Annotated in this window: 56 protein-coding genes and 1 tRNA gene (1 of these 57 running past the window's edge); 22 read left to right on the top strand and 35 right to left on the bottom strand. The window is 47.7% G+C overall.

What is annotated here, in order from left to right; genetic code table 11:
- The 3 genes from hutH to hutC all read right to left on the bottom strand — a co-directional run.
- Positions 1-1,178, bottom strand: partial view of a histidine ammonia-lyase gene (gene hutH / locus M0413_RS14255; protein WP_055646902.1) — the 5' portion only. The gene continues 364 nt to the left of window position 1, outside the view; only the first 1,178 of its 1,542 coding nucleotides appear in the window; the start codon lies at positions 1,176-1,178; its stop codon lies off the left edge, out of view.
- A 49-nt stretch (positions 1,179-1,227) separates the two neighbouring features.
- Positions 1,228-2,898: a urocanate hydratase gene (gene hutU / locus M0413_RS14250; RefSeq protein WP_249554670.1), complete on the bottom strand. Its 1,671-nt coding sequence runs from the start codon at positions 2,896-2,898 to the stop codon at positions 1,228-1,230.
- Positions 2,899-3,022: 124 nt separating this feature from the next.
- On the bottom strand, positions 3,023-3,730 hold the full coding sequence (hutC, locus tag M0413_RS14245) for a histidine utilization transcriptional repressor HutC (protein WP_011715378.1): 708 nt from the start codon (positions 3,728-3,730) through the stop codon (positions 3,023-3,025).
- Between the two features lie 206 nt (positions 3,731-3,936).
- On the opposite strand from hutC, the gene hutI reads away from it, so the two are divergent.
- The 4 genes from hutI to M0413_RS14225 all read left to right on the top strand — a co-directional run bounded on the left by hutI (position 3,937) and on the right by M0413_RS14225 (position 8,186).
- Positions 3,937-5,163 carry an imidazolonepropionase gene (hutI, locus tag M0413_RS14240; protein ID WP_249554667.1) on the top strand — a complete coding sequence of 409 codons (1,227 nt, stop codon included), beginning with the start codon at positions 3,937-3,939 and terminating at the stop codon, positions 5,161-5,163.
- A 324-nt stretch (positions 5,164-5,487) separates the two neighbouring features.
- Entirely contained in the window at positions 5,488-6,708 is a 1,221-nt protein-coding gene (locus M0413_RS14235) for a NupC/NupG family nucleoside CNT transporter (protein WP_047540364.1), read from the top strand.
- Between the two features lie 14 nt (positions 6,709-6,722).
- Entirely contained in the window at positions 6,723-7,433 is a 711-nt protein-coding gene (gene deoD, locus M0413_RS14230; RefSeq protein WP_047536455.1) for a purine-nucleoside phosphorylase, read from the top strand.
- 156 nt (positions 7,434-7,589) lie between these two features.
- Complete coding sequence (locus tag M0413_RS14225) at positions 7,590-8,186, top strand: Crp/Fnr family transcriptional regulator (RefSeq protein WP_047536454.1); 597 nt, start codon at positions 7,590-7,592, stop codon at positions 8,184-8,186.
- A 120-nt stretch (positions 8,187-8,306) separates the two neighbouring features.
- Here the strand turns inward: M0413_RS14225 and M0413_RS14220 are convergent, their stop codons facing one another.
- Together M0413_RS14220 and M0413_RS14215 are read right to left on the bottom strand one after the other, a co-directional pair.
- A complete protein-coding gene (locus M0413_RS14220) occupies positions 8,307-8,597 on the bottom strand; it encodes a protein-tyrosine phosphatase family protein (protein WP_249554666.1) in 291 nt (96 codons plus the stop codon).
- Positions 8,573-8,896, bottom strand: coding sequence for a protein-tyrosine phosphatase family protein (locus tag M0413_RS14215; protein ID WP_249554664.1), 324 nt, complete (start codon positions 8,894-8,896; stop codon positions 8,573-8,575). Before M0413_RS14215 ends, M0413_RS14220 begins: the two co-directional genes overlap by 25 nt.
- 571 nt (positions 8,897-9,467) lie before the next feature.
- Between M0413_RS14215 and M0413_RS14210 the strand changes: the two genes are divergently transcribed.
- Positions 9,468-11,360, top strand: a complete 1,893-nt coding sequence (locus M0413_RS14210; protein WP_249554662.1) for a DUF885 domain-containing protein — start codon at positions 9,468-9,470, stop codon at positions 11,358-11,360.
- 90 nt (positions 11,361-11,450) lie between these two features.
- Here M0413_RS14210 and M0413_RS14205 read toward each other — a convergent pair whose 3' ends face one another.
- From M0413_RS14205 to M0413_RS14190, 4 genes are all read right to left on the bottom strand, one after another.
- Entirely contained in the window at positions 11,451-12,182 is a 732-nt protein-coding gene (locus M0413_RS14205) for a hypothetical protein (protein ID WP_249554661.1), read from the bottom strand.
- 127 nt (positions 12,183-12,309) lie between these two features.
- Entirely contained in the window at positions 12,310-12,519 is a 210-nt protein-coding gene (locus tag M0413_RS14200; protein ID WP_037416240.1) for a hypothetical protein, read from the bottom strand.
- Positions 12,520-12,545: 26 nt separating this feature from the next.
- A complete protein-coding gene (locus M0413_RS14195; protein WP_249554659.1) occupies positions 12,546-13,559 on the bottom strand; it encodes a DUF3137 domain-containing protein in 1,014 nt (337 codons plus the stop codon).
- 82 nt (positions 13,560-13,641) lie between these two features.
- The gene (locus M0413_RS14190) at positions 13,642-14,064 is read right to left on the bottom strand and encodes a hypothetical protein (protein ID WP_037416234.1); all 423 of its coding nucleotides are present in this window, start codon (positions 14,062-14,064) and stop codon (positions 13,642-13,644) included.
- A gap of 372 nt (positions 14,065-14,436) precedes the next feature.
- Between M0413_RS14190 and mtnC the strand changes: the two genes are divergently transcribed.
- Positions 14,437-15,117, top strand: a complete 681-nt coding sequence (gene mtnC, locus M0413_RS14185) for an acireductone synthase (RefSeq protein WP_037427953.1) — start codon at positions 14,437-14,439, stop codon at positions 15,115-15,117.
- 61 nt (positions 15,118-15,178) lie between these two features.
- Here mtnC and M0413_RS14180 read toward each other — a convergent pair whose 3' ends face one another.
- Positions 15,179-15,574 (bottom strand): GFA family protein, encoded by a 396-nt coding sequence (locus M0413_RS14180; RefSeq protein WP_037416229.1) that lies wholly within the window; start codon positions 15,572-15,574, stop codon positions 15,179-15,181.
- Positions 15,575-15,723: 149 nt separating this feature from the next.
- Between M0413_RS14180 and M0413_RS14175 the strand changes: the two genes are divergently transcribed.
- Together M0413_RS14175 and M0413_RS14170 are read left to right on the top strand one after the other, a co-directional pair.
- Entirely contained in the window at positions 15,724-16,152 is a 429-nt protein-coding gene (locus M0413_RS14175; RefSeq protein ID WP_055646933.1) for an acyl-CoA thioesterase, read from the top strand.
- A 59-nt stretch (positions 16,153-16,211) separates the two neighbouring features.
- A complete protein-coding gene (locus M0413_RS14170) occupies positions 16,212-16,475 on the top strand; it encodes a GNAT family N-acetyltransferase (RefSeq protein WP_249554658.1) in 264 nt (87 codons plus the stop codon).
- Positions 16,476-16,495: 20 nt separating this feature from the next.
- On the opposite strand, the gene M0413_RS14165 is transcribed toward M0413_RS14170, so the two are convergent.
- From M0413_RS14165 to M0413_RS14135, 7 genes are all read right to left on the bottom strand, one after another.
- Entirely contained in the window at positions 16,496-17,044 is a 549-nt protein-coding gene (locus tag M0413_RS14165) for an HPP family protein (RefSeq protein WP_037427960.1), read from the bottom strand.
- 118 nt (positions 17,045-17,162) lie between these two features.
- Positions 17,163-17,573, bottom strand: coding sequence for an acyl-CoA thioesterase (locus M0413_RS14160; RefSeq protein WP_218678094.1), 411 nt, complete (start codon positions 17,571-17,573; stop codon positions 17,163-17,165).
- A gap of 107 nt (positions 17,574-17,680) precedes the next feature.
- Positions 17,681-20,170: a toxin-antitoxin system YwqK family antitoxin gene (locus M0413_RS14155; RefSeq protein ID WP_249554657.1), complete on the bottom strand. Its 2,490-nt coding sequence runs from the start codon at positions 20,168-20,170 to the stop codon at positions 17,681-17,683.
- 140 nt (positions 20,171-20,310) lie between these two features.
- Positions 20,311-22,104, bottom strand: a complete 1,794-nt coding sequence (locus M0413_RS14150) for an AMP-dependent synthetase/ligase (protein ID WP_249554655.1) — start codon at positions 22,102-22,104, stop codon at positions 20,311-20,313.
- A 128-nt stretch (positions 22,105-22,232) separates the two neighbouring features.
- Positions 22,233-23,543, bottom strand: a complete 1,311-nt coding sequence (locus M0413_RS14145) for an ABC transporter permease (protein ID WP_249554653.1) — start codon at positions 23,541-23,543, stop codon at positions 22,233-22,235.
- Positions 23,540-24,403, bottom strand: a complete 864-nt coding sequence (locus tag M0413_RS14140; RefSeq protein WP_037416205.1) for an ABC transporter ATP-binding protein — start codon at positions 24,401-24,403, stop codon at positions 23,540-23,542. The genes M0413_RS14145 and M0413_RS14140 overlap by 4 nt, the downstream gene beginning before the upstream one ends.
- 40 nt (positions 24,404-24,443) lie before the next feature.
- Positions 24,444-24,815, bottom strand: a complete 372-nt coding sequence (locus M0413_RS14135) for a GntR family transcriptional regulator (RefSeq protein WP_037427968.1) — start codon at positions 24,813-24,815, stop codon at positions 24,444-24,446.
- A gap of 92 nt (positions 24,816-24,907) precedes the next feature.
- Between M0413_RS14135 and M0413_RS14130 the strand changes: the two genes are divergently transcribed.
- From M0413_RS14130 to M0413_RS14115, 4 genes are all read left to right on the top strand, one after another.
- Positions 24,908-26,515 carry an alpha/beta hydrolase gene (locus M0413_RS14130; RefSeq protein WP_249554651.1) on the top strand — a complete coding sequence of 536 codons (1,608 nt, stop codon included), beginning with the start codon at positions 24,908-24,910 and terminating at the stop codon, positions 26,513-26,515.
- Between the two features lie 3 nt (positions 26,516-26,518).
- Positions 26,519-27,253: an ABC transporter ATP-binding protein gene (locus tag M0413_RS14125; protein ID WP_037416198.1), complete on the top strand. Its 735-nt coding sequence runs from the start codon at positions 26,519-26,521 to the stop codon at positions 27,251-27,253.
- Positions 27,254-27,341: 88 nt separating this feature from the next.
- Positions 27,342-28,481, top strand: a complete 1,140-nt coding sequence (locus M0413_RS14120) for an ABC transporter permease (RefSeq protein ID WP_037427971.1) — start codon at positions 27,342-27,344, stop codon at positions 28,479-28,481.
- Between the two features lie 56 nt (positions 28,482-28,537).
- Positions 28,538-28,798, top strand: a complete 261-nt coding sequence (locus M0413_RS14115; RefSeq protein ID WP_037416192.1) for a phage-shock protein — start codon at positions 28,538-28,540, stop codon at positions 28,796-28,798.
- A 169-nt stretch (positions 28,799-28,967) separates the two neighbouring features.
- Here the strand turns inward: M0413_RS14115 and mog are convergent, their stop codons facing one another.
- The 4 genes from mog to M0413_RS14095 all read right to left on the bottom strand — a co-directional run bounded on the left by mog (position 28,968) and on the right by M0413_RS14095 (position 34,634).
- Positions 28,968-29,501, bottom strand: a complete 534-nt coding sequence (gene mog, locus M0413_RS14110) for a molybdopterin adenylyltransferase (RefSeq protein ID WP_037416491.1) — start codon at positions 29,499-29,501, stop codon at positions 28,968-28,970.
- Positions 29,502-29,707: 206 nt separating this feature from the next.
- Entirely contained in the window at positions 29,708-30,667 is a 960-nt protein-coding gene (locus M0413_RS14105) for a carbohydrate kinase family protein (RefSeq protein ID WP_249554649.1), read from the bottom strand.
- Between the two features lie 92 nt (positions 30,668-30,759).
- Positions 30,760-33,156 (bottom strand): TonB-dependent receptor domain-containing protein, encoded by a 2,397-nt coding sequence (locus M0413_RS14100; RefSeq protein WP_249554646.1) that lies wholly within the window; start codon positions 33,154-33,156, stop codon positions 30,760-30,762.
- Between the two features lie 257 nt (positions 33,157-33,413).
- Positions 33,414-34,634 carry an MFS transporter gene (locus M0413_RS14095; protein WP_249554644.1) on the bottom strand — a complete coding sequence of 407 codons (1,221 nt, stop codon included), beginning with the start codon at positions 34,632-34,634 and terminating at the stop codon, positions 33,414-33,416.
- Positions 34,635-34,891: 257 nt separating this feature from the next.
- Here M0413_RS14095 and gtfA point away from each other — a divergent pair, with 257 nt between their 5' ends.
- Entirely contained in the window at positions 34,892-36,376 is a 1,485-nt protein-coding gene (gene gtfA, locus M0413_RS14090) for a sucrose phosphorylase (RefSeq protein ID WP_249554643.1), read from the top strand.
- 60 nt (positions 36,377-36,436) lie between these two features.
- Here the strand turns inward: gtfA and M0413_RS14085 are convergent, their stop codons facing one another.
- The 4 genes from M0413_RS14085 to M0413_RS14070 all read right to left on the bottom strand — a co-directional run bounded on the left by M0413_RS14085 (position 36,437) and on the right by M0413_RS14070 (position 40,344).
- A complete protein-coding gene (locus tag M0413_RS14085) occupies positions 36,437-37,465 on the bottom strand; it encodes a LacI family DNA-binding transcriptional regulator (RefSeq protein WP_037416178.1) in 1,029 nt (342 codons plus the stop codon).
- Between the two features lie 88 nt (positions 37,466-37,553).
- A complete protein-coding gene (locus M0413_RS14080; RefSeq protein ID WP_249554642.1) occupies positions 37,554-39,002 on the bottom strand; it encodes an MFS transporter in 1,449 nt (482 codons plus the stop codon).
- A gap of 24 nt (positions 39,003-39,026) precedes the next feature.
- A complete protein-coding gene (locus M0413_RS14075; RefSeq protein ID WP_037427995.1) occupies positions 39,027-39,491 on the bottom strand; it encodes an NlpC/P60 family protein in 465 nt (154 codons plus the stop codon).
- 115 nt (positions 39,492-39,606) lie between these two features.
- Positions 39,607-40,344 (bottom strand): sulfite exporter TauE/SafE family protein, encoded by a 738-nt coding sequence (locus M0413_RS14070; RefSeq protein ID WP_037416172.1) that lies wholly within the window; start codon positions 40,342-40,344, stop codon positions 39,607-39,609.
- Positions 40,345-40,477: 133 nt separating this feature from the next.
- Here M0413_RS14070 and M0413_RS14065 point away from each other — a divergent pair, with 133 nt between their 5' ends.
- From M0413_RS14065 to M0413_RS14045, 5 genes are all read left to right on the top strand, one after another.
- Complete coding sequence (locus tag M0413_RS14065) at positions 40,478-41,404, top strand: pirin family protein (RefSeq protein WP_249554641.1); 927 nt, start codon at positions 40,478-40,480, stop codon at positions 41,402-41,404.
- Between the two features lie 226 nt (positions 41,405-41,630).
- Positions 41,631-42,677, top strand: coding sequence for a sensor histidine kinase (locus M0413_RS14060; RefSeq protein ID WP_249554640.1), 1,047 nt, complete (start codon positions 41,631-41,633; stop codon positions 42,675-42,677).
- Positions 42,678-43,367: a response regulator transcription factor gene (locus M0413_RS14055; RefSeq protein ID WP_249554639.1), complete on the top strand. Its 690-nt coding sequence runs from the start codon at positions 42,678-42,680 to the stop codon at positions 43,365-43,367.
- A gap of 44 nt (positions 43,368-43,411) precedes the next feature.
- Entirely contained in the window at positions 43,412-44,110 is a 699-nt protein-coding gene (locus M0413_RS14050) for a potassium channel family protein (RefSeq protein ID WP_249554638.1), read from the top strand.
- A gap of 1 nt (position 44,111) precedes the next feature.
- A complete protein-coding gene (locus M0413_RS14045) occupies positions 44,112-45,473 on the top strand; it encodes a TrkH family potassium uptake protein (RefSeq protein WP_249554636.1) in 1,362 nt (453 codons plus the stop codon).
- A 42-nt stretch (positions 45,474-45,515) separates the two neighbouring features.
- Here the strand turns inward: M0413_RS14045 and M0413_RS22950 are convergent, their stop codons facing one another.
- From M0413_RS22950 to M0413_RS14015, 7 genes are all read right to left on the bottom strand, one after another.
- A complete protein-coding gene (locus M0413_RS22950; protein ID WP_283771961.1) occupies positions 45,516-45,641 on the bottom strand; it encodes a hypothetical protein in 126 nt (41 codons plus the stop codon).
- 191 nt (positions 45,642-45,832) lie between these two features.
- Complete coding sequence (locus tag M0413_RS14040; RefSeq protein WP_249554634.1) at positions 45,833-46,486, bottom strand: AbiV family abortive infection protein; 654 nt, start codon at positions 46,484-46,486, stop codon at positions 45,833-45,835.
- Positions 46,487-47,500: 1,014 nt separating this feature from the next.
- The gene (locus M0413_RS14035; RefSeq protein WP_249554632.1) at positions 47,501-47,821 is read right to left on the bottom strand and encodes a hypothetical protein; all 321 of its coding nucleotides are present in this window, start codon (positions 47,819-47,821) and stop codon (positions 47,501-47,503) included.
- Between the two features lie 19 nt (positions 47,822-47,840).
- Positions 47,841-49,025, bottom strand: coding sequence for a BaiN/RdsA family NAD(P)/FAD-dependent oxidoreductase (locus M0413_RS14030; RefSeq protein ID WP_249554630.1), 1,185 nt, complete (start codon positions 49,023-49,025; stop codon positions 47,841-47,843).
- A 353-nt stretch (positions 49,026-49,378) separates the two neighbouring features.
- A complete protein-coding gene (gpsA, locus tag M0413_RS14025) occupies positions 49,379-50,395 on the bottom strand; it encodes an NAD(P)H-dependent glycerol-3-phosphate dehydrogenase (RefSeq protein WP_055646929.1) in 1,017 nt (338 codons plus the stop codon).
- Positions 50,396-50,399: 4 nt separating this feature from the next.
- Positions 50,400-50,885, bottom strand: a complete 486-nt coding sequence (secB, locus tag M0413_RS14020) for a protein-export chaperone SecB (protein WP_011620882.1) — start codon at positions 50,883-50,885, stop codon at positions 50,400-50,402.
- A gap of 256 nt (positions 50,886-51,141) precedes the next feature.
- On the bottom strand, positions 51,142-51,576 hold the full coding sequence (locus tag M0413_RS14015) for a rhodanese-like domain-containing protein (protein ID WP_037414466.1): 435 nt from the start codon (positions 51,574-51,576) through the stop codon (positions 51,142-51,144).
- Positions 51,577-51,841: 265 nt separating this feature from the next.
- Here M0413_RS14015 and gpmM point away from each other — a divergent pair, with 265 nt between their 5' ends.
- The 4 genes from gpmM to M0413_RS13995 are packed head-to-tail and all read left to right on the top strand — an operon-like array spanning position 51,842 to position 56,552.
- Positions 51,842-53,386, top strand: a complete 1,545-nt coding sequence (gene gpmM, locus M0413_RS14010; RefSeq protein ID WP_249554628.1) for a 2,3-bisphosphoglycerate-independent phosphoglycerate mutase — start codon at positions 51,842-51,844, stop codon at positions 53,384-53,386.
- Between the two features lie 10 nt (positions 53,387-53,396).
- The gene (locus M0413_RS14005) at positions 53,397-54,530 is read left to right on the top strand and encodes a murein hydrolase activator EnvC family protein (RefSeq protein WP_037414470.1); all 1,134 of its coding nucleotides are present in this window, start codon (positions 53,397-53,399) and stop codon (positions 54,528-54,530) included.
- A gap of 48 nt (positions 54,531-54,578) precedes the next feature.
- Positions 54,579-55,784, top strand: a complete 1,206-nt coding sequence (locus M0413_RS14000; protein ID WP_249554626.1) for a S41 family peptidase — start codon at positions 54,579-54,581, stop codon at positions 55,782-55,784.
- A gap of 12 nt (positions 55,785-55,796) precedes the next feature.
- On the top strand, positions 55,797-56,552 hold the full coding sequence (locus tag M0413_RS13995) for a divergent polysaccharide deacetylase family protein (RefSeq protein WP_188872379.1): 756 nt from the start codon (positions 55,797-55,799) through the stop codon (positions 56,550-56,552).
- On the opposite strand, the gene M0413_RS13990 is transcribed toward M0413_RS13995, so the two are convergent.
- The 3 genes from M0413_RS13990 to M0413_RS13980 form a co-directional block, all read right to left on the bottom strand.
- Positions 56,527-56,982, bottom strand: a complete 456-nt coding sequence (locus M0413_RS13990; RefSeq protein WP_037431159.1) for an Rrf2 family transcriptional regulator — start codon at positions 56,980-56,982, stop codon at positions 56,527-56,529. The genes M0413_RS13995 and M0413_RS13990 overlap by 26 nt on opposite strands.
- Positions 56,983-57,003: 21 nt before the next feature.
- Positions 57,004-57,258, bottom strand: coding sequence for a YkgJ family cysteine cluster protein (locus M0413_RS13985; RefSeq protein WP_011624688.1), 255 nt, complete (start codon positions 57,256-57,258; stop codon positions 57,004-57,006).
- Positions 57,259-57,564: 306 nt separating this feature from the next.
- Positions 57,565-57,641, bottom strand: a tRNA-Asp gene (locus tag M0413_RS13980).
- Positions 57,642-57,671 lie beyond the last annotated feature (30 nt).

Raw genomic sequence — 57,671 nt, 5'->3', positions numbered from 1 at the left:
GCCGCGGTTACTTGGGCGATCATAAAGCCCGAGTTCACCCCGCCGTTTTTAACCAGGAAAGGTGGCAGTTTAGACAGGCTAGAGTCGATAAGCAGCGCGATACGACGCTCTGCAATCGCGCCTAATTCGGCAATCGCAATCGCCAAATTATCGGCTGCCATAGCAACGGGCTCGGCGTGGAAGTTACCGCCAGAGATAATGTCGCCAGTATCTTGGAATACCAACGGGTTATCGGTCACGCCATTGGCCTCAGTGCCTAACACTTCCGCCGCTTGGCGAATTTGCGTTAAGCAAGCGCCTAGCACCTGTGGTTGGCAGCGCAGTGAGTAAGGATCTTGTACCTTTTCACAGTTTGCATGGCTTAAGCTGATTTCGGACTCTTCACCCAGCAGATGACGGAACACCATAGCTGAATCGATTTGACCTTTTTGACCACGGGCCGCATGGATACGTGGGTCAAACGGGCTGCGGCTCCCCATGGCCGCCTCAACGCTCATCGCGCCAATCACTGAGCTGGCAGCAAACAAGTCTTCAGCGTGGAACAAGCCTTCCAGCGCCAGCGCGGTAGAAGCCTGAGTACCGTTGAGCAGCGCTAAGCCTTCCTTCGCAGCTAAATCGATTGGCTTAAGGCCGGCGATTTCTAAGCCTTCGGCGGCCGAAATAATCTGCCCTTGGTAGCTCATCTCGCCTTCACCCAAGAGCGGCAGACACATATGGGCTAACGGCGCTAAGTCGCCAGAGGCACCCACAGAACCTTTTTCAGGCACGCAAGGATAAACCTCGGCATTCACTAAGCTGATAAGGAAGTTAATCACTTCTAAACGGATACCCGAGAAGCCACGGCTTAAGGAGTTGATCTTTAACACCATCATCAAGCGCACAGTGGCGTCCTGCATGTATTGGCCCGTGCCCGCTGCGTGGGATAACACGATAGAGCGTTGCAGTAATTGCAGATCTTCTGGGGCAATCTTAGTGTTGGCCAGCAGACCAAAACCCGTGTTGATGCCGTAAACGGTGCGACCTTCATCCAGCACCTTTTGCACGATTTGCGCGCTGGTGTTGATGTCGTTTATCGCCTCTGGCGCCAGTTCGAGAGTCAGTTTATGGCGGCTGATTTCACGCAGTTGCGCCAGACTTAAACTGCCGGGCGTTAATACTAAATGATTGACTGATTTCATTTTTACATCCGTATTCTTGTCGTTGTTTTTCACGGTTTGTGTTGAATAGTTAGTCTTTAAGCATGGGCAGATCTAAGCCCTGCTCCTTGGCGCAGTTTTTGGCGATCTCATAACCCGCATCCGCATGGCGCATCACGCCTGTCGCTGGGTCGTTCCACAGCACACGGCCAACACGTTTAGCGGCGGCCTCAGTACCGTCACACACGATCACCACACCCGAGTGTTGGCTAAAGCCCATGCCCACACCACCGCCGTGGTGCAGCGACACCCAAGTCGCACCGCTGGCAGTGTTTAGCAGAGCGTTTAGCAATGGCCAGTCAGATACTGCATCTGAACCGTCCAGCATAGATTCGGTTTCACGGTTAGGACTGGCGACTGAACCTGAGTCTAAGTGGTCACGACCAATGACGATCGGCGCCGTCAGCTCGCCGTTTTTCACCATCTCGTTAAAGGCTTGGGCTAAACGCGCACGGTCTTTTAAGCCCACCCAGCAGATACGCGCAGGTAGACCTTGGAAGGCAATACGCTCGCGCGCCATATCTAACCAGTTGTGCAGATGTGGATTGTCGGGGATCAGCTCCTTCACTTTGGCGTCGGTCTTGTAGATATCCTCAGGATCGCCAGATAACGCAACCCAACGGAACGGGCCAATACCTTCACAGAACAGTAGGCGAATATAAGCAGGCACAAAACCTGGAAAATCGAACGCGTTTTTAACGCCGGTTTCGAAGGCCATTTGGCGAATGTTGTTACCATAGTCTAAGGTCGCTGCGCCTGCCGCTTGCAGATCCAGCATGGCTTGCACCTGCACCGCCATCGAGGCTTTAGCCGCTTTAACGACGGCAGCCTCATCGGTTTTACGCATGTCGGCCGCTTGCGCCATGGTCCAGCCCTGTGGCAAATAGCCGTTCAGCGGATCGTGGGCAGAGGTTTGGTCGGTGACAACATCAGGAGTAATACCACGCTTCACTAATTCGGCAAATACATCGGCGGCGTTAGCTAACAGGCCGACGGAAACGGGTTTGCCCGAGGCATTGGCATCGTTGATCATAGACAAGGCTTCGTCTAATGAAGTGGCCTTTTTATCCACATAACGGGTACGCAGACGAAAATCGATACGGGTTTCATCCACTTCACAGGCAAGCACAGAGAAGCCAGCCATAGTACCCGCCAGCGTTTGCGCGCCACCCATACCACCTAAACCACCGGTGAGGATCCACTTACCGGCAGCAACGCCGCCAAAGTGTTGTTTTGCGACCGACACAAAAGTTTCGTAGGTACCTTGGACAATCCCCTGAGTCCCGATATAAATCCACGAACCCGCGGTCATCTGGCCATACATGGCTAGACCTTGTTTATCTAACTCGTTGAAGTGTTCCCAGTTCGCCCAATGTGGCACAAGGTTTGAGTTCGCAATCAGCACGCGCGGAGCATCGGCGTGGGTGCGGAATACACCTACGGGTTTGCCCGATTGCACCAATAAGGTTTCATCATCTTCGAGACGTTGTAGCACTTCGATAATCTTGTCGTAGCAGTCCCAGTCGCGGGCCGCGCGGCCGATACCGCCATAAACCACTAAATCCTCAGGGCGCTCGGCCACATCGGGATGTAAGTTGTTCATTAACATGCGCATTGGCGCTTCGGTTAACCAGCTTTTACAGCTTAATTGGCTACCATGGGGCGCAATAATACGGCGGCTTGGGTCGTGTCGCTTGTCCATTGAGATGTCCTCTTTCAACCTGTTGAACTCACTCGCCATTCGGCTAAGTGCTATTGTTTTTATTGTGTTTTTGTCGCTAAACATCGGATGAATGCCATAAGCCTTCACCTCTTCTTGCGTGACGTTATTTATTGAATGTCAGGTGTCCGCCGAGCTTAAAGCGGCTACCCGGGTGTACTAATTTGGCAAAACTCACCACCCCTTGGCGTGACCAAGTGCGGCGTGAAATCTGTAAACAGGGTTCGGTCGCCGGAATAGCTAACCTCTGCTGCAACTCGCTACTAGCAATAATGGCTTCGATGGTGTGGTGCGCCTCGGTCAGCGGCGCCACCTGTGACAGGTATTCATGGGGAGTTTGCTCGCTAAAATCCTGCTCTAAGTAATCAGGGGCAAAGGCGGGATTCACATAACGCTCCTCGACTTGCAGCGGCACGCCCTGCTCGCAATGCACTAACACCGAATGAAACACCGGACTCCCGAGCTCCAGCGCCAATGCGATGGCGATAGGCGCGGTGGCATTCACTTGTCTAAGCGCTAATTGCTGCACACTGTAACCATGACCACGGTCTTTGATTTCGTCAGCAATGTTGCGGATCGCCAACATGGAGGATTGCGACTTTCGCCCGGCCACAAAGGTGCCAAGTCCCTGTGAACGCTCAAGCACGCCGTTGTCTGTCAGCTCAGTCAAGGCGCGACGCGCCGTCATACGGCTACAGACAAACAGTTCGGCCAGCTGATTTTCCGAGGGCACGCGGGCATTTTCTTCCCACTCACCAGACTCGATACAGCCAATGATATATTGCTTAATTTCTGCAAACTTAGGCGTAGCCAAAACACTTCCTCGGTATAAAAATCTAGAATCTAGAATCTAGAATCTAGGTGCTAGATGCTAGATGCTAGATGCGGGCACACTTTCAAACGTTCAAAATTGCGGCTACAATCCTAGCTTGTATATACAAGTAAATACAAGCTAGCTCACATAACTTTCGATAATAAAGAGTTTGCAGGGCCCAAAAGCCAACGCAGCGAGGGATAACAATGTCTTGGGATCAGGTTTGGATAGACGTTAACGTAGCAACAATGGACCCTTCCATATCAGCACCTTACGGCGCAATTACCAATGCGGCTATCGCAGTAAAAGACGGTAAAATTGCCTGGTTAGGCCCACGCAGCGAGCTGCCTGCCTTCGATGTGTTGTCCATTCCTGTTTACAGGGGTAAGGGCGGTTGGATCACTCCAGGGCTGATTGATGCCCACACCCACCTAGTATTTGCTGGTAATCGTGCCAACGAATTCGAGCTACGCCTAAAGGGCGCTACCTACGAGGAAATCGCCCGTGCTGGCGGCGGAATTATTTCTACGGTTAACGCCAGCCGTGAGGCCGACGAAGCCGAGCTATTTGACCTCGGTCGCCAGCGTTTAAATGCCTTGGCAAAGGAAGGCGTTACTACGGTTGAGATTAAATCTGGCTATGGTCTAGATACCGAAACTGAACTCAAAATCCTGCGCGTGGCCCGCGAACTCGGCCAACATCACCATGTGGATGTCAAAACCACCTTCCTCGGTGCCCATGCGGTGCCACCCGAGTTTAAAGACAATAGCGACGGCTATGTCGACTTAATAATCAATAAGATGCTGCCTGCGGTGATTGCCGAAAACCTCGCCGATGCGGTGGATGTATTCTGTGAAAACATCGCCTTTAACCTAGAGCAAACCGAGCGCGTACTGAGCGCCGCCAAGGCGGCTGGCCTGCAAGTTAAACTGCATGCCGAGCAATTATCCAATATGGGCGGCTCTGCATTAGCCGCACGTTTAGGGGCTAAGTCGGTTGATCATATTGAATATTTAGATGAGGCCGGCGTTAAAGCCCTAAGTGAAAGTGGCACCTGCGCCGTGCTGTTACCGGGCGCATTTTACTTTTTGCGGGAAACCCAAAAACCGCCTATCGATTTACTGCGCCAATACGGCGTACCTATGGTGCTCGCCAGCGACTTTAATCCCGGCTCATCGCCCATCTGCTCGACCCTGCTGATGCTGAACATGGGTTGTACCCTATTCCGCCTAACCCCAGAGGAGGCGCTTGCAGGTTTAACATTGAATGCCGCCAAGGCACTAGGGATTGAAGAGAGTGTCGGCAGCTTAGTGGTTGGTAAACAGGCGGATTTCTGTCTGTGGGATATCGCCACCCCTGCACAGTTGGCCTACAGCTACGGCGTTAATCCCTGCAAAGATGTAGTAAAAAACGGTAAGCTAATCCATCAATAATTTCAAAGCTTTGGTCTATTTAACTGCACTCACTCAGTTAAATAGACCTTCTGACAATAGTGACAAGATCTCCTGCACTAGATACATCGCCTAAATACCTAAATTCCAACAGCATAATCTTGATTTAGATGCATTAGGTTAGACCGCCAACACATATCATCTAACACATTGAAATAAAATAAAAATTAAACATTTCATGTGATTTTCTGCAAATAACCACATTTTTATCCTCAAATAGGAAAAATGTCCGTTTTTTTAACGAAAAAATCTTGAATGATTCATCTCTATAAAATGATCTATTACCAGATGATGATGGATGAACCTATGTCAACAATCATGAGTTGTATCGGTATTGCTGTTCTAGTCTTTATTGGGTATCTATTCTCCGAAAATAAACGCCAAATAAAATTTAAAACCATTGCAGGAGCATTAACACTTCAAATTTTACTCGGTGCATTTGTTATGTTTGTACCAGCAGGAGTCACCATCATTGAAGCCATGAGCAGTGGCGTCAACAGTGTAATTGCCTTTTCAAATTCTGGTTTAACCTTTGTTTTTGGCGATCTAGCTAACTATAAATTAGGCTTTGTTTTCGTTATCAACGTACTTTGCGTAGTGATATTTATCTCTGCCTTAATCTCAGTACTCTACTACCTAAAAGTCATGCAATTTATCATTAATATTATTGGTGGCGGACTCTCTAAGATATTAGGTACCAGTAAAGCTGAATCTCTTTCTGCCACAGCAAATATTTTTGTCGGACCAATTGAAGCCCCATCGATGGTTCGACCCTTAGTCAAAAACATGACTCGCTCAGAGTTATTTGCTGTTATGACAGGTGGATTAGCCAGTGTCGCGGGTGGCACTATGGTGGGATATATCAACCTAGGCATTGATCCTAAATATATTCTTACAGCTTGTTTTATGACCGCACCAGCAGGTCTATTATTTGCAAAGCTACTCTGCCCACAAACTGAACAAAATATAGTTAATAATGACAATAAAATCGAAGATGCTGATCAGCCCAAAGGATTATTAGCAGCCATTACTGATGGCTCTTTAATGGGCATGAACCAAGTTATTACTGTAACGGCATTATTAGTATCATTTGTAGCCATTATTGCATTATTAAATGGCATCATTGGTAGTATCGGTAATTTATTTAGTATCGATAAGCTTACATTAGAAATGATTATTGGCTATTTGCTATCTCCATTAGCATTCCTCATGGGAGTCCCTTGGTCTGAAGCAATACCTGCAGCTTCAATTATTGGCCAAAAAATTGCCATTAATGAATTTGTTGCTTATATCAGTTTCTTAGAAGTATCTAATACTCTTTCAGATAAAACACAGGCCATTGTTGTCTTTAGCCTATGTGGATTTGCCAATATTGGCTCACTTGCTATGGTCGTTGGTGGTATCGCTGCCATGTGCCCAGATAAACGAGAACTTATCACTCAAATTGGCCCAAGAGTACTTTTAGCCGCAATCTTGGCCAATTTAATGTCAGGTACTATTGCAGGCGCCTTAGTGTCATTAATGTAATTTAGAGGTGAAACATGTCGACTCCACATATCAATGCGAATCCTGGTGACTTTGCAAAAACAATTATTATGTCTGGTGACCCACTCAGAGCAAAACTTATTGCAGAAACTTATTTAGAGGATGTAAAGGAAGTCACTAATGTCCGTGGAATATTAGGTTTTACTGGAAAATATAAATCTAAAGATATTTCAATTATGGGTCATGGCATGGGTGCACCTTCAGCCTCGATTTATTTTCATGAACTGATGACAACCTACGGTGTTAAAAACTTTATTCGAGTAGGTAGTTGTGGAGCTATATCGGATAATATTCAGCTGAAAGATTTAATTGTTGCCATGGGAGCCTCTACAGACTCCAAAATAAATCGTATTCGCTTTTTAGACCACGATCTGGCAGCCATCGCAAACTTTGACCTGTTACAGGCGTGTGTTGAAGTGTTAAAAACGACAACTGTTAACTATAAGGTAGGCAACGTATTTTCATCTGATCTATTTTATCGACCAAATGAAAATGACTATACCCTGATGGCAAAATACGGCGTACTAGGTGTAGAAATGGAAGTAAACGCTCTTTATGCGCTTGCTGCAGAGCATCAATGCCGCGCACTCGCTCTTTGTACCGTTACAGACCATATTACCCAGCATGAACATTTAACGGCTGACGAACGCAGAACCGATCTCCATGAAATGGTCAAAGTCGCATTAGAAACGGCCATTAAAATTTAATCTATTTAATATGGTTAAAGCGTATTGAATAAATCTTAACTTAATGCGTTTTAACCACTTTCACCAAATTCATACTCCAGGGTAGTGATTGCTATTCAATACTGCGATAGTATACTTGTATACAAATAACATGTTTTGAATATGTAACAAATACTTATGGATGATATCGCTACTATTGTTAAAGCTATTGGTATTGCAGAGATTAAATACCATAAGAACTCCTACTTGCTAAGACAATCTAAGCATGTTTCTGAACTCATATTCTGTGAAAATGCCAACCTAACCGTTTCTTATATAAACTCGAGTGGTAATGAATTCATTCTTAAAGTTGAAGATAATTACTGCGGATTTCTAGGTGAAATGGAGTTTTTCCAAGAAAACAACAGTGCTTTATTTAGCATAAAAGCAAATAAATCCGGCGTAATGTATCGAATATCTAAAGCTAATTTTATAAAAATTGTAGAAAAAGATTCAAATATGTTCATGTATATTACGTCATTAATTACAAAAAGATATAATCGAAATATGCACGAACTTATCAGCAATCTGACACAATCAACAAAAGTGAGTATTATCAACCAAATATTAGAAGCTAAAAATTTAGCAAGCGAAGAACAATTTAAGCTTTCATCAACTCTTGGCGCAAAACGACTCGGAATAACGACACGCTCATACCGTAGAATAATTAACGAACTCATCCAAGAAGGGAAAATCGTAAAATTAAAGCCATTTTATAAAATAATTAACTTGTAGCGATTACTTTTACTCTACAAAAACGTATATTGTTAAAAAACAATGCCTTTAAACACTTGGTATATAAGTGGTAATAATGGCGATTTAACGCAAAATACCATCCGCGCATCAAGCGTATAACTAAGCAATCGCGCGGGCGGATTCATACTCACGTGAAACATTAGAAACCGTATTTTGACTTACATCCACTAACAATGCCTGCCATTTAGGATAGTTTAATAACTCTCCATTCCATGGCGCCATAGTCTTTTCTATTTCTGGTTTTTGGCCTTGCTTTAACTGATACAAATAGGCAAACGCTGAGGCACGATAATTAGCAAGGCAATGAACTAACACATTTTTCCCCTTATGCTGATCCATTACTGTAAAGAAGGCTTCAACATCTTCTACTTTAGGGTTTTGCCAATCCACGGGAATATACACATAGTCCATTCCGGCTGAGTCACGAGTTTTCTTTCATCTGGATGGGCATCTTTGCTATTGTCCGGCATAAGGTTGATCACTACATCCACACCCGCCTGTTTTAGCTGCGCAAACTGTTGCTCACTCGGCAAGCCTGAACTTAATAACTGTGGCGCTTGCTGCTGTAATGCCCTCACATCTTTAATATTTTCAACCGATTTAAATTCAGCCGTGATATTAGTGGCATTCGCCAGTGGAGACCCTAAAAGCAGTGCAAAAACAAGGCTCGAAAGTGCGGTTTTTCTCATCAACAACTCCTTAGTCAATATAAACATCAACGACTTACTTAATCCTCTGATAATCCCTTATCCGCTAAGTTCAGTAAAATCACTCTGGATGTAAAAACCTTTGAGCAAGCGCTCATTTTTAATATTACCTAGGACAACTTTTCCCAGATACAACGCAAAGACAGCAATTAATCGCTCAATCACAAAAATTAACCACTGAATGGCAGCAATCTCAGCGAGATATGCCCTAATGGTATTGCCTATCAGCCCCAGAGGCCATGATGAATAATGCTTTCTCAGTTAGACATGAATTAGGTGCTTTGCTGTTTTATGTGGATGGGAATCCACTTGAACGCCACCTATTTGAGAATGGCTGCGCATTATAAAGTTCGATAAGGATTTCCTTGTCCCCCACTTCCCTTTTCACTCCAGATTATCAATAAAACTAGTAACAAAATTTATGCAGTTTGAGTGCAATAAACTGTTAGGATAACCGTTCAAATTTGAGCTTGATCACACTAATCACGGTTTAACGCTTGCGGCACAAGTCCAACAACGGATTTGCCCACAATGTTTTTGTATGAGTAACCTGATGAAAAGAATAGTAAATGCTTTAATTCTGGCCATGTTAGCAACGGGTTGTAGCGATCCAAACCCAACACAGACCAATCAAACTACTGAGCAGGCCAAGGCCGAAAAGGCCGTCCAAGTATTGAGCCTTAAGCAGCAACTTGCGCCAATCACCCAACGTTATTTTGCCCTTAGACCCGAAATCGCCACCTATTATGGCGTGGCCGAGGATGAGGCGAACAAGGATGTACTCTCTAAGCTGACCGATTACAGCCCGTCGGGGGAAAATCATCGCCGTAAAGCGCTTAAGGCCATATTAACCGAACTCAATGCTATCGATGCCAGTAAGCTTAGCGCCTCTGAACAAGTGAGTTTAGGCTCGATAAAATCTGAAATCGCCGGCGCCCTGTTGCCTGCCGAAACCGTGGCCTATGGCACTATGCTCGGTGAATACGGCGTTTGGTTTTTACCTTATGTCGTCAACCACTTATCTGGATTGCATGTTGAATTTCCGGGGTATATGGAAGATAAGTTTGCGGTCACCACCCCAGAGCAAGCTAAGGCTTATCTCAACCGCTTAAGCATGTATCCTGCCGCCATGGGTACTGTTATCGATAAGCTGGATCAAGATGTACAAATGGGGGTAATCCCACCCGATTTTATTATCGATAAGACCATCGCAGGATTACAGCAACAGTTAGTCCACCATGCCAACAAGCATCCCTTGGTCAGCAGTTTTAAAGCCAAATTAACCGCCGCCCAAGTACCAGAAAGTGAGGCGTTGGTGAACTCTGCCGCCGAACTGGTGGAGACTAAATATTACCCTGCGACGCGCCAGTTGATTTCAGCACTACAAGCTGTGCGTCTCAAGGCCACCCATGTGGCTGGACTTGGACACCAGCCTCAGGGCGCGAAACTCTATAAGGCGATGATTAAACACCTCGCCAATTCAGATAAGACCCCAGATGAGATCCACCAACTGGGATTAGATGAAGTCGCCCGCATTACCGCCGAGATGGATGTGTTACTCAAACAAGTGGGTTACCGCAAAGGCACAGTTGGCGAGCGCATGCAGCGATTGCTCAAGGATCCTAAATATATCTACCCCAACACTGCCGAGGGCAAACAACAATTAATGACGGACATTCACGGCTATCTGGCGAAAGTGAATGCCAAATTACCGCTGTGGTTTGGGCTGTTACCGAATCAAGATGTTGCGATTGAAGCCGTGCCCGATAGTCGTGCCGCCGCAACCAGCGGTGCATTTTACGATGCGCCATCACAGGATGGTTCGCGTAAGGGTACTTTTTGGATAAGCCTGTACGATATGGCAGCGCTGCCCTCCTATTCGCTACAAACCTTAACCTATCACGAGACCAATCCCGGCCATCATCTACAGACCCTTATCGGTCTGTCGGATACCTTGCCGCTGCTGAGTACTATTTTTTACTCCAATGCCGCAGGTGAAGGTTGGGCGCTCTATGCCGAGCGGTTAGCCGCCGAGATGGGCATGTATCAGGATAATCCGATTAACGATCTTGGCCGCTTGCAGTCCGAGTTACACCGCGCGGTGCGCTTAGTGGTCGACACAGGTATGCATGCCAAGGGATGGAGTCGTGAGCAAGCCATTGATTATGCAGTGGCGACTGAGGGAATACACCGCTCAGAGGCCACGTCCGAAATCGAGCGCTATGTGGTTTGGCCGGGACAAGCCTTAGGTTACAAGTTGGGCGAGCTGAAAATTATCGAACTGCGAACTAAGGCCAAACAAGCCTTGGGCAATAAGATGGATATCAAAGTCTTCCACGACAAACTGCTCGAAAATGGCGCCTTGCCCTTAGATTTATTAGAGCAAAAGATGGATCAGTGGCTCGAGTCTGCTAAGACGGCCAATGCTACCGAGACCAAGGTTTAACTCGGGTAAAACCGCTCACATCATCTCAAATCGGGGCAGCTTAGGCGGCCCCTGTTCTTTTTACGGCTCCCTATGCTTTTACGTTTCAGGTTAATCCGCAAAACGACGCTGATACTTGCCACTTAAATAGCGGATGACTACAAAACCCACAACACCTGGCAGTGTCCACGACAACAGACGCAAATTACCATGGTCGATAAACAAACGGCTGCCACCAAAGGCGAAAAAGGCGGTGTAGCAGGCGATACCCGAGCCAATCATCGCGCCTAAATGCTCTATCCACCATTCTAATTTGGTCAACGTTGCCTTAAAGCTATAGCGCAGGAATCCCGCCCCAACCGTAGTGCCTAACAGGCCGAAAATCACCGCGAGGATCAGCTTTTCTTGGTATCCCCATAGCGCCATCACAGGGCCAAGTAACGTTAAGCTCAGCATTAACGACAAATGCAGCGGCGATGTTAATTGCTGACGCTGCGCCTTATAACGCAGAACCAACACGCCATGCCTAACGGTTACGAGAGTTAACAAGCTGATATAGATAAGAAATATCCAAGCATTTTTACGTTCCGCTATCTGCGCTGCTAAAGCATCGGCGTTGGCCGCAGGCTGTTTAATCACCGAGAGCGGATCAATGAGGCCCGTCGCTGCCATCGCCACGCCCGTCGCCGCCACTGTGTACATGGCATAGACATAATAACGGCCAAAACGACTGTGATTCGCGCTGCCCTTTTTCAGCATGGCAGGCATCCAAAATAACACTAATGCCAGTGCGCCGGCGGTAATATGCACAAATTGCGACAGGGTGAAAATCGTGTTCATCATCTTGCTCCATCAAAGTTTGAAGCTTGATATTAACGAGCGTGGGAGTCACCCATAAGTGCCAAAAGTCATGTTTTATGGGACTGCAATATTGCCTAGCATGACATCCTATAACAGGTATTTGACTCTTTTATGGATTTTGATTAATCCGAAGCTTTGTTTTAATGACCAGAAATAACGTCGGGATCTGTAATACTACAAATGCACCCGCTAAGCCTTTTACTGAAAAAGTAGCTGACCCCGATAAAATAAGTACCGCTGATAAAACAAGCCAAATCATAAAGAAAAATGAACCATAGCCAATCAGCGATTTAAACACTATTTGATTATCTGGCGACATACATTCCTCTAAATTTACGAGCCTGACTATAGCCCGGTATGCTTATCAAGTTTTAAAGTATCGATGATCGAGAAGGTATAGCCTAACTCGGTGAACATCCGCTCGATATTGAGCTTAAAATCGATGGGGCGATCTAAATCGAGTTGATTGATAAAGAAATGGTGTTTGGTCGGGATCTTTATCAGTAATTGTTTTTGATAGAAACAGGCTTCAACTTCGGCATTTAATTCGCGACCTAAGGCCAAGAGATTTTCCATCATCAAGGGATTGAGTAAGTAGCGCGCCTCGACTTGGTCGCTGCTATACACCTCAAAACAACGCTCGAAACGTACATCCTCAAGCTTGACCCTCGACAGCTTTGTCTTAAACCCCTCAATTCGATTTTTTAAACTGCCCTTATCCGTGACTAACAAGGTAGTGCCGTTGAATCGCTTAGGAATATTACACACCAGTAGCACACCATTGAAGATGGTCTCTCGCTCAACCGAGCCATTATTGTTCGACTTAGTGTTGTAAGCATCGACCTCGTAAAACTGGAACGGTACCTTGTTATAGGTTCCCTTAAGGCAATTTTGCGCATACTGCTTATCGGTTTTAGGCAGCAGCCCCAACTCCAAAAAGGTTGAGAAATCCACCTTAGGCTCCCTCGTTAGCGCAAAGTCATCGCCAAAATACTTAAGGCTAATGGGATAGAGTTTTTCAAAGGCAGCATTATAGAGTTCATCGCTTTCCTTGCCCGAGGCAATGGCCACTAGGGCTATCACGGGAATGGGCAGGAACGCGCCAATCATCAAAGGCACAAAATAATTCATAGGCACCAGCATAAACTGCACCCCGAGCAGCCCAGCAAATGCCCCTAAAATCACCGTGATGCAGATGTAGTAGATTGGGGTGGTGAACTTGGCATTTTCACGCCGCCTTTGGTTTACACCTTCACGTTTTGCTTCAAACGGTGCACATTTAGGGGCGATTTTTTGTTTGTAATACTTCAGAAAGGGAATGCGGTGCTCTTCGGGAATATCAAATTCAATCGAACTCATTGGCTCCTACTCTTTACGACTCAAATCCATTTAGGCCAATGATTTTACGGATTTTATTCCTGCAAGGCCAGTTTATGACCGATTAAGCCTGAGCAAGCCTGCGGCCACGGCGTTGCAGTAAGCCAAAAATAATCAGCACACCAAAGGCGGCGCTAAAGAGAGTTAAAGCTCTAGCTACACCGTAAAAATCCGTGAGATTAAAGGAAACCCCATCCGCCCACAGCACCAATAAACCCAGTGGCATTTGCATCGCCACCGCAGTGTACCAATCGAATGGTAATCGAGGGAAAAGCCGCTGATAGCTAAATAGCATCAGCCCAGAGAGCAGCAATAATAAGCCCGCATCATGGGCAGCTAACCCCAGATAAACCGGACTAGTGGGGCTAAGATTATCGACGCTCCCGAGCAAGGCATGCATATAGCCAGCACTGGCAACCAGTGCAAAACTCGTAAAGCTCAATACCGCCAACAGAATACCTAAGCCTAATGCGGGTAAATATTTCATAAACAGCCTCATCATTGCTACGCGCTCAATCCAATCTTTAAATCGTAAAGGCGCACAAATTCAGTCGAAAGAGAGTAAAGCAACAATAACAGCCAAAATTTCCCTTAGCTATTAAGACCATAGTCTTATGTCGACAACAAACTGCTGGATTATAAACAGCATAATTCCCCACACTAGATCCAGTATTTCACCTATATCCACTAGATAAGCCTCTAAAATTACTCATTTAATTGATTTTCAGCCAAATGAGTTAGTGATATGGCGCACATTCTCCCTTGGCTTAAAGGTGAAATCCACTAGCCAATTACCCCAATAACGCTTAGGATCAGGGTTGCATTTTTTAGCCAACATATTGTGGAGTATCAAAACATTATGGGTATCAGAGCCATAGTCGTAGACACAGCAGGCACCACGACAGACCTAACCTTTATCCAAGATGTGCTATTCCCCTATTCTGTCAAAGCCTTGCCAGACTTTTTAGCGCAGAACCAACACAATGTTTTGGTGGAAAACTGTATCTGCGACACCCGAGATATCGCACTAGAGCCAGATGCTGACTTAGCGCGCGTGACTGAAATTTTACAGCAGTGGGTTCGTGAAGACCGCAAAGCGACCCCGCTCAAAACCCTACAGGGGTTAATTTGGAAGCAAGGTTATGCCCATGATGAGTTTAAGGGCCATATCTTCCCTGACTTTATCGAAGCTGTTAAACGTTTTAGCGCACAAAATCTGCGTATTTACAGTTTCTCATCGGGCTCTGTCGATGCCCAAAAACTGTTATTCAGCCACAGCGATGGCGGTGATTTAACCGAGATGTTTAACGGTCATTTTGATACCCGTACAGGTAACAAATTAGATAAACAAGCTTACTGCAATATTCTCAACACCATCAGCTTAAGCCCTAAGCAAGTGCTGTTTGTGTCTGATGTGATTGAAGAATTAAAAGCCGCCGATGCAGCGGGCATGATGACCTGCCAAATGGTTCGCGACAGCAAGCAGCGCACGGGCGATTTTCGCACTATCAGCAGTTTCGATGAGCTAGTGATCGAGTAACATCGGCACTGCACATCAAAAGCGACCCTAGGGTCGCTTTTTGTTTTTCTGGCAATCACATCTACCTATCCGCAGGGTGATTCACGCCATCGCAAACGGGCACATCGCCTAATTCATAGGGATTCACGCCTTCGAGGCAACCAAGGTTATAGCCATATTCATTGGGATTAGAGCGCCTTTGATGATGGGTATAAATGCCGCACACAGAGCAGAAGTAATGTTTGGCCGTTTTGGTATTAAATTCGTAGCACTTTAATACGGCCTCGCCTTTGATAATCTTCAATCCCGCCAGCGGCACTGAACAGACGATAGCGCCCTTGCGCCGACAGATTGAGCAATCACAACGCCTTGGCTTTTCAATGCCATTGGGCAGCGATAACTCCAACACCACAGCGCCACAATGGCAAGACGCAAAATGTGTTGCCTGAATAACCGTATCCCCAATCTGTTTTATCATCGCCAACTCCTTGCTTCACTTAATGTTGTCACTATTGGCTAAGGCTTGTCGCTCGCACTTTATACTGCTAGTCTGGCAGCCTTAAACGAGCGTTTTAACTAGAGCTTTTGACTATGAGTAATGCAATGGAAAGTTCAACCCTAAGTCCAATGGAAAAGTTTCTCGCACAGCACCCTATCGTGACCGAAATCCCCGTGGCTTGGGGCGAAATGGATGCACTACAACACGTCAACAACGTGGTCTATTTCCGCTATTTTGAAACTGCGCGTATCGATTTTTTCAACCGCCTCTTCCCGCTCAATGCCCTGTATAAATCCGGGGTTGGCCCAGTGATTAGCGAAAATCAGGCCCGCTATAAACGTCCAGTAACCTTCCCCGATACCTTATTGGTCAGTGTAAGTATCAGCGATATTCAAAGTGATAGATTCACCATGCATTATCAGGCGTTTAGTAAACAGCAGCAGGCGGTAACAACCCTAGGCACTTCGGTCGCAGTGATGTTTAACTTTAAAACCGGCCAAAAAGCCGAGCTTCCCGCAGAATTACTCGCCATTCTTAAACAACACGAGCAAGCTTAAGCTACCGAGTCGATGGCTACATTGCCATAACACTTTAGGCCATATCAGAGGGAGGCTGTATGTCAGAAAAAGCACCAATTGAAATCACCGTTGAACACCAACAGGATAAACAACGCTTTGTGATCCCCGTTGACGGGCATGAAGCCGTGCTGGAATACCGACTCAATGGCCAGCACATCGACTTTAACCGTACCTTTGTGCCCGACGAGCTGCGTGGCAAAGGTCTTGCCGAACGTTTAGTTCGCCATGGCCTAAAATGGGCCAAAGCCCAGGATTACGATATAGAAGCCAGCTGCTGGTATGTGCAGAAGTTTTTGAAATAACTGGCTTCTCGACAGGTACGCTAAATCCAATACACAGGGTAATGGCGCTTGGGATCGGTGGAGAGATTATTCACGACCAGCGCCACCAGCAATAACAGTAGTGAGCCGAGGAATACTGGCATCAACGCATAGAGAAACCCGAGTTGATGCACGTTCTCACCGCCTATCACAGCAATTAATGCCGTTGCACCGCCCGGTGGGTGCAGTGTGCGAGTTAGGTACATCAATGCGATGGCGAGTGATACCGCTAACGCGCTCGCAAGCACCATATAATCGGCAAACACTTGGTACACAGCCACACCAATCAGTGCCGATAATACACTGCCGCCAATCAAGTTACGTGGCTGAGAAAACTCAGCCAGTGGCGCGCCATACACTAATACCGCCGACGCCCCAAATGAGCCAATCACAAACATAGTGCCAAGCAGATGTTCGCCCATATAAGTGGCGAGACTGGCGACTAAGTAAATGCCACAAAAGGCCCCTACCCATGACCAAACGATCTTTTTCAGGGGTTGTCGTGGCGGACAGATGTCCTTAGAACGCATTCGGGTGAAGTAAAATCTCATGCTAAATCCGGCCGGAAGGAATAAAGGCGCGGATAAGTGATCCGCATCACATTTGCGGCCGCCACGTTAACGTTTTCACCGCGCAATTGCAATTGTGCGGTGAAAGCGAATATCAGACTTAAGCAGTTTCGCCGTTCAGGCTGGCTAAGATTTCACGAATATCTTCGGGGATAGGTCGGCTTTTTTCGCAGCTGTAGTCGTAGTGGACTAAGGTGGTTTTCACTTCCGCAGTTTTACTGCCGGCTTGCCAACAGGTTTGGGTCAGCTCGAAACTGCTATTACCGATACGGCTAACATAGGTTTTAACAGTGACATTCTTGCCGTAATAAGTCGGCGCGATAAAGGCTACAGTAAAACCCGCCACAATCAGATTCCATTGATGTAAATCCAACTCGGGATTAAAGATCTCAAAGATTGGCGTGCGTGCTGCCTCGCACCACACGGGGATCACTGTGTTGTTGATATGACCAAGGCCGTCGGTTTCGGTAAATCTTGGCTGGATGTCTAGGCTGTATTCGGTGACTGACATGCACACTTCCCTTTTGTTGTTCTTATACTTTTATGCTGTGAATGGGATAAACAAGGTGATTGCCCCGTTTATCCCTACCAAGCCTAACAGAAATAAGAAGCGCGATGCTAGAACTGGCAGCTCGCGGTATCTGGGGTTTGCTTGCCGTTAGCATCGTACTTTTTCATACAGCCAGCTTTACCCATATCATAAATTTTTTCGTATTTGAGCTTGCCACTACTGTCGTAGGACTTAAACACACCATGGCTTTTTGGGTTTTCTAGGTGATAGATTTTGCGTCCCTTGGTCACATGGGAAAAATCCGAGAACCCAGGTTCCTCTTGATAGATCACTCCGTTGATATAGCGCTTGTGCACCACATGTTGCTCATCAATCCGCAGCATTTCGCTGGCTAACTTGCCATTCTGGTCATAACAGACTTTATCTACGGCATAATTGCTGTCTAGATCCTCGATACAACTCACGGCACCATTATCAAAATACTCCCGCTGGATACCGCAGCGTGCAATGGCGTTATCCCAGAAATAAGGTTCACCGTTCCACATTTCCCCTTCTTGCTGGCAATAGTTCCACAAACTCTTTAACTGGCCGTTCGGGTAAAAGGTGTAATGGGGGCCAGAGAGACGGTTATTGATAAGATGACCATATTGCACGAGCGAATAGCCGCCGTCGGTGGAATAGCGAATGCTTGGGCCATATTCCTTACCCGCTTTATAAGTCTGCAAGGACATTAAGCGGCCGTTAGAATCGAATCGATATTCTTTATCGACTGACCCATTGGTGTAATAGCTTAATTCGGATAGTCGGCCGCCGCGATATACCCGCTGCTCACCATCCTTAATTGAAGTGGTTTCAGCATTTTTTGAACTTAACACCCCCTCACAATCGCCTGCATAAGGCTCTTTTCGCATCATGCATTCATCCTGCGAGGGTTTAAGTTTTACGGCGTCATTGAACTTATACTGACTCAACTCATTCAGATCGCCGTTAGGTTCGAGCCACATTTGTGGACCATCTAACTCGCCTTGACGATAGTTAGCTACATTGCTGACAGTATTCGGGGCTGAATACCATAGACTCTCACCGTGGAGTCTGCCCTTATCATAATGTTTAAGGGCAAACATAAAATTATCTTTATTGAATAACTTAGCCTCACCTTGGCGTAGGCCGTTCTCATAGTTGACTTCCGTCTTGTAGAGGTAAGTCACCGATTGCCTAGTGGTAAATGCATCGTTAGCATCTGGGGTTCGAATATAGACCCAAGTGCCTGAGCGTTTACCATCGAGGTAGCTGCCTTCACCGCTTTGAAAGCGATAATCCCCTTGGGTGACCTTTTCTACCCAAGCGCCTTGCTTCACACCCTTTTGGTATTGGCCTTTGCTGCCATCGGACTCAAGCCACTCACCGTCTTTTACGCCATTGAGATAAATGCCCTTTTCGGATAATTTCTTCGCGCCTTCGGTGCCGGAATCGTAATCTGGGGTATAGATTTCACTCGGGCCATCGGGCACGCCCTTGTTGTAGTGAATAAAGCCGTAGTTATCGGCGTCATCCATCATGGACTGCAATACCCATTTACCCTGCTTTTGGCCGTCGAGGTACTCGCCCTCCCAATAGGTTTCACGGCTGTCGGCTTCTATCCATTTACCCACTTGCTTACCCAGCTTATAGTCACCCGCATACATCACACTGCCATTGCGGGCATCGTAGGCGGCAAAGTGACCATCAAGTTCGCCTTGAACATAATTGGCTTCACTGGCAACACCAGCCCAAGTACTGCCCATGCTCATGAATTCGTAAAAAGGCCCTGTTCGCGGGATTTTTTCGCTGCCATTTTTAAGCCAATCGACATCGTCGGCCTCATAACCAATGGCGACTAACATAAAACTGCCATCTTCTTCGACGTAGGCACTGCGATCAAACGTGGCGACTAGACTGTATTTTCGTTCACGCCCCTCGGCATCCTTATCGGTGCGAGTCACGGGATAGCGCAGCTTGTATTCCACTGCGGTTTTTACATCCGCCGCTGTGCCTTCAGAATTGCGATAACCAATTAGTGTTGGTTTGAGCTTAGAGGTACCATCTAAAATCGCTTTAATATCAGGATCTTTTACCCCTTCCGCCTCATAGGTCATACGATACTGCTGCGGCGGCAGCTGGCTTAACACCTTGCGAACCCCACCCACGGTAAAGGTGCTAATGCTTGGTACAACTTCATCGAGCACGGCTTGCAAGCGTGGCAATTTAGTTAGCTCTTCACCCTCAAAGCCATAACCCCGTAGATGCTGACCATCGGCATCCTTGAGCATGACGATAACTTCCTTAGAACCGCCCTTGTCAAAGTCATGGTAAAACACCGCCACGATTTCAGCGCGGCCGTAATCGTCAATACGCACACCGGGCGCATCGCCATAGAGCATTTCGCCCCATACCTGTTGATCTTTTTGATAAAAATTGAGCCATTGGCCATTGGGAAGATCCACGGGACCGTGAACCATTTTGTCATATTCCGCCGCAACCGCAGCAGGAATGACCACAAAAGAAGATAACCACACCGCACCGACAGCGGCGCATAAACGACGAATCGAAAGTTCCATTTAACTATCCTTTACACCGACACCTTGCGCCTCGTGCGCACCAGTAAACGGGGCGAATTTTAAGCTAAGAACTATGCGTCAGGAAGTAGTTGAGACAAAAAAGGCCGCTAAGCGGCCTTTTAAGATCAAATATTTAACAATCAATTATTATACATAGCATTAATTTCATGGGCGTACTTGTGATAAATCATTTTGCGACGCAACTTAAGCGTCGGCGTGATTAATCCTGCCTCCATCGAAAAAGCTTCCGGCAGCAGGGTAAACTTTTTGATTTGCTCAAAACCAGCCAACTCCTGCTGGAGCTGTTTGAGGCGCTGCTCGAAATGCTCAACCACATGGCTATGGCGCAGCAGCTCAATAGGCGACTCATACTTTAAGCCTTTTTCCTTTGCCCATGCTTCGAGGGATTCAAAGGCTGGCACAATCAGCGCCGTCACATAGTTACGCGCATCGGCAATCACCGCCACTTGTTCGATAAAAGGACAACATCCAACAGCACCCTCAACCCTTTGCGGTGCAATATATTTACCGTTAGAGGTCTTCATCAATTCTTTAATACGATCGGTAATAAACAAATTGCCGTGGGCATCGAGTCGTCCCGCATCGCCAGTCTTTAACCAGCCGTCTTCAAAGGCGGCGGCAGTATCTTCAGGGCGATTGTAATAACCACGCATCACAGTGTCGCCACGGACTAAGATTTCATCGTCTTTACCCAGTTTAATTTCGATTTCGGGCAAGACTTTACCGTTTGACCCCGCGACACGGTTATCCAAAGTGTTACAGGTCACAGTAGCGTTTGTTTCGGTCATGCCATAGCCACAAAGCACAGGAATACCAATAGCATGGAAAAAAGACGCCACATTTAAATCAAGTGCAGCACCGCCACAGGGCATAAACTTTAAGCGTCCACCGAGCACTGCCTGCAACTTGCTGTAAACCAATTTATTCGCCAAACGCCATTGCAAGGATAACCACAAACCGCCCTTAGCGCGGCCTTGGCTCACTTCAAACTGACGCTCGCCAACCCTCATCGCCCAAGCAAATAATTTTTTACGACCCTCTGCGGATTTCGCGACCTTATCCTGTACTGCGCTGTAAACCTTCTCGAGGAAACGCGGCACCACACACAAGGTATGCGGACGCACAGCACTTATCGCTTCTTTTACTCTTTGGGTATTTTGCAGATAAACATTATGGCCACCACGGCATAAAACGTAGAAACTCCAGCTACGCTCAAACACATGGCTTAGCGGTAGGAAAGCTAAAGACACATCGCCAGCATTAAAAGGCAAAATCTGATCGTGCTGACGCACAGTCGAAGCCATATTGCGGTAATCCAGCATGACGCCCTTAGGATCACCCGTGGTGCCGGAGGTATAAATCAGGGTTAACAGATCATCAAGATTCGCGTCTTTTAAGCGTTGCTCCAGCTCGGCACTTTGGTCATATGCCTGCGTTAGGACGTTATCTAAATGCCTATGTTGAGGTTTATCCTGAGCCAACTGAACTGCGGCATCGAACACAATCACATGCTCTAGAGTCGGACATTGTTTTTGTAACTCGCAGGCCAGCGCATATTGCTTAGCGTCGTCGACAAAAATCACCTTAGCCGCCGCATCATTAATGATAAAGCTGGCTTGCTCTAAGGTACTGGTTGGGTAAATAGGCACGACAATGGCACGGCTTTTCAGAATGCCGATATCGGCACAGGTCCATTGCGGGCAGTTTTGTGACAGGATCACACAGCGGTCTTGCACTTGTACGCCGAGTTGAATCAACACTTGTGCAATTTTATGGCTGATCTCATCAAATGCCTGCCAACTGACTTGATGCCAAGGGGCTGCCATTTCAAAACCTTCCAGCGCAATAGCCTCCTTTAACGACTGGCTTTGCTGCTGTAATAGTCGAATTACGTGATATTGTTCGAGCGACATGAGTGACTCACCTTTTAGCTTACAAGTGTTCCGCTTTTGCAGCATTCTACCTGAAGGCAAGCTAAAAACTAAGAGTTTTTGCTCTAATCTTGTGCAAATGTCGCCCAAATCACGTCATTTAAGGCCGATTACAGCCCAACGATATCGCCCCGCCATAACTTTTTATGGCCGCCAAACAGGGCAATTTGCCCCAACACAACCAGTAAAAGATCGCCTATTAACCAATAATATAGATGACCATCATGCTGCAATGCCGCTAAACTGATAGACACCCATAGTGAATGCCCCAGCACCACCAGCATAGTCAAGCTAACCTGTAACACTCGGCGGCACAGGCAACCTAGCCCTAACACCAAGGCACAAGCCCAATAGGTGCTCATCACTAAATGCGCCAGCAATGGCGCACTTATCCCGCCATTGAGCCAAGTAATAAACACACTACAGAGCAACATGCCGACACTGATGAGATACAGCAATCGTTGCTGCCCTCGGGCAAAAGCATTAACCAAACCGGTTCTGCCATCAAAACCCGGCATCAACAACAGTAACTCTGTTGCACGCGCTCGTTGCACCCGACTCCAATGCACCAGCGAACAGCTGATCACACAAAACTGCGCCAGTAGCAGTAACACCGGAAAATCCCAATTAAACTGATGGGATAATACCCCCAGCACCAATGTCAGCGCGGGCAGCAACAACAGCAATACGGTTAACATCGGCCCGATAAAAAAGTTAACCGGATGCAAATAACGCTCGAAACGGCTCAAAAACCGCATGGATTGCAGATTAGGCAACCAAAACCAGCCCATTTCTAACCCGTTGAGGTACACACTGCGTGCTTCCACCCGCCAAGGTAATACTAGGCAGCGGCGCCAAATCAGCACTACCAACACAAACAGCACTATGATGCTCAGCCACAATGGTACTTGCTCAGCCAAAGCGCTAGAAAACGGCACTAAGATAAACAGTAAAAATGAGGAGTAAAACCATTGGGTGTGCCGCAGACACAGCAAAATAAAACCTAAGCTTATCCCTTGGGCAAACACCAGTAGCGACAGGCTAGAGGTAAAATCAAACAATACGCATAAGAGCACCGCAAGGCTAAACACGCCAATGAGCATCACCTCGCACTGGATAAAAATATTCTGCCGATAACGGGGGATTAAGATTGAGCACTCACTCGCCATCAAGCGAATCAACTGCCATGCGACCGCAGCTGAGGTAGAGACAATCCCCATGCCGACAAAAAGATCAAAACTCTCCTTCTGCCCAGCCCATCCCGCCAAAACGCTCAGGGCTAAGCCAAATAATCCGGTACCCAAAAAACTCACACTGCCCACGTCAAATAACCACAGGCGCAGCATGCCGCTAAAGGGATTGATTGAATGCTGTGTTGCAGGCTTATCAGTAGGTTGCACAAGCGGTTTAGCTGCACTCATTTGTGTAACTCCACAAAGAGTTGCTCCAAATTAAGCGCTTCACTTCGCTGCACGCCGGGAAGATTGAGATCGACGGCACCACGATCCACCAGCACAGAATCACCATCACGGCTCAAAATACGCACCTGCTCAGGCAACTCCGTACCCGCCGCCAGTTTGAGAAGACGCACCTCTTCCCGCAGGGCATCGATTTCCTTAAACAGCACTAACTCGCCCTGTTTAATCAGGGCAACATGGCTCGCGACCCGTTCTAAATCTGAGGTGATATGGGATGAAAACAGCACCGCCGAGCCGGATTCGAGGGCCAAGTCGAACAAATCGACCATAAACTTGCGTCTGACTATCGGGTCGAGACTGGCCACGGGTTCGTCGAGGATCAGCAACTCGGGACGATAGGCCATTGCCATGATCAGCGCCAAGGATTGGCGCTGGCCGACGGACAGACGTTGTACCTGTTGGCTGACATCTAACTCAAAGCGGGCAAGCCAATCTTGCTCTAACTGCATGTCCCAATGGGGATAAAAGCTGCGGTGTAAATCGAGGGCGCGCTCAACGGTAAAACCTTCATAACCAAAGGGCTGTTGTGGCACATAGCCAAGGCGCTCCTTTGCGGCAGACGAGAGTTGTTCCGGCGTCTCACCTAAGGTGCGGATGTCACCCGAATCGGGCGAGAGGATCCCCAAAGCGCAGCGCATTAAGGTTGATTTGCCCGCACCGTTTTGTCCCAATAAGCCAACCACCATCCCGGCAGACAAGCACAAGGACAGATCCTTTAACGCCTGTTTTTCAACGCCATTTTTTCCACGAAAAACTTTGTTTACCTTAGAAAACTCAAGTATTGGGGGAAACTCTTGATCCATCGAATTGCGTCCTTTTTATTCTCGTTTTCGCTTGGGCCGACTAGGCTTGCCAGCGCTCGTTAATCAATTGCAGCAACTCGGGCAGGCTCACGCCCAGCTGCTTGGCTTGTGCCAATAAGCCATCTAATTGCGGCTCAAGCAGACTCACGCCCGACTCCATCGCCTCGGTACGGGCAGCAACTCGAGTCGCCTGCCCACGGCGGCGTTCTAACCAGCCCTGATCCACCAATTGCTGAATCGCGCGAGATACTGTCATCGGGTTCACCGCAAGGTATTCCGCAATCTGGCGCACTGAGGGTAATACGTCTTCCTCTTGCAGTTGGCCGCCCACAATCAAGCGCACGATTTGCTCGTGTAATTGCTTGTAAATTGGCTCACCACTGCTGGGGTTGACATTTAAAAGTTCTAACATTAGGCTTTACACACTGTATTAATACATTGATACACCGATACACTGTATTTAAAGTATCACACTCATCCTGAAATGCAAAAAGGAAAGCGCTCATGATAGATAGCATGATCCACAGGAAGTCCCATAAGACCAGCGCTTGCGTTGCGATTAAGCGTTCAAACACAGGCTGGCATAAACATATTTCAACTCGCAAAATCATAGGCTTGAGCACACTTATGCTCGCCATGGCTAGCGCAACGGTTTGGGCAAGTGAAAAATCAGCTCCTTCAACAACACCCACAAATACCTGTTATGTGGACGGTGTTTCGGACCGTTTAAACTGCGGCTTTGTGACTGTGCCAGAGAATCCCAACAAGCCCGATGGCAAACAGATCCAAGTGCATTATGTGGTCTTGCCTGCGGTGAAAAATGTCAATCATGAAGAAGCACTGCTGGCGATAGCAGGCGGCCCAGGTCAATCGGCCATCGATAATGCGGCAAGCTTTGATAGCATGCTGAATAAAGTGCGTCAGCAGCGGGATATTTTGCTGATTGATCAACGCGGTACAGGTCGCTCAAATCTATTGAATTGCGATGCAGGTGAACAATCCTTACTCGCCCTCAACGATGACAATGTTGATAGCTTAGCCGAGGCGCAAAAATGCCGAGATCAATTAACGGGTAGCGATGTCACCCAATACGGCAGTCTCAATGCCGTGGCAGACTTCGAAGCCGTGCGCGCCCATTTAGGCTACAAAAAGCTGCACTTATACGGCATTTCTTACGGCACACGCATGGCGCAGCTCTATATGCGTTTGTATCCCGAGCACTTAGCCACAGTTACCTTAGACGGCGTAGTGCCGATGCAGCAAAGCGTATTAGAAATCGGCTCGGCAATTGAGCGCGGCTTTGACTTATTGTTTAAAGACTGCCAAGAAACCGCGGCCTGCCATGCCGAGTTTCCTGAGCTCAAGGCCGAGTTTGACCAAGTGGTCGCAAGACTAACCGAAGGGCCAGTGATGGAGCAAGTACACGACCCGGTCACGGGTGAAAAGACCTTACTCACGCTCACCCGCGCGAAGTTTTATGGCGCGATCAGAATGGCACTGTATCAAACCAATGTGCGCGCCTTAGTGCCCCATGCGATTCATCAAGCCGCCAAAGGTAACTATCAACCGCTACTCGGATTGTATGCCTTAACTACCGATGGTGCAGGCATGGCAATGGGCATGCACGCCTCCGTAGTTTGCGGTGAAGACATCCATCGCATCACCCCAGCGATGCGTGAACAGGCAAAAACCTCCTATGTAGGTAAAACCATGCTCGAAAGCCTGGAAGCATCATGCTCTGTGTGGAAAGTGCCACCCGTCGATGCCAGCTTTAGCGAGCCTATTAAGAGTGCTATCCCCACACTGTTACTGTCGGGCGAAATAGACCCTGCCACACCACCAAGTTGGGCGGAACTCGCCATGGAAAAACTCACTAACGCCAAACACTTGGTCGCACCATACGCCACCCATGGCGTGGCCTATCAGTCCTGTGCCAATAACTTAATCGCCGAGTTAGTGCGTACTGGTTCGGTTAAAGATCTCGATGGTGAATGTTTGAAAAAGGATGTGCGCCGTAGTTTCTATTTAAATGCCAGCTCGGTTGAGCCACTCGCGACCGAAGATACAACCCACTCTGCCAAAGATAAGCCCAGCACTGGAGCCAAGGAGTAAGTCATGATCAAAGTATCCCATCTTTCTAAGCGCATCGGCGAAGTGCAGGCCCTAAACGATTTGAGTTTTGTTGCCGAAAATGGCCAGATCACCGGCCTACTCGGCCCCAATGGCGCGGGTAAAACCACCTGTTTACGCACCATTTTTGGCCTGCTGAAACCCGATACTGGCACGGCTGAAATTGAAGGTATCGACGTTGCCATCGACCCGATTGGTGCTAAGCAGCAACTCGGCTTATTCCCCGATCCATTTGGCCTGTATGAGCGCCTCACGCCGCGGGAATATATCCGTTACTTCGCCGAACTCAGCGGTTTATCCGCCAGCGACGCCAAAGAGGCCACCAGCAAGGTTATCGCCAAACTACGCCTCGAAGATATTAGCGATCGCCGCTGTAAAGGCTTCTCCCAAGGGCAACGAATGAAAACCGCCCTCGCCCAAGCCATAGTCCACAGCCCCAGCAATATTATCCTCGACGAACCGACCCGTGGGCTGGATGTAATGAGTACCCGTTTGCTGCGCGATATTCTTATCGACCTTAAAAACCAAGGGCATTGCGTGCTGTTTTCCAGCCATGTGATGCAAGAAGTCGCGGCCTTGTGCGACCAAGTGATCGTGATGGCGCAAGGCCGAGTGGTGGCCATCGGCAGCCCAGAGCAACTCTGCGCACAAACGGGTAAGGCCTCACTCGAAGATGCCTTTATCCAGCTGATCGGCACCGATGAGGGTATTGCCGCATGATGACTCACAGCATTAACGCTCACACAAATTGCGATAACACCTGCTTCGACTTAATAGCGAACAGATAAACTTGGGATAAGGAATAATCATGAACAAAATCATCGCAATGGTTCGCAAGGAACTGATAGACGCCGCCCGCGATAAACGCTCTGTGATGGCGGGACTCTACTACGCCATCGGTACGCCGCTGATCATGTGCGGCCTGTTTATGGTGCTTATCGGCCAGCTGACCAGCCCGGACGATCTTAAAATCAGCATCACTAATCCCGACAAAGCGCCGGATTTAGTGCGATTTTTGTCTAACAAGGGCATTACCCAAGGCGAAGCTGGCGCAAAGGATTTGAAAGCCATCGAGCTGATTATCAGCCCCGACTATGCCAAGCAGATGAACCAAGGCAAAGGCGCAGAAATCACTATCGTTGCCGATAACTCAGAGGAAAAACTGCAAAACTCGATTCGCCGCTTAGAGAAACAGTTGCAGGCCTACAGCGCCGAAATGGGCAGCCTGCGCTTAATCGCCCGCGGTATCGACCCTCGCGTGGTGCAGCCCCTGAAAGTGAATGTGCACGACCAAGCCACCACCGACTCTAAGGGCGGGATGATCTTAGGCATCGCCATTTTCACTATGATTTACTCAGTGTTTATCTCGGGGATGAACTTGGCCATCGACACCAGCGCCGGTGAGCGTGAACGTAACTCTTTGGCATTGTTACTCAGCCATCCGCTGACCACGCGCCAATTAGTGCTCTCTAAAATCATTGCTGTCGGTCTGTTTGCCCTGCTCGGCTTAGTGTTGATTTTATTAGTATCTAAGGTCGCCTATACCTTCGTGCCTTGGCAGGAACTCGGCTTTAGCGTCAGCATTACCAGCGAATTTATGGCGCTGATGCTGCTAGTCGGTATCCCAGTCGCCCTGATGGCTGCCTGTTTGCAATTGTTTGTGTCCTTTATGGCCAAAACCTTTAAGGAAGCCCAGTCCTACCTGACCATGGTGCTGTTTGTGCCCTTGGCACTGTCGATGGCCGCCAGCTACAACATCGCGCCCGACGTCCTGCAATGGTTGCCCGTTTCGGGTCAGCAACAGGCACTAATGGACTTTATTAAAGGTAAAGATATGAACATGCTGCAATTGCTGGTATCGACGCTGGGCACACTCGCCATTGCGGTAATACTGGCATTCGGCATGGAAAAATCGTTAAAGAGCGAAAAAGTGATCTTCGGTTTATAACACTATCAACCCACGGAGGGCGCGCCGCGCCCTAACATTGAGTTAAGGAGCCAATCATGGAAAAAGAATTTATTATCATGGTCATTATGGTGACCTTTATTATCGGTGTAAGCGCCACAGAGATGTTTAAGCATTACCTAAAAATGCGCCAACTGGGTGGCGGAAACGATCGGCAGCTTGAGGATAAACTCACCCAGCTGAGTCTACAAAATCAGGTACTGATTGAACGAGTACAGGTGCTGGAGCGCATAGTGACAGATGCAGAGGACAACGCCGCCAAGACCACACTGGCACAGCAAATTGAGGCATTAAAATAGTCATTAATGCACCGCAGTTAAACTCGTATTACAGGGTATTAAAGCTGTGTCTATAGGCGCTAAGTCAAGCTGCGTACTTGCGACTTAGCGCGACCACAACAGCCCACAACAAATGCCAATAAAAAACCCAAGCTAGGCTTGGGTTTATGTCATCTTGCTGTGCGGCGCGTTATTTTGCCTTAGGTCTAAAAGGCTTCATCACGGCCTCGTTACACTCGAGGTACGGCCCTTCCATCAGGTCGATACAGTAAGGAATCGCTGGGAATACCGCATCTAAACATTCGCGGATTGATTTAGGCTTGCCCGGCAGGTTCACAATTAATGAATCCCCCCGTAAGCCCGCGGTTTGGCGCGAGAGAATCGCCGTAGGCACAAACTTTAATGACTCAGCGCGCATCAACTCGCCAAAGCCCGGCATCATACGATCGCACACGGCCTCAGTCGCCTCGGGCGTCACATCGCGTTTTGCTGGGCCAGTACCGCCCGTGGTCACAATCAAGCAGCAATCCAGCTCATCGGCCATCTTGATCAGGGTCGCTTCAATCACATCCTGCTCGTCGGGGATCACTTGATAAATCGGCTCCCACTCGCTGGTGAGGTAATCATTGAGGGTGTCGATAATCGCCTTGCCCGAGATATCCTCATAAATCCCCGCGCTGGCACGATCGCTCACCGTTACAATCCCGATTTTTGCTTTGCTCATAGGAACCCCCCAATCATGTTGAAATAAAACCATATCGACCGAAAGCAGAGGAGAAACCTATGCTCCTTCGACTATAAGCCGCAGCTAAAATAGCATAAATGCTCGGCCAATGGGGCAAGTAAAACGTGATGAAGTTCGCGCAATATGCTCGAAAAAAGCTAAGACAGGCCATAGCTCACCTTAGCTTAATACTATTGAGTGAAGGGTTAACTCACCTGCAACAATGTGGGTAAAGCAGGGAAAGCGCCTTTCTGGCAACAGGTTACAGCACCGCAACGCACCGCAAACTCAACCGCCTTGCGCAATTGTGCCTGACATGCAAGTCGATGTTTTAAGGTTAAATGCTCGAGATCAAACTCCAACTCAGAACCCAGTGCAAACAAAAATCCCGCCATAAAGCTGTCGCCCGCCGCCGTGGTATCAACGGCTTTAATTTGGGGGACTGGCACGCTAAATCGCTCATCTACTGTTATGCATTGCACTGGATTGGCGCCGTCAGTAATCAAAATCACTTCAACACCTTGCGCCAAACAAAACTGCAAATAATCTTCGAAACTCTTATTCCGCGTTAAGGCTAAATAGTCGGCCTCTTCACGGCTCATTTTCAGCACTTGTGTGTAACGAAAACACTGCTCTACTCGCTCTGCAAGCAATGCGGTATCGGGCCAGAGTGATAAGCGCAAGTTAACATCAAAACTCACTATCTTATTGAATGAATTAGCGCAACGGGCACCATAGATGCTCGCATTAAAAATGCTCGCTTCGGTAAAGGTGTTGGAACAGAGATGAAAAACATCCATCTGTGGCCATGGAATGGCATCGAAATGGCGCTGACTATAGCAAAGATCGGCAGTCCCTTGGCGGTTAAACTCGAAGGTTCGTTCACCATTCTCATCCAAATTTACCACCACTGTCGCCGTATGCGCTCCTGGTACTTCGGCCAAATAATCCGTAACAACACCTTCGTTCTCGAGGGCTTGTTTTAACATTGCCCCATAATCATCGCTGCTAATGCCACCAGCAAAATAACTCTTACCGCCCAGTTTGGCATAACCTACAGCCACGTTTGCAGGCGCGCCGCCCGCAATGGCTTGATGAGATTTGTCGTTAGCCTCTGTGGGTAATAAATCCACTAACACCTCTCCAAAACTGAGTAATACCGTCATATGGATCCCTTTATATTTCTATTAGTTAAGCAAAAAGCCCATGCTGGATGGGCCTTTTAAATTGTCGGTTTTAAACCTAAAACCCGCCGGAGTTAAAACTCGTATTTCAAGGTTGCACTCGTGGTTCTGCCATTAATGGTGCGAGCGCGGATAATATTGTTATCAGGAATCGAACCTTCCTCAGCCTCTGTGATACCCGTGGCGTCAAACAGGTTGTTGACGTTTAAGGAGACACTTAAGGCCTGAGTTAAGTTGTAGGTTGCAAAGGCATTGACCTGATTGTAACCATCAAACTTCAGATCATTATTATCTTGTGCATAGGAGTCAGTAGTGCCAATCAGGTTGATGCCCACTGAACCTTGGTCAAAGTTATAACGTCCCATCAGCGAGTAGATAAAGTCGGCCTGTCTTCTTGGAGTATTCCCGACAACGTCGGGTGTTAGAGCATCCTTAGCAATTTCAGCGTCGGTCCAAGTGACATTGCCCCTAAAATCGAAGTCACCGATAAAATAGGCCGATTCAATTTCAATTCCTTTGGCTTTGTACTTACGGTCGAAGAAACGCTGACTCGTCGCCTCAAAGTTTTGCTCTTCGGTCTCGGAGTAGAAAGCGGTCGCGAACACCGATAAGTCATCGTAACGGTACTTAACGCCTAACTCATATTGATCCACATTATCGACCGCATCTTCTTTTGCCACTGAACCATCGGCACGAACCTTACCAAATAACAGGCGATCCGCATTAGCGCGGCCACCATGACTCAAGCGACCAAAAGCAGCTAAATCGCTGTCAAACTGATAGTTTGCACCGAGTGAATAGGAGGTGTAGCTCCAGTCATAATTCACAGGTTGCGGATTAGCATTATCGATAGAAGAGACACTTTGCTCAGGAATAGAGATTACGCCATCCAAGTTCATATCGACTTGCGATTGCACATTGCCGGCGTAGTAACCACTGGCATCGCCGCTGTCGTAACGCACACTGGCATCCAGCGATAAATCCCCAAAGCTTGACGCGACCGCAAGATAAGGCGCCTTAATGTTGTATTCGGTATCGTAATTACGTTGGCAACAGTTGCCCCAATAAGGCACGCCATAGCCGTACAGTCCAGCATCTGAATAGGCGGTACCATCGGCGGCCACAACATCAAGCAATGCGGCGTTATCCCCTTTGACTTCCATCAAATAGGAGTTCCACATCCAGGTCATATTGATATTTTGGGTGGCATTGTAATAACCCAGAGTAACGCTGGTATCGTCAAAGGTTTTCGTTAATTTTAAGTCGTTTACGATTGAGCCAAAGTCATTCATCTTAACGTCGAAGGTATGGATCCGCATGGCGAGTCCATCCATAGGATTGCCCGCATCAGGGCCATTGGCATAAATCAACTTGGCGCCAGTGCCCGCAATACTGGCCGCAATGTCGGCGCCATTAGCCACTTCGGCTGGGAATGGTGCCATAAAATTGCCGCTCACATCCGAGAAACGGAAGCGGTTTTCGACCTGCCAATCATTGCCTAAATCAAAAGACGCCTCTAAACCCACAGAGTTAACCTCAGGGTTCATCCCATCGCGCATATCACCGCGACGACGCTCACCATCGGCGCCTAAACTCAGGGTTGAGAGAAAATATGCTGACTGGATGGCATCGGATTTCGCATTAAAACCTGGAACAGAGCTACCGTCCGAATACATTGGCATGGGTAAGTAGCCAATACTTTTATCATCTAAATGTTTGAAATAAAGACGAACATAGCCACTATCGAACTCTTTGGTTATGTTAGCTTTTACCTGACCACCTTTGTTGGCGTCATAACCTGCTTGGCGAGGGCCTTCACCAGTACGCACAAAACCACCCACATGGAAACGCAGGCTGTCATTGATGCTCGAGCCATATTCAAAGTCAGTACGGAAGGTATCGTAGTCCAAGCCAAAGGTGGTAGACACGCTGCCAGCATCCGAGCTCCCAGTTTTACTGATCACGTTAATAATGCCGCCGGGAGCGTTACTCGCCGCAGTGGATGCCGAACCACCACGAATAGATTCAATGGTTTGTACTGTAGAGTCTAAACGTAAAAAGATATCCGCATTACCAAAGGCAATATCGCCAAACTGTAGAATTGGTAAACCATCTTCTTGAATTTGAAGAAACTTAGCACCACCCGATGCCACAGGTAAGCCACGTACAGCAATGTTAGCATTACCTTCGCCGCCCGTTGATTCCACCTTCATGCCCGGAATGATTCGGAACGCTTCGGCGGATGAACGTGGAGTACTAACCTCCAACTCCACGAGTGATACGCTGCTGACTGACACGCTCGAGTCCATGACGCGAGTACCACGGGCCACGCCCGTAACAGTAATGCGCTCAAGGCCTAACGCATCTTTCTTGGTTTCTTCCTGCGCGGGTGCATCGGCAGCCCAAAGCTGAGAACTCACCAAGACGGCGATTGTGCTTAACAAGAATTGTTGTGATGTGCGATTTATCATTTTTATGTCCCCACCCATATTTGAGAAGCCGCCCTCTCCCCACGGCGACTTCTACTGAAATTGTTGTTAATCGATTAGCCTGTTATTTCACTTTACTAAAAAACATCTTAATCGATTAAGTTAACAAGTTAGCAACTAAATAACAAAAAGCAAGTGCATTTTTTGTACAAACCAACAAACTTAAAGTGGGAACAACAGACAATTAATTGATTCATTAAAGAAATGTGACATAAAAAATTTTTCTGTCACATTTCAATTCAAGCGGTTTCACGGCTTAACAGCGGTTGGGAAGGATCTTTAATCAGATTAACCCCCGCTAGTAGACACAACAAAACGGCAAACCCAGTTGCGAGGTAAAAGCCATACTTCACATGGCCGAAAATATCCCCAACTAACCCCATACAAAGGGGAGCCAGCGCCGCAGAAACCGCGGTAAAAAACAGGATAACCCCAGCCACAGAACCGTGCTGCGCCACGGGGAAACAACTGATCCCCTTGGAGTTTAAGGTGGGATATATCATTGACATAAACAGCCCAGAGAGGGGCAAGAGAATAACGGCGGCCTCAACACCATAGAGCGTAGAACCGAGATAGCAAAGGCTGATCGCCAAGCTAAACCAGAACATAACCTGTTGCCACGAAAAGTAATTTAATATCCATCCGCCCAAAAACCGCCCACCCGCTCGCAGGGTAAAAAAGAGGGTTAAGGCATAGGCCGCCAGTGCCGTGTAATCCCCCTGATACTCTTGCAGCAGGCTAGGCATCCATACATAAATCGCTACTTCGGTGGCCACATACAAACCAATCGCAAGGGAAAACCCTAATGCATAAGGGTTTTTCATCATACTGAAGGTGTTCGCCAGATTAATTGTTTCCGTCGAGGATTGCTTAACCTGCGGATAATCGGCCCTAAACGCCAACCAACAAAGCAGCAGACAAAAGATCCCTGCCCCAAAATACAAATACTTCCATGACACACCACTGATAAGCAGATAGCTGACGACGGCAGGGCCCACCATAGCGCCAACCCCAAAGAATCCTTCGACCGTGTTCATGGTGCTGGAATGTTGTTTTGGTGACCGAGAGATATCACCGATCAGGGCTAAAGCCCCAGTTTTAAATACCCCAATTGCCAAGCCCACCAAGGCCAATAGCATCAGGAAATAATAAAACGACTCCCCAAGCGCAAATAAAAAACAGGCAATGGCGAACAACAACAACCCTAATAAAATGGTTAGTTTACGTCCTATTTTATCCGCCAAAAAACCCAGAAACAGGCCACTTATTGCGATAAAAATCATCGGCATATAATGGAAGGCGCTCGCCTGAGACAAAGAGAGGCCAAATTCAGCAATCAGCTGCGGGATAATCACGCCCACGGCATCGGAGGTCATAGCAAACATAAAAAACATTAAATACGTCAGCACTCTAATACGAGTGTGATGGCGATTTTCTACAGAATTTGAATCACTTACCATACTGTTTCACCTTATCGTTATCGCGCCTAACTCTCTCTGAAGCTGGCTAAGCCCCAAACAGCTTTAGGCATTATTTATGTACAGCAGTGAGCTAATCCCCCCAAAACCTAAGACTAACTCAAAAATAAAACAAACCACTTGAATAATGTTTCACATTGGTTAAATATACAACTTAATCGATTAAGTTTGTTTGCGCAATTTATAAATAAACGCGGGCAAACTTTACTCTGGGAAGGCTACTCAAACGTGGGCAAAGTATGAAAAATCAAGTGCAATTGATCACCTATGTCGATCGGATAACCGGTGCCGGACTCAAAGAACTCAAAGCCTTACTCAATAACGAGTTACAGGGGTTATTTGGGGGCGTTCACCTACTGCCCTTTTACTATCCTATCGATGGCAGCGATGCGGGTTTTGATCCCATAGACCATGTGCAAGTGGATTCACGCTTAGGTGATTGGGACGATGTCAAAAGCATAGGTGAAGAGTTCGACATCATGGCCGACTTGATCGTTAACCATATGTCCGCGGAGTCTCCCGAGTTTAAAGATGTGCTCAAGCATGGCAAACAATCGGCTTACTGGGATTTATTCCTAACCAAGGACAAGGTATTCCCTGAGGGATTAAGCAAGCAGGATCAAGAAGCTATCTACCGCCCTCGCCCAGGGAGCTGCTTTAGCACTTACACCTTAGCGGATGGTTCAACGGAAGAGTTTTGGACCACCTTTACCCGTAACCAAATCGATATCGACGTACACTCCGCAGCAGGTAAAGATTACTTAAACCGTGTATTGGCGCGATTTAACCACAGCAAAGTCAATTTAATCCGCTTAGATGCCGCAGGTTATGCGATCAAAAAGCCCGGCACTAGTTGCTTTATGATTGAGGAATCCTTCGAGTTTGTAGATAAATTAGCGAAGCAAGCCAATCAGTTAGGCATGACAACCCTAGCCGAAATTCACTCCCATCACATGACGCAAATCGATATCGCCAAACGGGTCGATATGGTTTACGACTTTGCATTACCACCGCTGATTTTACACACGCTCTTCAGCCAAGATTGTCGTGCCCTGAGCCACTGGCTTGAAATGGCGCCTCGCAACTGCATTACCGTACTCGATACCCACGATGGTATCGGCATTATCGATGTGGGCCCAATGGATGGCTTACAAGGATTATTGGACGAAAAACAAATCGATAATCTGGTTGAAACCATACACAAAAACAGTCAAGGCGAGAGTTTACAAGCCACAGGGGCAGCCGCCAGCAATGTCGATTTGTATCAAATCAACTGCACCTATTACGATGCCCTCGGGCAAAATGACCTAGATTACTTGATGGCTCGAGCGATTCAGTTTTTCGCACCGGGTATTCCGCAGGTGTACTACGCAGGCCTGCTTACCATACCCAACGACATGGTATTGCTAAATCAAACCCATGTTGGCCGAGATATTAATCGCCCCTATTTAAACCGAGAAAAAGTGCAACAAGCCCTGCAAAAACCAGTGGTTAACGCTCTTATTCAATTGATTAAACTGCGTAATAGCAGCGCCGCATTTCATGGCCGTTTTACGATGGCAGCCAGTGGAAAATCACTAACACTCACATGGTCTGCGGTAAATGCGCAGGCGAGTCTTAATCTCGACTTTGCCAATAAGCAAGGGCTGATCACCCTGCTTGATGAGCAAAGCATCGAAACCCAAATCAGCTTAGCCGACCTGCTCACCCCAGCGCAGGGATAAATACCAAACATAAAACAAAAGGCGCTTTAATAGCGCCTTCTTCATTTAAAAATCAATATATTAACAGCTTTTACCTAAACGTAATTCATACCCTAATACCTGAGCATGTACGGCATCGTCGATAAACATCTGCGCCGCCATTTGGCCTTTTTGTTCAGAGTATTGATAAACCGTAGTCAGCGGAGGATTCGAGCGAGTCGCCTCATCAATACCATCAAACCCCACTACACGAATATCCTCAGGGATCGCTAATCCCATCGCCTGCGCCTCACCCAGCACGCTAAGAGCAATTAAGTCACTCATGCATAAAAATACGTTGGGCCTTGGCGTCGAATTTAGCGCCTCCTTGGCCGCTATCCGTGCATATTCCGCATTACTTTCAGGAATATTCCAAATCCGATCATTGCCAAGGGTAATACCGGTTTCCTCAATTGCCTGTAAATATCCCTGCAACCTCTGGTGTGCAATCGACATATCGATTTCGAGCAAATTCAAATCGTAAACTCGACAGGTTAAATGGGTATCGAGCAGTCTTAGGCCTAATATTGCAACCTGATCGGTAGGTGATTTTAATGCCAATTTTGCCACCTCATAGGCGGCTAACTTATTGTCAATGCTGACAGCGGCGTTGCGGTGGATATCAAAATCCACTGTAACCACCTTCTTCTTAACCTGTTTCAATTGCTCAGCAAGCAAGGCATTGCGGGGGCGACCATAACAAATAAACCCATCCACAAAATCTGCCACCGCATTCACACTGTCAGAGCTGCCCGAAAACAGCAATAAGTTGAGTTTTTCCCGCTCCAATACCGAAGCCACACCCTTCATAAACTTACTGGCGACAGGATCGGACACCATATATTCAACACTATCGGACAATACCAGCGCGACGGTATCAAATTTGCCTCGGCGTAAGGATTGCGCCGCCTTGTTTGGGCCAAAGTAACCCAATTTAGAACAGGCGGCCAAAATTTCGTTGCGGCGTTTTTCCGATAGTTGATCGGGACGATTAAAAGCATTAGAAACAGTGGCGTTAGAGACACCTAGCTCGTTAGCTATGCTCTTTAAGGTCCAGTTTTTAGTTGTCATGCAGAATTCCTGGCAAAGAATGGGGTCACAGCGGAAGCTAACCTATCGCAAATACTACACAGCTTAAATCCGTCGTGCACCAACAAATCTACTCATGATCCCTAAGCGCTGTGGCGGGCGAGAGATACCCTACAATCGCAGAGCTGAGCGCCACCAAGGCCGCCGCGATAAAACCCCATTGGAAGGCGTGATGCACAACCTCAATGGGTAGCTTTTTTATCGCCGCAATCCCCACCTGCGCCCCTTTGAGCGGTAACAAGCTATATAGCAACAGGCTGAATAAGGCCGTACCAATTGCCGCGCCCATGGAGCGACACAAGGACACCATAGCGGTAATTTGGCTTAAACGCGCCTTGCCCGACACACTCTGCACAACTAACTGCACGCTGGGCATCACGGTTCCTAACCCTATGCCCACCAGCACACCTAATCCGCCAATAAGATCCGCATTGGGCGGGACTAAACCGATAGAGAGTAAACCGATAGAAGCCAGCCCCATCCCGAAGGTCGGCAACCATTTAGGTGCTACATCTCGGCTCAACAACCGGCCCGCAATAGTAGAACCTGTCACTATACCAAAGGTCATTGGTATCAGCAGCAAGCCAGTTTTGGCCGGATTGGTTTGCAGGCCGACCTGCAAGTAAATGGGTAAAAAGAAGATCATCGCAAACAGACAGGCGGCAAACAGCGCAGCGGTTAATAGCGGCATATAAATGGCTTTGTTGGCGAGTAAATCCAGCGGCAAGAAAGGACTCTCACGCTGACGCTCCCACCACAACAGCAGGGCGGCGCCCACAAAGATAAATCCCATAAAGCCTAAGCTTGTGGCCGATAGCCAAGCAAAGCCTTGCCCTGCCACAGACAACCAATACAGCAACGCCGTAATGATAGAAGGAAATAACAGCACGCCAATCAAATCAAACCGACCCAGTCGTACAGGTTTAACACTCTGTTTATGCAAGCGATTAAGCCGCCAAACCGCCAGCATGGCCAAGGGAATATTCGCCCAAAATAACCAGTGCCAAGAATAGGCATGCACCACAAAACCACCAATCACGGGACCGCCAACACTGGCGAGGGTAAACATAGCGGCAAAATAGCCCTGAAAACGCGCCCTTTGCCGTATCGGCACAAGTTCACCCACAAGGGATTGGGACAGACTCATCAGCCCGCCACCGCCGAGGCCTTGGAGAATCCTTCCGGCAATCATATGGTCCATCGTCCCGGCACTGGCGGAGACAATTGAGCCTAACGCGAACACCGCCAAGGCAATCATCAAGATTTTGGCGCGGCCAAAATTATCCCCCAGCCAGCCGTAAATAGGCACACTGGCCGCCATTGCCAACATATAGCCGATAGTGATCCACGAGGCTTGCCTGAGGCCACCCAAATCTTCAACGATGGCAGGAGTTGCGGTGGCGAGTAGGGTTTGATCGACCGCCGCCAAAAACATGGGTAAGAACACGGCGGAGAAAATCGCCAGAAAAACCGAAGTGGGTAGAGGCTCATGTTGGGACGAAGCTGACGCTGGGGTCATAGAGTCTCTACCTGTGATTAAGGCTTAAATTCGCCTTGCATTCCAATACTTTGATGCCCAATAGCTATTAAGTAGGCTCGAAATTTTAACCCCTTGGCTCGTCGAGACATGGAGGAAATTATTCCCGCCCACATAAATACCCACATGGTGCGTGCTCCAGCCAGTTTTAAAGAACACTAAGTCCCCCTTACGCAGTTGATCCCGCGCCACGGGTTTACCAAGTGCTTGCTGCTCCTCCACTGTACGCGGCAGAGTCATACCCAACATTTTTTGGTAAGCGACCGACACAAAGGCCGAGCAATCGATGCCTTTCTTGGTCGCGCCCCCCAAACGATAAGGTACGCCGCGCCATTCGGAATGCAATTCGGCGATATTGCTATCGTTCCAAACGGAGACGGGTTCAACTTGCTTAACCACAGGCTTAGGTTCTGGCGCGCTCGCACAGGCACCAAGACCTAAGGCTAAGATAACTATCAGTAATCGTTTCATTAGCGTAAAACTCATCGCGGGCAATTCTTGCGTAATATCGGGTGCTATCAAAGCGATAACTAACATACCGTGAAAAAATCGATGGTAACAGCCTAAGCTAATCTCAAGCTTAAAACTATAACGCCGTCCACAATAAGCGAATACCCACCAGCACCATTAAAATCAAGATGATGCGTTTAAACAACCTATCGCTGATCTTATCTTGGATCGACAACCCCAGTTTTACCCCTAACCAAGCCAAAGGCGCAAGTAACAGAGAAATCAGAATGTTACCTTGGTTAATTTGCCCGAGCAGACTGTAGGGCACTAACTTAACCAGATTCACCACCGCAAAAAACACCACTGCCGTGGCTAAAAACTCTGGTTTGGCCAAACGTAACGGCAGCAAATAGGCATTGAGTGGCGGCCCGCCTGCATGGGCCACAAAGCTGGTAAAGCCTGCGGTTAAGCCGCAGAGTCGTCCCACCAAAGGTGAAGGGGTCGCTTGGGTTTTATCCCCTAAAACCAAGCCATAAAGACCAAACCCTAAGGACACACAGCCTAAAATCGCCCGTAAGTAATCTTCGTTTAATCGGTCGAACAACCAATAGGCTATACCTATGCCCACAATCGCCGCGGGTAAGAGGATCCATAATTGGCGTGGATTATGTTGGCCCCACCACGAACGAACACTTAAAAAATCCATATAAATCAGCAGTGGTAACATGATTGCCGCCGCAGTTGCTGGGCTTATGGCTAGCGCTAACAGGGGCACAGTCAAGCCACCGACGCCACCAGCAAAACCCGATTTAGAGATCCCAGTGATCAACACCGCAGGTATCGCCACCAACCAAAAAACAGGGTCTGTTAACATCCCTTATTCCTAATATTGCGTTAAAGTCATTAAGGTCGAGCATGAGTAACAGAGCTTGAGGGCGATAACACGCCTCGCTGCACCAGCATAAATGTTAAATCTATCCGTGTCTAAATGAAGATAAGGAGTCGATATGAGTCAAATGCAAACGTCGCCGTTTTACGGCGGCCCAAGGGAATGCCCCGTCGAAGATGGGCGGATCCAAATCCAACATATAGCCTCCAAAATCGGTGATGTAGGCGGGATACCCGTAGCGCGGGCGATTCCGCAAAAACCGCGTCGACTCATAGGCCCTTGGTGTTTTCTGGATCATATTGGTCCTGTCACCGACGGCCCCTTAATGAATGTGGGCGAGCATCCCCATATAGGCCTTCAAACCTTCACTTGGATGCTGGAGGGGGAAATCATGCACAGGGACAGCCTAGGCAGCACCCAAGTGATCCGCCCTAAGCAAGTCAATCTGATGACCGCAGGCCATGGTATCGCCCACACCGAAGAGTCCGTCGAAGGTCATCGCACTATGCATGCGGTGCAGCTATGGATTGCGCTACCGCTGGAACACAAAGACACAACCCCGAGGTTCGACCATTATCCCCAGCTGCCCACTTGGCAGGAGGCGGGCGTCGAATTTACCCTATTGATTGGCTCGTGGAAGGATAAACAAGCGCCCACACTGCACTTTTCACCGATCGTCGCGCTTGATATTTTTGCCACAGAGGCCACTCAACTAACACTCAGGCTCGATCCGCGATTTGAATATGGCCTAATGCCACTTGAGGGCCGATTCGATATCGACGACGAATCCTTTGATAACAATAACCTCGCTTACCTTGGCATGCTGCGCGAGGGTATAACGCTCGACCTTCACCAAGGCGCACGTTTACTGCTGATTGGCGGCGCGCCCCTCACCGACACAGTCAGTATTTGGTGGAATTTTGTCGGCCACAGCAAGGAAGATATCGCCAGTGCCCAAGCCGATTGGGAGGCCAAGTCCCCACGTTTTACCACTGTGCCGGGTTATAGTGGCAAACGCTTAATGCCGCCGCCCATCCCTTGGTAATCCGAGCAGTAATACGTTATCGCGAGGTAATCGAGCTAGACTACCTCGCTTAAGGCGGCGTTTGCAGCCACTATCTAATGTAAGTTGGCGAGCAAAACCGCCTGCCTGATGCAAATGCCAGACAACACCCACACGCCAAGCCCCAGTAAATTTTACGGATTTTTTACGCGCTATCCCCACAGGCCTTTGCTAAAGTACCCTTAATTTCCGCAACGCCTTAGCCGTTATGACTTTTGCAAACACAGTATCCATCAACCAATTCTGGCGCACGCATCCCGCGATATTTACCGCCATGTTGTTAGTGGTAACGTTAATAACTAGCTATTTTATTGATGTATTTTCAGGATCAGCCATTGCCGTACTGCTTATCCTGCAATTAGCCGTGGTCGCCGTGGCCCTGCAATGCAGTGCCAACTATGCCTACTTTGTGGCCGTGTTTGGCGCCGTCAGTTTCAATTTTTTATTTACCACGCCGCGCTATTCGTTGCAGATGTTCAACGTCGAAGACATAGTCAATCTAAGCGTATTTTTGCTGGTCGCCCTGACTAGCAGCAAATTGGCCGAACATTACCGCCGCCAGCAGCATGCACTCGAACAGGCGCAGCTCAGAAACAGCATTTTGCTCTCGGTCTCCCACGATTTACGCACGCCACTTGCGACCATTATCGGCACCTTAACCACGCTGAAGGAATACCAAGCCAAGCTCAACCCAGAGCAAACCGAGGAGCTTATCGACTCGGCCGCCGCCGAGAGTCATCGCCTGCACCAATATATTGAAAATCTTTTGCAGGCCACTAAGTTACAACATGGCGCGCTCAAATTTAGCCTAGACGAAGCCAATCTACGCGAAGTGCTACAGCGCACTATCGCCCGCTTTCAAACCGCGCAACCTAGGATCAAAATTCATAGTGAACCAGAGCTACCGCCATTAATGATTTGCAGCTCTTTGATTGAACAGGCGATTTTTAATGTGCTCGATAATGCCCTGCATTATTCCCCCACCAACCAGCCTGTGATCGTAAGCCTCTATCGCCACCAAGATATGCTGCGTATCGATATTCAAGACCTAGGACAAGGCATAGCCCCATCTCAAAAGGAGGCAATTTTCGAACTGTTTTACCGCCAACATCCCTCTACCGATGGCGGTGCTGGATTGGGTCTACCTGTCGCCAAAGGGATTATTACTGCCCATAACGGGCGTATCAGCGCCGAAAGTGTTGCTCAAGGCAGCCTGATCCGCATCGCGTTACCGATAACGAAGGAAAGTGCATAAATGGCTTACAAGGTGTTAGTGGTGGATGATGAGCCGCAAATCCATACCTTTATGCGGATCTCACTTGAGGCGGAAGGCTTTGAATACGTGAGCGCCACCAGCACAGCCACGGCGCTCAAACAGTACCGCAGCCATCAGCCACACCTTATCGTGCTCGACCTCGGCCTGCCAGATGGTGATGGCATCGAATTGCTCCATGGGCTGCGCCAGCAGGATAAGACCCCAGTACTGGTGCTCACCGCCCGCGATCAGGAGGAAGAAAAAATCCGCCTACTCGAGGCAGGCGCTAACGATTATCTAAGTAAACCCTTTGGTATCAGGGAATTAATCGTGCGTATCAAGGTATTAGTTCGTGACCTTGTGGATACCTCAAGCACTATCGATATGCTGCAATTTGGCCCGCTCACCCTGCAAAAGAGCAGCCATCAATGCTGGCTTAACCAGCAGGAAATCGCCCTCACCAAAAAAGAGTTTGCCCTACTGGTTCAGTTAATGTCCCACCCTGGGCAATTGCTGAAACAGAGCGAACTGCTGCGCAATATCTGGGGCGAAACTCACCAAGAAGATAGCCATTATCTGCGGATTTTAGTCAGCCAACTGCGTAAAAAGCTTAACGATAGTGACGAACAACAACTAATCAAAACCGAGCCCGGTTTAGGGTATCGACTCACCGACCTCGGCCCGCCCTAGGCCTGCTCGCCTCATTCTTTAGCTCAACCACACAAGGATATGAAATGGCACATTTTACTGTCATCGGATTAGGCCGCTTCGGCGTTGCTGTAAGCAGAGAACTGATCCACTTAGGTCATACGGTTACGGGTGTCGACAATGACCACAAAGCTGTTGAAAAATATGTAGAAAGTCTTACTGAAGCGGTAATTTGCGACTGCGCCGATGAGGCGTCGCTGCGGGAACTCGATCTTACCAGTAGTGAAGTCGTGATTGTCGCTATCGGTTTTGATATGCAATCGAGCTTACTTTGTACCCTGGCACTGAAAAATCTCGGCGTGCAAAATATTTGGGTTAAAGCCAGCAATAAAGCGCACCACACCATATTGTCTAAACTCGATGTCGCGCGAATTATTCACCCCGAGGAAGATATGGGGATCCGCGTCGCCCAGTCGCTAAACTACCCTATGGTGAATAACTTTCTCGCCATCGGCGATGGGCTCTATATTGTTGAAATCCATATTAAAGCCCATTTACATCAAGTCACAGTTGGCCAACTACTCGGGAGCCTACAAGAGAAAAACACCGATGAGCAAACCAATGTGCAACGCAGCCCTAAAGGCAAAGTCGCGCCACTGATGATTAAGCGCGGGCAGAGCGTATTTAACAAGATTGATAGTGACTTTATCCTACACACTGACGATGCCCTATTCCTCTGCGGTAGCCGTGCCGAGTTAAAACAGCTCGCACCAAGGTTGGTGTAAGGTGGTTCAATGGCATCCTTCGCTCACCCTAGAGCACACACCTAAAAGCGGTAAAAAACTCTTTGGCGCGCCGCCCTTTATCTTAAGTGCAAGCTTTGCTCTGCTGATCCTCGTTGGCACTTGCTTGCTTAAACTGCCCATTGCCACCGAGTCGCCTATTACTTGGCTGCAAAGCCTCTTTACCGTGACCTCAGCGGTGACGGTCACAGGGCTTGTGGTCGTCGATACTGGCAGTGTGTTCACGCCCTTTGGCCAAGTGATTATCGCGCTGCTAATTCAATGCGGCGGCCTAGGCTTGATGACCTTTGCCATTGTCACTCTAATAGCGCTGGGCGGTAAGATAGGTTTCTTGCAGCAAACAGTGGCGAAAGAAGCGTTTAATCAAACCGATACCTCTACCTTAGTCTCGACTGCTAAGGCCGTACTGGTGTTTTCGCTATTGGTTGAAGCCGTGGGTATGCTGATTTTATCTGTCTACTGGAGCGGCGAATTGGGTTGGCAAACTAGCCTGTTTCACGGCTTCTTTTATACCATTAGCGCCTTTAATAACGCGGGTTTTGCCCTAAGCCCAGATAGCTTAATCCCTTATGTCGCAGACCCAGTTATCAACATCACTATCACAGGTTTATTTATTGTGGGCGGTCTTGGGTTTTCGGTGTGGATTGACCTTAAGCGCAATAAACGTTGGTCGAAGCTCACCGTCTACAGCCGCATGATGATCACCGGCACCATACTGATCAATGCCGTAGCCGTGATAGCCATTTACCTGATTGAATACAACAACCCCAACACCCTCGCGCCCTTAAGCGAACTCGGCAAATGGTTGGCCTCTTGGTTTCAGGCCGTAACCCCGCGCACCGCAGGCTTTAACACCCTGCCCATAGACCAACTCGAGGATGGTTCCACCCTATTGATTTTAGTGCTGATGTTTATCGGCGGCGGCTCCCTCAGTACCGCCAGCGGCATTAAAGTCGTGACCTTTATGGTGTTAATCCTCGCCACCTACGGCTATTTACGCCGCGATGAAGCTGTATATGTGTTTAAGCGCGAAATCCCCAAAGACACCATTAGCAAGGCACTCGCCCTAACGATGATCTCCATCGGCGTCACTTGGCTGGCAATATTCGCCCTCGTGCTTACCGAAAAAGCCCCAATGATGGATATCGCCTTCGAAGCCGTATCCGCCCTCGGCACAGTCGGGTTATCCCGTGGATTAACAGGCAATTTATCCAGTGCAGGCCAAGGCATTATCATCTTTATGATGTTTATGGGGCGCCTCGGCCCACTGATGTTGGCCTACTTTCTTGCCAACCCAAGGGTAAAAAAACTGCGCTATGCAGAAACCAAATTGGCGATTGGGTAAGGATTGATTGGTGGCACAACAAATTTACTGATAATCAGAGAGTTATAATCTTGAGCCAGTGGGATGGTCGAGTTGGCTATGGAAGCGCTGATGGATAGGCGAGCCATGGAAGGCGAACTGGCCGTTAAACACGGATGTTGTGCGGACGGTCGTCTCTCTAATCGACATCACTCGCCTTTTTAGTATTAGCGTAGTCTTTAAGTTTTAAATAAATACGCAGCACACTTTGGGAAAATTTTCGATTTAAACCCTTAACTCTAACGCGTCTGTTTCAGATAAAAATCTCTATGGGTTAACGCCCGCATTTGCGGCTGATTTAGAGCACAGCGGAAAACCAGCCCGCCGACAACATACACTTGTTAGTTTCGTTGGCGATTCTTCTTTCTCCAACCGTTATTCTTAATTCCACTCTTGTGTGGCCATTTCAAAAGCTTTTTATAGATCTCATAATCGAACACCTCATCCATGTCCTTACCACCCTCGAAGTAGAATTCATCTTCTTCGATTCTTGCGCATATTCTGAGCAGCTCGTCGTTGATAATTGAAATAAACTGCTTTGCATCTTTTTGTTTTATTTCCCAAGGGGTTGAAACTCGACTATCAGTATCGATCTTACCTTTTGAGCGAGACAAGCCAACGTAGATTGCATTTTGCTTTTTCTCTTCAAGTTTTCGACTTTGGATCAGAGAAATAAACTTTGGCGAATAATCATCTGTTTCTCTTGCCACAAAGCTCCATTGCTTTTTTGGATGCAAGTACAGAAGCTTTAGCCATTCTTGCTCAAACTCAGCATCAGGATAGCCTTCATTAGTTTCAGATGACCATATATAGTGATCTACCCAGTTGGCCTTTGAGAATTCCTCTAATGCCAAGACTGAAAGCTGAAGAGCACTCGGGTAGGAGCCATTTTCATAGAGCAACACAGAGTCAAGATGAAGACGGATAGTATTTCTCAAAGACTCCGTAGCAATTTTATTCAGCTTGTACTTTGAGATTCCGTCTTCTTTCTTCACTGATACTCCGATTCAGAAACTAACGCCCTAATCATGGGCAAAAAATTGTTTGCTAAAATGTAGAGGAACGAAAACAGTAAACTGTTTTTTGTCCCAATTTATTAGCTTGTTATTTAACGCTACCACGATACGTGACCAATTGCTTCTTTGTACGATGCCAGCGCTTTATATATTGCCAGTTTGACTCGTAACTTTTTGACAAACACCTGATAGCAAAAGACAGGTAGCAGCCAAAAAATTAATAAAGCAGATTGGATGAATAAAAGGACAAATACAAATTCGTTGAATATACCGTCAGCTAGAAAGAAAACTAATACAAAGAAATTTACTCCCACAAAAAGCCAAATAGCCCACCGAGCATCTTTAACTAATAGCTGTAATTCTGACGATTGACTCTCAGGTTGCATCACGTTCCCTAGTTACATAACATTTTATTAGTGCACATGCGCGTTTTCCAAACATACCACCTAATCAATACAGCTTATATCTGGCTAATTTTAAATGACTTTTAATTATGCATATTGGGATGTCGCGCACGGATATTGTTCTCAACGCCCTAAAAAACAAGCGTTTTAAGATATGACTTTACACCTATCCAGATTTGGACAGTTGTGGCGAAGCGCTAAAATGAGGGCTAATAGATGAACTTTTGTAGTGCAACATATTCGTAAACTCCCAAATGAACAAACGAGGCTAGCAAGTGGGGCAATATCTTTTAGCCAGATGAACAGTTGAATGGTCGTTAAGATCGGCATTGTTGCAACTGTGACCGTTAGCGGCATTGCCGCTCTTTCACATCTGACCCAAGGGATATGGAAAATGCCACTATGATGTCGGGAACATCATCGGCCATGTGAACGCGGCATTTACACTTCCATGTATTGCAGATGCCGCCGTCGAGCCTATAGGGATACTTCTTGTAAAATAAAAGGGCGGCGTGTCACTGGGGAAATAGTGACAATGTATACAACGCCAACTGCCTTGAATTGTTATGTGCAGAAAACAAACTTAAATTTACGTATTCCACCGCGCTAACTGAGAATTTCCCAATATAAATTCGATCTCATTTTGCGACAATACATTTGCATCTTCAGATTCAAGCACTTTAATATCTAAATGACATCCCATATTGGCACAAAAGAACTGTACTATTTTCAATCTAAAACGAGTAAGTTCATTTACTTCTAACTCTTTGCTTGCGCTACTTAGCAACTTGAGAGCATCAACTCTTATACGGACGTATTCTTCATCAACCCAATGTTCATCTGAGTCATCCTTAAAATTGTTATGACAAGCGATTTCTAGTTCATTTAATTTTTCTAAATATTTCTTCAAACTTTATTGTTCCCAAACACTAAACCACTCGACCTGCTGCCACGCCAGATGCCCAGGCCCATTGGAAGTTAAACCCGCCTAACCAACCGCTCACATCCATCACTTCACCAATAAAAAACAGGCCGGGGACTTTAATGGCTTCCATGGTTTTGGAGGACAGCTCATGGGTATCCACGCCGCCGAGGGTCACTTCGGCGGTGCGATAGCCTTCGGTGCCATTCATTAAGACTGTCCAGCGATGCAGATCGTCGACTAACTTGTCGCGCTCTGCATGAACCAGCTGATTTAAGGCTTTGTTGAGCAAAGCCTCATCGAATAACACTTCCACCAGCCGCTTAGGTAACCACTGGCTTAAGGTATTACGCAGACTCTGTTTAGGATGTGCGGCCAGTTGTTGCTCTAAAGCCTGCGCGGCATCCATATTGGGTAATAGATTGATTTCTATGGTTTCGCCCGCTTTCCAATAGTTGGAAATCTGCAAAATAGCAGGGCCAGATAAGCCTCTGTGGGTAAAGAGTAAGGCTTCGCTAAAGGCGGTGCCATCTTTGGCGGTAATACGGCTCGGTACGGCAATGCCCGACAACGGTTCGAAGCGAATTTTATCTTCACTGTGCCAAGTAAAAGGCACCAGACCCGCATGAGTAGGCAACACCTTAAGCCCAAACTGCTCGGCCAATTGATAGCCGTAAGGCGTGGCACCAAGTTTTGGCATTGATAAACCGCCGGTGGCGATCACTAAGGAGTCGCAACTTAACTCGCCATTTGAGGTGTTTAGCTCAAAGCGGCCTGCCTCGGTTTTGCTCACCGCCAGAATATCGGTGCGAAGTTTAATGCTCACGCCAGCCCATTCACATTCGGTCAGCAGCATAGTGACTATCTCTTTGGCCGAGTCATTACAGAACAGCTGGCCATGGTCGCGCTCGTGGTATTCAATGCCGTGGCGCTCAACCAGTTCGATAAACTGCTGCGACGGATAACGCGCCAATGCGGATTTAACAAAGTGCGGGTTGCCACAGATAAAGTTGGCGGGCTCGACTTTCAGGTTAGTAAAGTTACAACGGCCACCACCGCTGATCAGGATTTTACGCCCTGCCTGCTTGGCATTATCGAGTACCAGTACATCACGACCTCGGTAACCCGCTGTTGCAGCACACATTAATCCTGCGGCGCCGGCTCCGATAATAATTACATCATGATGTTTCACTCTTATACTCCAGTCGATAAATTAATTTGGCGATTGCCCATCATCCCAAATAGTTCAAAGACTGAGTTACAGTATTGGTCTTCGATATTAGGGTAGATATTCCGCGTTCAGCATCCAATCCTAATGGATACGGCCGATGCCGACAGCTGCCTGTCACATTAAGGCGATAGCGATCGGACATAAATCCCCTCTTTCACCATCTGACCTCCAGGGATGGAGGAAATGCCCGCCTGATGTAGGGAAAATCAAGGGCCATGGCGATCGGGGATACTTCTTGCACCAGAAGTCCACGTATAAAAAAGGGCGCTATTTTAGCACCCTTTATTTTATTCAGCATCATCACGGCTCGCGCTTTATTGCGCTGGCGTTTCTGATTTCTTTTCTCTGCTGAGCAGTTCTTTGGCGGCATCCAAGGGCGCTTTGCCTTGGTATAACACTTGGTAGATTTGCTCGGTGATCGGCATTTCGACGCCCATGCGCTTCGCCAGGGTAAACACTTCTTTAGTATTGCGATAACCTTCAACCACTTGGCCAATTTCGGCCTGGGCGGTATCCACATCGCAGCCTTTACCTAAGGCTAAACCAAAGCGGCGGTTACGGGATTGGTTGTCGGTACAAGTTAACACTAGGTCGCCTAATCCAGCCATGCCCATAAAGGTGGCAGTACTGGCGCCTAAGGCTTCACCTAAGCGGGTTAACTCGACTAAACCACGGGTGATTAACGCCGTTCTGGCATTAGCACCAAAGCCAATACCGTCTGACATCCCCGCACCAATCGCGATAACGTTCTTCACCGCGCCGCCTAATTGCAGGCCGATAAAGTCGTCGTTAGCGTAAACACGTAAGCGTTTAGGGCTGTGCAGCAATTCCACTAGCTCAGCGGTAAATTTCGGACAAGTGCCCGCAACCGAAATCGCCGTAGGTAATCCCATGGCTAATTCCTTCGCGAACGTCGGTCCTGACAATACCGCCAGCGGATATTGCTCGCCTAACACATCACGGGCCACATCTTGCAGCAAACGTCCGGTTTCAGGCTCGAGTCCTTTGGTCGCCCATACGATGCGAGCATCTTGGCGTAACAAAGGTTTCGCTTGGGCCAATACCGAGCCAAACACATGGCTAGGTACGACAATCAGCACATTATTGCTGGCCGCTAAAGCTTTGGCTAAGTCGGCTTCGATATATAAACACTCAGGAAAGGCAATACCCGGCAAGAACGCTTGGTTGCATTTATCCTGAGCGAGCGTCTGCATATGGGCAGGATCGTGCCCCCACAACAAGGTCTTATGACCATTGCTGGCTAAAGAGATGGCAAGGGCGGTGCCATAAGAGCCCGCCCCTAACACCGTGATATCGGCAGAGTTTTTCATGTAATTAAGCGTTAGCTTCTTCGGCTGCGGGTGCAGCTGCTGCGGCTTGACGTTGTTGCACGTATTGTGCGAACAGCGCGTCGAAGTTTACTGGTGCTAAGTTCAGTTGTGGGAAAGTACCACGACCCACTAAGCTACCTACAGCTTCACGCGCATATGGGAATAGAATGTTAGGGCAGTATGCACCTAATGAGTGAGCCAGTTGTGGCTCAGTCAGACCTGCGATTGAGAAGATACCCGCTTGTTGTACTTCACACAGGAATGCAGTTTCGCCAGCGTTTTGTGCAGTCACAGTCAAAGACAGAACCACTTCGTATACGTCGTCGGCTAATTTAGCGCTGCGAGTGTCTAAATCTAACTTAACTTCTGGATTCCATTCTTTTTGGAATACAGCTGGGCTGTTAGGTGTTTCGAAAGAAACATCTTTAGTGTAAACACGTTGGATGTTGAATTGTGGGGCTTGTTGTTCGTTGTTTGCTACTTCAGCCATAATTTCCTACCTATCCTATCAATGTTATGCCAGCGCTTTTGTGGCTGGCTTTTTGTCAATTTAGCTCGGGCTTATTACGAGGCCTGTATTAGATCTCAGTACCGTCCCTACTTTCCCTTAACGGGTACTTGTGAAGTCAATCTAAACACTTAATAAAGCCCTTAGTGACTGCAGGATTAGTATGCCAAACAATGATGACGCTACTGCTGCACAATCAATTAACTATGCAGCACAGCGCATAACTGCCGCCGACAACTTATCTTTTGCTTTTTGAAACAGGCATATTCGCTGCCTGCCATTCACCCATACCACCTTTCAAGTTATACAGGTTTTCAAAACCTTGTTTACTTAAAAGCTGAGCCGCTTGAGACGAGGTCATGCCAGCATTGCATACCAGTATAATGGGACTACCTTTAAACTTTTCAAGGGCAGAAACCTGATTATTTTTGATATCCGCGAGCGTAACGTTAACTGCATCAACAATATGGCCCTTGCGGAATTCGTCATTAGAACGCACATCCACGACTTTGGCGTCTTGTCGGTTCACCATAATAGTGAGTTCTTGATGAGTAACATTTTTGATTTTTGAAAAGCTCGATTTGATCACACTGACCACAAGCATTACAAACAAACCCACCCAAGCCAGACTTAGCATAGTGTGAGCCTTAAAAAATTCGATATATTCTTGCATGGTTACAGCCCGTATAAATGGCGAAAAATTCGATAAGGGCACAGAGTATACCCATTGCCTTAGCAGATTGCAGCAGTTTAGTCACAGTTCTAGAACACAGCTCAGCCCTTGCGCCATCTCGCTTCTCTTGGCGCTCACAGAATTCGCTGAAATAGCCATTCGATGACCTTAATCTAGGTAAAGCGCTTTTTCGTACCCCGCTTACGTAGTAATATTTAACCAATTTCAGATTTCTTTAGCTTCCTTAAACTTTAAAGGTATCACCATGACGACAACTAAACGTCCAATCGCGTTGTTGATCCTCGATGGCTGGGGTTACCGTGAAAATACGCATATGAATGCGATTTACCACGCCAACACACCAGTACTCGACCGTCTCAACGCCCAATATGCCCACGGTTTAATTTCAGGCTCAGGCTTAGATGTAGGCTTGCCCGATGGGCAGATGGGAAACTCTGAAGTAGGCCATATCAACTTAGGTTCTGGCCGAATCGTTTACCAAGAGCTGACTCGTATCAGTAAAGCCATTGCAGATCATGAGTTTGAACAAAATCCAGCCCTTTGTGATGCCGTTGATGCGGCAGTAAAAGCTGGTGGTGCAGTGCACATTATGGGCCTGCTCTCTCCCGGTGGCGTACACAGCCATGAAGAGCATATCGAAGCCATGTGCCGCATGGCAGTAGCACGCGGTGCCACTAAAGTGTACTTACATGCCTTCTTAGATGGTCGCGATACCCCACCTCGCAGCGCCAAAGGCAGCCTAAGCCACTTTGATGATCTGTTTACTACATTGGGTCATGGTCGTATCGCCTCGATTATTGGTCGTTACTTTGCTATGGACCGCGATAACCGTTGGGACCGCGTGTCTCAGGCTTACGACCTGATCACCCAAGGCAAGGCGAAGTTCCAATACGATAACGCTGTGACCGCATTAGAAGCCGCTTATGAGCGTAACGAAAATGATGAGTTTGTGTCGTCTTCTGCCATTACCGATAGCGAAGGCAAGGTTGCCAGCTTGAACGATGGCGATGCGCTGATTTTCATGAACTTCCGCGCCGACCGCGCTCGTCAAATCACCCGCAGCTTTATCAATGCCGATTTCGACGGTTTTGAACGTGCAGTGATGCCAAAGGTTAACTTTGTAACGCTGACCGAGTACGCGGCTGATATCAAAGCACCTATCGCTTATCCTTCTGAAAACCTAGTAAATACCTTAGGTGAAGTGCTGCAAAATCGTGGCCGTACTCAGTTACGTATCTCCGAAACTGAAAAATACGCCCATGTCACCTTCTTCTTCAACGGCGGTAAGGAAGAGCCATTCAACGGTGAAGATCGTATCCTGATCAACTCACCTAAAGTGGCAACCTACGACTTACAACCTGAGATGAGCTCAACCGAGCTGACGGATAAGTTAGTCGCAGCGATTGAATCCGCTAAATACGATGTGATTATCTGTAACTACCCTAACGGTGATATGGTGGGTCATACTGGTAACTTCGATGCGGCGGTTAAAGCCTGCGAAGCTGTCGATGCCTGTATCGGTCGCGTAGTTGACGCACTGGCAAAAGTAGGCGGCGAATGTATTATTACCGCCGACCACGGCAACGCCGAGCAGATGACCGACGAGACCACTGGCCAAGCCCATACGGCGCACACCAGTGAACTCGTACCCTTTGTGTTTGTTGGCCGTGACGCCACCATAGATGAAGGTGGTAAACTGAGTGATGTAGCCCCAACGATTCTGCACCTGATGGGTGAAACCATTCCCGCAGAGATGACGGGTAAGCCCTTAATCCACGTTAAAGAGTAGTTGTTACCTAGTGAGCACTCGACTCCCCGTTAAAGCCAGCATTATTGCTGGCTTTATGATGTTATCTTTCTCGGTCTACGCTTCTGATTTGGAGAAGCGTCAGTCCGAGTTGAAATCCATCCAAGCGCAAATCAACCAACAACAAAGCGCGCTTAAAAACACCAGTAAGCAGCGGGAAAAGTTACTCGCACTGCTACGCAGCGATGAAGAGGCGATTGCGGCGGCAGCCAAAAAGGTCAATAGCACCAAAACCAGTTTGGCGCAGATTGATAATACGCTTGCCGAACTCAAGCAACGCCAGGAAGAGTTAGAAACCCTCAAGGTGAGCCAGCAAAATACGCTTTCAAAACAACTTGCGAGCGCATACCTAGCCGGTAACCACGATTACACAAAGATGATGCTGAATCAGCAAAGTCCCGCCACTATTGAGCGGATGTTGGCCTATTACCAATATCTCAACAAAGCGCGGATGAAATCGATTAACGAGTTAAAACAAACCATCACAGAGCTGGATGAGATTAAAGTCACCCAAACCAGCAAGCAAAAACAATTAACTAAGTTGATGGCCGAGCAACAAGTGCAATCTAAGCGCTTGAATCAAGAACAAGATCAACGCCAATTAACCCTCAATGAATTACAGCGCACCTTAAACACTAAAGGTGCCGAACTCGAACAACTGCAAATTGAAGAGGCCAGCTTAAAACGGGTCGTTGAGCAAGCACTTAAGGCCATGCGTGACAATCCTTCGATGGAAGGCTTCGATAAACAAGGCGGTAAACTCAAATGGCCAACAAAGGGCCGTGTTACTGCTGGTTTTGGCAGCCCGAGATCGGGCCAAGTGGTGTGGAAAGGCACTATGCTCTCTGCGCCCGAAGGACAAAATATTCGCGCGGTTTCTGGCGGTAAAGTCATCTATGCCGACTGGCTTAAAGGCTTTGGTATGGTGATGGTGATAGACCATGGTAAAGGTTACATGAGCCTCTACGGCCATGCACAGGCCCTGTTAAAAAGCCCTGGAGACATGGTCAAAACCGGTGAAGCAATTGCTTTAGTCGGACGTTCGGGTGGACAGACAGAGCCTGGCCTATACTTTGAAATAAGGTATAAGGGGCAAGCGGTCGATCCAGCCAAGTACTGTCGTTAATCAGTACTGTCGCTAAGGTGGCCGTCCCCATCAACATCGGGGACGGCTATGAAACATCTAATCCGCAATATCGTCTGCCTTGGACTCGGCCTAAGCCTAGGCCTGTCCATTAGCCTCTCCAGCCAAGAGAATGCCAAGTCATATCAGAGTGACTTCGACTACCCGCTATTGCAGGATGTATTAGAAACGGTCGAAACCTATTACGTTAAAACCGTTTCCAAAGATGAGCTAGTGCAAGCCGCCATCAAAGGGATTTTTGAGCATTTAGATCCCTATTCCAGCTTTTTAAATCACCAAGAGTTACTCGACTTAAAAGACTCCAATCGGGGCGAATACTTCGGCTTTGGTTTTGAAGTCGCCAGCGATAAAGACCATATCAGCATTATCGCGCCCTTTGCAAACTCGCCCGCCGAACAGGCAGGTATCCAAGCGGGTGACATCATTATCAAGCTAAATAACACGCCAACCACCGAAACCAATCTTGCGGATATCCTCAATCAAATCAAACAACATAGTCTGAGTAATCAGGGTATTCACCTCACCTTAAAGCACCATAAAGATGACGCTCAGTTCGAGGTATCACTCAAACCAAGCACTATTACGATTCAATCTGTCGCCAGCAAATTACTGGATGGTAATATCGGCTATATTAGGCTCAGCAGCTTTCAAGAAAACTCCACCGAGGATATGGTGCGCAGTTTAAGCCAGTGGCAAAACGCGCATCTTACGGGCTTGATTTTAGATTTACGCAATAATCCCGGCGGCTTGCTGGATCAGGCAATCAAAATTGCCGACCTGTTTCTAGCTAAAGGACGAATCGTCTCTACCTCAGGCCGCTTCTTCGATGCCAATTCCGACTATTACGCCTCCCCCCAAACCATGCTGACCAATGTGCCTATGTTAGTGCTGATCAATAAAGGCTCGGCCTCCGCCTCCGAAGTCCTCGCCGCAGCACTACAAGAGAATGGTCGCGCCAAGCTGCTCGGTGAAACCAGCTTCGGCAAAGGCACAGTACAAAGCCTGATCCCCATACTGAACGACGGTAATGCCATCAAGCTCACTATCGCCCAGTACAACACTCCCAAAGGGGAAAACATCCACGCTATTGGCATAGTGCCAGATATCAAAGTTGCAACCGAAACTGGCCCCAATCAAAAGAATATGGCTATAATCGACGCCATCTCAGCACGAACCGATGTCAGCCAAGACAACATAGTCATTTCCGCTATTTCTTGGATACAACATCATGACTAATAAGAAGAAATAGTGCGTCTATTTTATATATTGGCCCTTTTGGCTATCAGTATTGCGCCAAGCAATGCAGCTCAAATCGCCTTGATCATCGATGATATCGGCTATCGTCACACCGACGAAGCCGTGCTTTCACTCCCCAGCGCAGTCACCTTATCGGTGCTGCCACACACGCCGCTCAGCAATAAGCTAGCCAAAGCCGCACATGCCAAAGGCCACGAGATTATGCTGCACTTACCCATGCAGGCGCTCAATGGTAAAGCCTTAGGACTCGGCGGTTTAACCAACAAAATGAGCGAAGCAGAGATACGTAGCAGTGTACTTGCTGCTATCGCCAGCGTGCCCTTCGCTCAAGGTGCCAACAATCATATGGGGAGCCTGCTGACGCAGCTCGATGATCCTATGTTATGGGTAATGGAAACGCTAAAGCAGAAGCAGCTTTACTTTATCGATAGCATGACCACCAAATTCACTAAGGCGGGAGATAAGGCAGATTTACTCGGCGTGCCACTGCTACGACGCCAACTCTTTCTCGATAATGACGTCAGTGCAACAGCGCTGGAAAAACAGTTTAACTTGATGATAAGTCAGGCTCACGCGCAAGGCAGTTTAGTGGCCATCGCGCATCCTTACCCCGAAACCATTCACTTCTTAAAAACGAACTTAGCACGCCTAAAGGCGGAAGGAATTGAGCTAGTACCGACATCACGCTTGTTGCCCATCGAACTAGCCCATGAGAAAGGCGCTAATCCAACTGTAAGACAGAAATAGTCATATCTGGCAGCAATGCTAGCAACTCATTTCGATTGCTTACAATGTCCTCCAAGCTGTATTGATCGAGCACGCTTAAATACGCCTCAACCGCTTGGGCTAATACGCCCTTCAACTGACAGGCGGGAGTGAAGCGGCAGTAAGGTTTGCTGCAATCAATCGGTGCCAGCGAGTTCTCTAATGCACGAATGAGTTGCCCAAGATTAATCTCGCTCGCTGGTTTCCCTAAACGAAAGCCACCCATCTTACCGCGAATGGTTTCTAGATAACCTAACTTGCCTAAGTGATGCACAATTTTCGAGACATGATTTGGTGACAAATCGAAGACCTCGGTAATCTCTGCAATCCTAAAAAGGGTTGTTCTATCGGGCTGAACCGCCAAATACATCAGCGTGCGAACACCAAAGTCGGTATAGCGTGTTAACTGCATAATTCACCTGTCAGCAATAAACTATTGAGATGTTTGAGATTCAAGGTTTGTGATCAACCAAAGCGCCTCTTCGTTAGAATCCCCACAGACATCTAAAGACGCTTCAAAATCACTACAAACCGCAGGACGATCAGGCGAGCCGAAAATCAAACACAAATTATCATCACTGAGCTGCACACAGCGCTCCCCAGCCGCCTTACCATTTGGCATTCCAGGGATCCCACTGCTAATTGAAGGTGCAATACAACAAGCACCACAGCCTAGGCGACAATTCATTTTATTACTCGTAAAAATTGGTAAACATTATACCGTTTAATTTATCTGTGGGCAGAAACACAGTTCAATACTGCCAAGTGGCGCACAACCACCTCACCCACAAATGAAAAACTGACCTGTCCAGCCGTAAAAATAAGCAGTCTATCATAACGAAAACGGCTCAATTCTTTTAATAAAAATGATGGTATCAGAATAACTTACAAGAATGAGACAGAGTACAACACCGCTGATAGTTAGTCTGAGTAGATTTATCCGGCGAATAAACGAAAAAAGCCTCATCTTTCGATGAGGCTTATTTCTTTATGTTGGCGGAGCGGACGGGACTCGAACCCGCGACCCCCGGCGTGACAGGCCGGTATTCTAACCAACTGAACTACCGCTCCTTTAACTTAACGTTTGCACATTAAGCTAAA

Source organism: Shewanella sp. 8A (assembly GCF_023475945.1).
In the GTDB taxonomy this organism is placed as follows: domain Bacteria; phylum Pseudomonadota; class Gammaproteobacteria; order Enterobacterales; family Shewanellaceae; genus Shewanella; species Shewanella xiamenensis.
This window is presented reverse-complemented; position numbering and strand designations above follow the sequence as displayed.

Bases quoted from the DNA above. Each gene is read 5' to 3' on its own strand.
- hutU (WP_249554670.1), bottom strand. From the start codon at position 2,898: ATGGACAAGCGACACGACCCAAGCCGCCGTATTATTGCGCCCCATGGT.
- hutI (WP_249554667.1), top strand. From the start codon at position 3,937: ATGTCTTGGGATCAGGTTTGGATAGACGTTAACGTAGCAACAATGGAC.
- M0413_RS14235 (WP_047540364.1), top strand. From the start codon at position 5,488: ATGTCAACAATCATGAGTTGTATCGGTATTGCTGTTCTAGTCTTTATT.
- deoD (WP_047536455.1), top strand. From the start codon at position 6,723: ATGTCGACTCCACATATCAATGCGAATCCTGGTGACTTTGCAAAAACA.
- M0413_RS14225 (WP_047536454.1), top strand. From the start codon at position 7,590: ATGGATGATATCGCTACTATTGTTAAAGCTATTGGTATTGCAGAGATT.
- M0413_RS14215 (WP_249554664.1), bottom strand. From the start codon at position 8,896: ATGAGAAAAACCGCACTTTCGAGCCTTGTTTTTGCACTGCTTTTAGGG.
- M0413_RS14210 (WP_249554662.1), top strand. From the start codon at position 9,468: ATGAAAAGAATAGTAAATGCTTTAATTCTGGCCATGTTAGCAACGGGT.
- M0413_RS14205 (WP_249554661.1), bottom strand. From the start codon at position 12,182: ATGATGAACACGATTTTCACCCTGTCGCAATTTGTGCATATTACCGCC.
- M0413_RS14200 (WP_037416240.1), bottom strand. From the start codon at position 12,519: ATGTCGCCAGATAATCAAATAGTGTTTAAATCGCTGATTGGCTATGGT.
- M0413_RS14195 (WP_249554659.1), bottom strand. From the start codon at position 13,559: ATGAGTTCGATTGAATTTGATATTCCCGAAGAGCACCGCATTCCCTTT.
- M0413_RS14190 (WP_037416234.1), bottom strand. From the start codon at position 14,064: ATGAAATATTTACCCGCATTAGGCTTAGGTATTCTGTTGGCGGTATTG.
- mtnC (WP_037427953.1), top strand. From the start codon at position 14,437: ATGGGTATCAGAGCCATAGTCGTAGACACAGCAGGCACCACGACAGAC.
- M0413_RS14180 (WP_037416229.1), bottom strand. From the start codon at position 15,574: ATGATAAAACAGATTGGGGATACGGTTATTCAGGCAACACATTTTGCG.
- M0413_RS14175 (WP_055646933.1), top strand. From the start codon at position 15,724: ATGGAAAAGTTTCTCGCACAGCACCCTATCGTGACCGAAATCCCCGTG.
- M0413_RS14170 (WP_249554658.1), top strand. From the start codon at position 16,212: ATGTCAGAAAAAGCACCAATTGAAATCACCGTTGAACACCAACAGGAT.
- M0413_RS14165 (WP_037427960.1), bottom strand. From the start codon at position 17,044: ATGAGATTTTACTTCACCCGAATGCGTTCTAAGGACATCTGTCCGCCA.
- M0413_RS14160 (WP_218678094.1), bottom strand. From the start codon at position 17,573: ATGTCAGTCACCGAATACAGCCTAGACATCCAGCCAAGATTTACCGAA.
- M0413_RS14155 (WP_249554657.1), bottom strand. From the start codon at position 20,170: ATGGAACTTTCGATTCGTCGTTTATGCGCCGCTGTCGGTGCGGTGTGG.
- M0413_RS14150 (WP_249554655.1), bottom strand. From the start codon at position 22,104: ATGTCGCTCGAACAATATCACGTAATTCGACTATTACAGCAGCAAAGC.
- M0413_RS14145 (WP_249554653.1), bottom strand. From the start codon at position 23,543: ATGAGTGCAGCTAAACCGCTTGTGCAACCTACTGATAAGCCTGCAACA.
- M0413_RS14140 (WP_037416205.1), bottom strand. From the start codon at position 24,403: ATGGATCAAGAGTTTCCCCCAATACTTGAGTTTTCTAAGGTAAACAAA.
- M0413_RS14135 (WP_037427968.1), bottom strand. From the start codon at position 24,815: ATGTTAGAACTTTTAAATGTCAACCCCAGCAGTGGTGAGCCAATTTAC.
- M0413_RS14130 (WP_249554651.1), top strand. From the start codon at position 24,908: ATGATAGATAGCATGATCCACAGGAAGTCCCATAAGACCAGCGCTTGC.
- M0413_RS14125 (WP_037416198.1), top strand. From the start codon at position 26,519: ATGATCAAAGTATCCCATCTTTCTAAGCGCATCGGCGAAGTGCAGGCC.
- M0413_RS14120 (WP_037427971.1), top strand. From the start codon at position 27,342: ATGAACAAAATCATCGCAATGGTTCGCAAGGAACTGATAGACGCCGCC.
- M0413_RS14115 (WP_037416192.1), top strand. From the start codon at position 28,538: ATGGAAAAAGAATTTATTATCATGGTCATTATGGTGACCTTTATTATC.
- mog (WP_037416491.1), bottom strand. From the start codon at position 29,501: ATGAGCAAAGCAAAAATCGGGATTGTAACGGTGAGCGATCGTGCCAGC.
- M0413_RS14105 (WP_249554649.1), bottom strand. From the start codon at position 30,667: ATGACGGTATTACTCAGTTTTGGAGAGGTGTTAGTGGATTTATTACCC.
- M0413_RS14100 (WP_249554646.1), bottom strand. From the start codon at position 33,156: ATGATAAATCGCACATCACAACAATTCTTGTTAAGCACAATCGCCGTC.
- M0413_RS14095 (WP_249554644.1), bottom strand. From the start codon at position 34,634: ATGGTAAGTGATTCAAATTCTGTAGAAAATCGCCATCACACTCGTATT.
- gtfA (WP_249554643.1), top strand. From the start codon at position 34,892: ATGAAAAATCAAGTGCAATTGATCACCTATGTCGATCGGATAACCGGT.
- M0413_RS14085 (WP_037416178.1), bottom strand. From the start codon at position 37,465: ATGACAACTAAAAACTGGACCTTAAAGAGCATAGCTAACGAGCTAGGT.
- M0413_RS14080 (WP_249554642.1), bottom strand. From the start codon at position 39,002: ATGACCCCAGCGTCAGCTTCGTCCCAACATGAGCCTCTACCCACTTCG.
- M0413_RS14075 (WP_037427995.1), bottom strand. From the start codon at position 39,491: ATGAAACGATTACTGATAGTTATCTTAGCCTTAGGTCTTGGTGCCTGT.
- M0413_RS14070 (WP_037416172.1), bottom strand. From the start codon at position 40,344: ATGTTAACAGACCCTGTTTTTTGGTTGGTGGCGATACCTGCGGTGTTG.
- M0413_RS14065 (WP_249554641.1), top strand. From the start codon at position 40,478: ATGAGTCAAATGCAAACGTCGCCGTTTTACGGCGGCCCAAGGGAATGC.
- M0413_RS14060 (WP_249554640.1), top strand. From the start codon at position 41,631: ATGACTTTTGCAAACACAGTATCCATCAACCAATTCTGGCGCACGCAT.
- M0413_RS14055 (WP_249554639.1), top strand. From the start codon at position 42,678: ATGGCTTACAAGGTGTTAGTGGTGGATGATGAGCCGCAAATCCATACC.
- M0413_RS14050 (WP_249554638.1), top strand. From the start codon at position 43,412: ATGGCACATTTTACTGTCATCGGATTAGGCCGCTTCGGCGTTGCTGTA.
- M0413_RS22950 (WP_283771961.1), bottom strand. From the start codon at position 45,641: ATGTCGATTAGAGAGACGACCGTCCGCACAACATCCGTGTTTAACGGC.
- gpsA (WP_055646929.1), bottom strand. From the start codon at position 50,395: ATGAAAAACTCTGCCGATATCACGGTGTTAGGGGCGGGCTCTTATGGC.
- secB (WP_011620882.1), bottom strand. From the start codon at position 50,885: ATGGCTGAAGTAGCAAACAACGAACAACAAGCCCCACAATTCAACATC.
- M0413_RS14015 (WP_037414466.1), bottom strand. From the start codon at position 51,576: ATGCAAGAATATATCGAATTTTTTAAGGCTCACACTATGCTAAGTCTG.
- gpmM (WP_249554628.1), top strand. From the start codon at position 51,842: ATGACGACAACTAAACGTCCAATCGCGTTGTTGATCCTCGATGGCTGG.
- M0413_RS14000 (WP_249554626.1), top strand. From the start codon at position 54,579: ATGAAACATCTAATCCGCAATATCGTCTGCCTTGGACTCGGCCTAAGC.
- M0413_RS13990 (WP_037431159.1), bottom strand. From the start codon at position 56,982: ATGCAGTTAACACGCTATACCGACTTTGGTGTTCGCACGCTGATGTAT.
- M0413_RS13985 (WP_011624688.1), bottom strand. From the start codon at position 57,258: ATGAATTGTCGCCTAGGCTGTGGTGCTTGTTGTATTGCACCTTCAATT.